The sequence below is a fragment of the Cupriavidus basilensis genome (assembly GCF_008801925.2).
GTDB lineage: Bacteria > Pseudomonadota > Gammaproteobacteria > Burkholderiales > Burkholderiaceae > Cupriavidus > Cupriavidus basilensis.
Genome location: NZ_CP062806.1, coordinates 1 through 57,671 on the forward strand (window position 1 = coordinate 1; position 57,671 = coordinate 57,671).

Annotated in this window: 40 protein-coding genes and 7 pseudogenes (1 of these 47 running past the window's edge); 28 read left to right on the plus strand and 19 right to left on the minus strand. The window is 61.0% G+C overall.

All coding sequences use genetic code 11. From position 1 onward, the window contains the following. Window positions 1–1,335, plus strand: coding sequence for a replication initiation protein (locus tag F7R26_RS37555; RefSeq protein ID WP_150984878.1), 1,335 nt, complete (start codon window positions 1–3; stop codon window positions 1,333–1,335). A gap of 78 nt (window positions 1,336–1,413) precedes the next feature. Here the strand turns inward: F7R26_RS37555 and F7R26_RS37560 are convergent, their stop codons facing one another. The 4 genes and pseudogenes from F7R26_RS37560 to F7R26_RS37575 form a co-directional block, all read right to left on the minus strand. Then, the gene (locus tag F7R26_RS37560; protein ID WP_150984879.1) at window positions 1,414–1,746 is read right to left on the minus strand and encodes a stability/partitioning determinant; all 333 of its coding nucleotides are present in this window, start codon (window positions 1,744–1,746) and stop codon (window positions 1,414–1,416) included. Then, window positions 1,746–2,453, minus strand: coding sequence for a ParA family protein (locus F7R26_RS37565; protein WP_150984880.1), 708 nt, complete (start codon window positions 2,451–2,453; stop codon window positions 1,746–1,748). The genes F7R26_RS37560 and F7R26_RS37565 overlap by 1 nt, the downstream gene beginning before the upstream one ends. Before the next feature lie 4,771 nt (window positions 2,454–7,224). Continuing rightward, a pseudogene (locus tag F7R26_RS37570) lies at window positions 7,225–8,394 on the minus strand (gamma-glutamyltransferase family protein); the annotation flags it as partial. 11 nt (window positions 8,395–8,405) lie between these two features. Next, window positions 8,406–9,299, minus strand: a pseudogene (locus tag F7R26_RS37575) (carboxylesterase family protein); the annotation flags it as partial. Window positions 9,300–9,632: 333 nt separating this feature from the next. Here F7R26_RS37575 and F7R26_RS37580 point away from each other — a divergent pair. The 7 genes from F7R26_RS37580 (at window position 9,633) to F7R26_RS37610 (ending at window position 19,138) form a co-directional block, all read left to right on the plus strand. Next, window positions 9,633–11,786, plus strand: coding sequence for a hydantoinase/oxoprolinase family protein (locus F7R26_RS37580; RefSeq protein ID WP_150984881.1), 2,154 nt, complete (start codon window positions 9,633–9,635; stop codon window positions 11,784–11,786). Then, window positions 11,783–13,504 (plus strand): hydantoinase B/oxoprolinase family protein, encoded by a 1,722-nt coding sequence (locus F7R26_RS37585; RefSeq protein ID WP_241754836.1) that lies wholly within the window; start codon window positions 11,783–11,785, stop codon window positions 13,502–13,504. Before F7R26_RS37580 ends, F7R26_RS37585 begins: the two co-directional genes overlap by 4 nt. 101 nt (window positions 13,505–13,605) lie before the next feature. After that, the gene (locus tag F7R26_RS37590) at window positions 13,606–15,231 is read left to right on the plus strand and encodes an ABC transporter substrate-binding protein (protein WP_150984882.1); all 1,626 of its coding nucleotides are present in this window, start codon (window positions 13,606–13,608) and stop codon (window positions 15,229–15,231) included. Between the two features lie 23 nt (window positions 15,232–15,254). Further along, entirely contained in the window at window positions 15,255–16,241 is a 987-nt protein-coding gene (locus tag F7R26_RS37595) for an ABC transporter permease (protein ID WP_150984883.1), read from the plus strand. Between the two features lie 161 nt (window positions 16,242–16,402). Continuing rightward, entirely contained in the window at window positions 16,403–17,233 is an 831-nt protein-coding gene (locus F7R26_RS37600) for an ABC transporter permease (protein WP_241754855.1), read from the plus strand. Between the two features lie 77 nt (window positions 17,234–17,310). Beyond that, entirely contained in the window at window positions 17,311–18,378 is a 1,068-nt protein-coding gene (locus F7R26_RS37605) for an ABC transporter ATP-binding protein (protein ID WP_150984885.1), read from the plus strand. Further along, window positions 18,356–19,138, plus strand: a complete 783-nt coding sequence (locus F7R26_RS37610) for an ATP-binding cassette domain-containing protein (RefSeq protein WP_150984886.1) — start codon at window positions 18,356–18,358, stop codon at window positions 19,136–19,138. Before F7R26_RS37605 ends, F7R26_RS37610 begins: the two co-directional genes overlap by 23 nt. Here F7R26_RS37610 and F7R26_RS37615 read toward each other — a convergent pair. Beyond that, a pseudogene (locus F7R26_RS37615) lies at window positions 19,135–19,584 on the minus strand (tyrosine-type recombinase/integrase); the annotation flags it as partial. The gene F7R26_RS37610 and the pseudogene F7R26_RS37615 overlap by 4 nt on opposite strands. Window positions 19,585–19,792: 208 nt before the next feature. On the opposite strand from F7R26_RS37615, the gene F7R26_RS37620 reads away from it, so the two are divergent. Beyond that, window positions 19,793–20,266, plus strand: a complete 474-nt coding sequence (locus F7R26_RS37620; protein WP_338404737.1) for a substrate-binding domain-containing protein — start codon at window positions 19,793–19,795, stop codon at window positions 20,264–20,266. A gap of 266 nt (window positions 20,267–20,532) precedes the next feature. Here the strand turns inward: F7R26_RS37620 and F7R26_RS37625 are convergent, their stop codons facing one another. After that, entirely contained in the window at window positions 20,533–20,907 is a 375-nt protein-coding gene (locus F7R26_RS37625) for a PHA-granule associated protein 4 (RefSeq protein ID WP_150984887.1), read from the minus strand. A gap of 469 nt (window positions 20,908–21,376) precedes the next feature. Here F7R26_RS37625 and F7R26_RS37630 point away from each other — a divergent pair, with 469 nt between their 5' ends. Next, window positions 21,377–21,700, plus strand: a complete 324-nt coding sequence (locus F7R26_RS37630; RefSeq protein WP_150984888.1) for an H-NS histone family protein — start codon at window positions 21,377–21,379, stop codon at window positions 21,698–21,700. Between the two features lie 1,046 nt (window positions 21,701–22,746). On the opposite strand, the gene F7R26_RS37635 is transcribed toward F7R26_RS37630, so the two are convergent. Then, a complete protein-coding gene (locus F7R26_RS37635) occupies window positions 22,747–23,841 on the minus strand; it encodes an RNA-guided endonuclease InsQ/TnpB family protein (protein ID WP_193692287.1) in 1,095 nt (364 codons plus the stop codon). 45 nt (window positions 23,842–23,886) lie between these two features. Here F7R26_RS37635 and tnpA point away from each other — a divergent pair, with 45 nt between their 5' ends. Then, window positions 23,887–24,315: an IS200/IS605 family transposase gene (tnpA, locus tag F7R26_RS37640; protein ID WP_193692288.1), complete on the plus strand. Its 429-nt coding sequence runs from the start codon at window positions 23,887–23,889 to the stop codon at window positions 24,313–24,315. A gap of 559 nt (window positions 24,316–24,874) precedes the next feature. On the opposite strand, the gene F7R26_RS37645 is transcribed toward tnpA, so the two are convergent. The 5 genes from F7R26_RS37645 to F7R26_RS37665 all read right to left on the minus strand — a co-directional run bounded on the left by F7R26_RS37645 (window position 24,875) and on the right by F7R26_RS37665 (window position 31,321). Beyond that, window positions 24,875–25,894, minus strand: a complete 1,020-nt coding sequence (locus F7R26_RS37645; protein WP_150993490.1) for a Bug family tripartite tricarboxylate transporter substrate binding protein — start codon at window positions 25,892–25,894, stop codon at window positions 24,875–24,877. Window positions 25,895–25,972: 78 nt separating this feature from the next. Further along, window positions 25,973–27,442: an FAD-dependent oxidoreductase gene (locus F7R26_RS37650; protein ID WP_150993492.1), complete on the minus strand. Its 1,470-nt coding sequence runs from the start codon at window positions 27,440–27,442 to the stop codon at window positions 25,973–25,975. A gap of 23 nt (window positions 27,443–27,465) precedes the next feature. Beyond that, a complete protein-coding gene (locus F7R26_RS37655; RefSeq protein ID WP_150993494.1) occupies window positions 27,466–28,941 on the minus strand; it encodes an aldehyde dehydrogenase in 1,476 nt (491 codons plus the stop codon). A gap of 116 nt (window positions 28,942–29,057) precedes the next feature. Next, complete coding sequence (locus F7R26_RS37660) at window positions 29,058–30,278, minus strand: amino acid aminotransferase (protein WP_150993496.1); 1,221 nt, start codon at window positions 30,276–30,278, stop codon at window positions 29,058–29,060. A gap of 137 nt (window positions 30,279–30,415) precedes the next feature. Next, complete coding sequence (locus tag F7R26_RS37665) at window positions 30,416–31,321, minus strand: LysR family transcriptional regulator (RefSeq protein WP_150993498.1); 906 nt, start codon at window positions 31,319–31,321, stop codon at window positions 30,416–30,418. Between the two features lie 130 nt (window positions 31,322–31,451). Here F7R26_RS37665 and F7R26_RS37670 point away from each other — a divergent pair, with 130 nt between their 5' ends. Continuing rightward, entirely contained in the window at window positions 31,452–31,757 is a 306-nt protein-coding gene (locus F7R26_RS37670) for a hypothetical protein (protein WP_150993500.1), read from the plus strand. An 84-nt stretch (window positions 31,758–31,841) separates the two neighbouring features. On the opposite strand, the gene F7R26_RS37675 is transcribed toward F7R26_RS37670, so the two are convergent. From F7R26_RS37675 to F7R26_RS37685, 3 genes and pseudogenes are all read right to left on the minus strand, one after another. Then, window positions 31,842–32,678 (minus strand): RNA-guided endonuclease InsQ/TnpB family protein, encoded by an 837-nt coding sequence (locus tag F7R26_RS37675; RefSeq protein ID WP_277820383.1) that lies wholly within the window; start codon window positions 32,676–32,678, stop codon window positions 31,842–31,844. Between the two features lie 140 nt (window positions 32,679–32,818). Further along, window positions 32,819–32,992: pseudogene (locus tag F7R26_RS37680) on the minus strand (transposase); the annotation flags it as partial. A 159-nt stretch (window positions 32,993–33,151) separates the two neighbouring features. Further along, window positions 33,152–34,135: a LysR substrate-binding domain-containing protein gene (locus F7R26_RS37685; RefSeq protein ID WP_150991997.1), complete on the minus strand. Its 984-nt coding sequence runs from the start codon at window positions 34,133–34,135 to the stop codon at window positions 33,152–33,154. Window positions 34,136–34,384: 249 nt separating this feature from the next. Between F7R26_RS37685 and F7R26_RS37690 the strand changes: the two are divergent. The 10 genes and pseudogenes from F7R26_RS37690 to qhpG all read left to right on the plus strand — a co-directional run bounded on the left by F7R26_RS37690 (window position 34,385) and on the right by qhpG (window position 46,932). Next, window positions 34,385–35,337 (plus strand): annotated as a pseudogene (locus tag F7R26_RS37690) (MBL fold metallo-hydrolase). A 108-nt stretch (window positions 35,338–35,445) separates the two neighbouring features. Continuing rightward, entirely contained in the window at window positions 35,446–36,660 is a 1,215-nt protein-coding gene (locus F7R26_RS37695) for an alpha-hydroxy-acid oxidizing protein (protein ID WP_150991995.1), read from the plus strand. 34 nt (window positions 36,661–36,694) lie between these two features. Continuing rightward, window positions 36,695–37,933, plus strand: a complete 1,239-nt coding sequence (locus tag F7R26_RS37700) for a hypothetical protein (protein ID WP_150991993.1) — start codon at window positions 36,695–36,697, stop codon at window positions 37,931–37,933. Window positions 37,934–38,046: 113 nt separating this feature from the next. Then, window positions 38,047–38,352, plus strand: coding sequence for a pirin family protein (locus F7R26_RS37705; protein WP_170301999.1), 306 nt, complete (start codon window positions 38,047–38,049; stop codon window positions 38,350–38,352). Window positions 38,353–39,109: 757 nt separating this feature from the next. Next, a pseudogene (locus F7R26_RS37710) lies at window positions 39,110–39,583 on the plus strand (IS3 family transposase); the annotation flags it as partial. A 316-nt stretch (window positions 39,584–39,899) separates the two neighbouring features. Then, window positions 39,900–40,850, plus strand: coding sequence for a helix-turn-helix domain-containing protein (locus F7R26_RS37715; RefSeq protein WP_170301998.1), 951 nt, complete (start codon window positions 39,900–39,902; stop codon window positions 40,848–40,850). 385 nt (window positions 40,851–41,235) lie between these two features. Beyond that, complete coding sequence (locus F7R26_RS37720) at window positions 41,236–43,143, plus strand: sigma-54-dependent Fis family transcriptional regulator (protein ID WP_150991986.1); 1,908 nt, start codon at window positions 41,236–41,238, stop codon at window positions 43,141–43,143. Between the two features lie 81 nt (window positions 43,144–43,224). After that, window positions 43,225–44,955 carry an ABC transporter ATP-binding protein gene (locus tag F7R26_RS37725; RefSeq protein WP_150991984.1) on the plus strand — a complete coding sequence of 577 codons (1,731 nt, stop codon included), beginning with the start codon at window positions 43,225–43,227 and terminating at the stop codon, window positions 44,953–44,955. Further along, window positions 44,948–45,622 carry a subtilisin-like serine protease QhpE gene (gene qhpE, locus F7R26_RS37730; protein WP_150991982.1) on the plus strand — a complete coding sequence of 225 codons (675 nt, stop codon included), beginning with the start codon at window positions 44,948–44,950 and terminating at the stop codon, window positions 45,620–45,622. Before F7R26_RS37725 ends, qhpE begins: the two co-directional genes overlap by 8 nt. Beyond that, window positions 45,619–46,932: a flavin-dependent monooxygenase QhpG gene (gene qhpG / locus F7R26_RS37735; protein WP_150991980.1), complete on the plus strand. Its 1,314-nt coding sequence runs from the start codon at window positions 45,619–45,621 to the stop codon at window positions 46,930–46,932. The genes qhpE and qhpG overlap by 4 nt, the downstream gene beginning before the upstream one ends. Before the next feature lie 39 nt (window positions 46,933–46,971). Here qhpG and F7R26_RS37740 read toward each other — a convergent pair whose 3' ends face one another. Further along, window positions 46,972–48,465, minus strand: coding sequence for an aldehyde dehydrogenase family protein (locus tag F7R26_RS37740; RefSeq protein ID WP_150992003.1), 1,494 nt, complete (start codon window positions 48,463–48,465; stop codon window positions 46,972–46,974). Window positions 48,466–48,942: 477 nt separating this feature from the next. On the opposite strand from F7R26_RS37740, the gene peaA reads away from it, so the two are divergent. The 6 genes from peaA to F7R26_RS41290 all read left to right on the plus strand — a co-directional run bounded on the left by peaA (window position 48,943) and on the right by F7R26_RS41290 (window position 55,237). Then, window positions 48,943–50,508, plus strand: coding sequence for a quinohemoprotein amine dehydrogenase subunit alpha (gene peaA / locus F7R26_RS37745; protein WP_150991978.1), 1,566 nt, complete (start codon window positions 48,943–48,945; stop codon window positions 50,506–50,508). Between the two features lie 127 nt (window positions 50,509–50,635). Continuing rightward, the gene (gene peaB, locus F7R26_RS37750; protein ID WP_150991976.1) at window positions 50,636–52,069 is read left to right on the plus strand and encodes a quinohemoprotein amine dehydrogenase maturation protein; all 1,434 of its coding nucleotides are present in this window, start codon (window positions 50,636–50,638) and stop codon (window positions 52,067–52,069) included. 1 nt (window position 52,070) lies between these two features. Then, a complete protein-coding gene (gene qhpC, locus F7R26_RS37755) occupies window positions 52,071–52,397 on the plus strand; it encodes a quinohemoprotein amine dehydrogenase subunit gamma (RefSeq protein ID WP_150991974.1) in 327 nt (108 codons plus the stop codon). A gap of 27 nt (window positions 52,398–52,424) precedes the next feature. Then, the gene (peaD, locus tag F7R26_RS37760; RefSeq protein ID WP_150991972.1) at window positions 52,425–53,543 is read left to right on the plus strand and encodes a quinohemoprotein amine dehydrogenase subunit beta; all 1,119 of its coding nucleotides are present in this window, start codon (window positions 52,425–52,427) and stop codon (window positions 53,541–53,543) included. Between the two features lie 144 nt (window positions 53,544–53,687). After that, window positions 53,688–53,882, plus strand: a complete 195-nt coding sequence (locus F7R26_RS37765) for a hypothetical protein (protein ID WP_150991970.1) — start codon at window positions 53,688–53,690, stop codon at window positions 53,880–53,882. A gap of 806 nt (window positions 53,883–54,688) precedes the next feature. Beyond that, window positions 54,689–55,237 (plus strand): transposase, encoded by a 549-nt coding sequence (locus F7R26_RS41290; RefSeq protein ID WP_241754838.1) that lies wholly within the window; start codon window positions 54,689–54,691, stop codon window positions 55,235–55,237. Here the strand turns inward: F7R26_RS41290 and F7R26_RS37775 are convergent. The 3 genes and pseudogenes from F7R26_RS37775 to F7R26_RS37785 all read right to left on the minus strand — a co-directional run. Then, window positions 55,236–55,693: pseudogene (locus F7R26_RS37775) on the minus strand (transposase); the annotation flags it as partial. The gene F7R26_RS41290 and the pseudogene F7R26_RS37775 sit on opposite strands and share 2 nt — an antisense overlap. A 172-nt stretch (window positions 55,694–55,865) precedes the next feature. Beyond that, a complete protein-coding gene (locus F7R26_RS37780; protein WP_150991968.1) occupies window positions 55,866–56,873 on the minus strand; it encodes a helix-turn-helix domain-containing protein in 1,008 nt (335 codons plus the stop codon). Between the two features lie 350 nt (window positions 56,874–57,223). Then, window positions 57,224–57,671, minus strand: the final stretch of a protein-coding gene (locus tag F7R26_RS37785) for an amidase (protein WP_150991966.1). It continues 1,010 nt past the right edge of the window; only the last 448 of its 1,458 coding nucleotides appear in the window; its start codon lies off the right edge, out of view — the gene reads right to left on this strand; it ends in the stop codon at window positions 57,224–57,226.

Here is a 57,671-nt window from a genome sequence, read left to right on the forward strand (position 1 = left end):
ATGGCTGACGTCCCACGTAATCTCCAGGAACAACTGGGCTTCGACATTTTCAACGCAGTGCGTGGGGAAATGGGTGCGGCAACGCCGATCACTGAGTCGAGCCGCGAGATAGGCTATCGGAAAACGAACGTATTGATCGACGTTTCCCCGCTGACGCTCCTCGCCCGCCGTGCTATCAATGCACTCTGGTTGACCGTCTCCGAGAATCCCGACCTATCACACTACGATATTGAACTGGGCTATTTCAAATGGCTTGCCAAGTTCGAGACATCCAACAACCTAGCCCACCTAAAGAAGGCATTGCGCGAATGCCAAAGTGCGTCGGTGCAGGTCTCTGTCGATGATACCGATGGTGATCCGCAGTGGGCCTCCGTGCCACTGCTCGGATCTGTTGGTATCTCCGGCGGCCGAGTGGTGTTCAAGGTCGACGAGATGATCCGGCGGCAACTCAAGGATCCACAGCGGTACACCTATCTGTCGTTGCGCATGTCGGCTGCATTGAGCAACTATGCCTACATTCTGTACGAGAGGTTGAGCTCGCTCCGCTTCATGGGGACGACTGAATGGATTCCGCTTGATGTGGTCCGAAAATGGGTCAATGCTGACTCGGTTAAGTCGCTTACCGAGTACAAGCAGTTCAAGCGTCTCGTGCTTGATAAAAGCACGGAACAGATCAACGAATTGACCGACCTGTATGTTGAATTCGAGACGAAGACCACGCCTGGATCGCGTCGCGTAGCGGCTCTGCGCTTCAAGCTGCGCGATAACGCAAAGGGCAAGCTGGTCCTGGACTTCGCTCATCCTCACGAGCTGAAGGATCTCTATGAGACCCTGGTTAAGGGTTTCGGCCTTAGCAAGCGGCAACTCAACGAAATCATTGGCAACCGCGAAGTGAATACGGACGAACGTATTCGTAAGGCTATCGAGTTGGTGAAGCATCGTGTGCGCGTCGGCGGAGTGAAGTCTCCCGGCGCTTACCTAATGCGAGCGATCAAGGAAGGCTGGGAGCTTAGCGAAATCGAACGAGAGATTGCTGCTGGTAAAAAGGTCGAACCCGGTCAGCCAATCCAGATCGCCCCTGCCGAACTCGAGTTCGCCAGCTCACTTGAGCGGGACGTTGATGCAGGCCTGGCGGCATTTCAGGCATTGGACAAGGCGGCACGAGACGAGGTACTCGCCTCGTTATATCGCGAGACCACCTTCAAGATGGCCACACGGCGCGCAAAGATTAAGTCGGAGCCAGATGAGGCAGCCATCCTTGGGCGGAAGGCCCTGAAGACGGAATTGGGCCTTTTCATGAGCAGAACCCGAGCACAACCTGTAGTGCCACAGTGATTGCGGCACTCTCACCAAAAAGGGGGCTAGCCCCTTTTTTTAATGGTGCGAGATTAGCTGATAGCTACCAGATAGCGGTCAGCGCTTATATTTTTCTTCCATCGCTTCCACGGCGCGCTCGAGCAACGCACCGGACGGGATATTCAGTGCTTCGGCCAGAGCATTGAAGCGCGCAATCGTATCGGGGGTTGCCTTGATATTGATCTGCTGATTACGACCAGTTGTGAATCGACGCTGGCGTCGCGGAGGCGCGGTGGTCGCCGCCGTCTCCAGTTTGCGGGCATCGCGACTCACGAAGCCGTTCTCCTTGGCGACTTGCTCAATGGCCTGCCGATCGGGCCGTGGCTTGTCTTCTCGCGGACGCGGCTCAAAGTCATCAAGTGCGGCGTCAAGTGGATTCGCTCTGCTCATTATGCAGTCTCCTTCTTCTCTTCCATATGGCCCTTGCGCAGGAACTGAAGGACCTCACCTGCGAACAATTCCGCGTTCTCAATTGCCTTGTCGACATTTGACACTTCGGAGCGGCTAAGCCCCGAGAGCGACTGTCGGTAGGCGAACATTGCCTTGAAAGCTGCACGTTCATTCAGCTCTGTCTTGAACACGGGAATACCTGCATTGGCAAAGGAGCGCCGGATGTGTGTCGTTTCTCGACTCTGGATTGCTACGGATGTTCTCGTGAACAGGACAGCATAGGGAAGCTTGTAGTCGGGCTTGTGTTTTTGGATGCCTCTCTCATGCGCACGGATGAGGCGGAACGCTCTGCCAGCCTGCTCCGCGTCCAGTTGCGACCCTTGCGTAGGCACTACAACAAAGTCTGCTTCGCTGATCGCGTGCGCGACGATGGTCGCGGCGGTTCCTTCCAAGTCGACGATCACGAATGCGGACTCTTTCGCCGCAGCATCAATCCTGTCGGCAATGTCCTCCTCAGTGACATCCGAGATCACAGCCATAGACTTTGGAGCCGCACCCTCAGCAGCCCAGGTCTTCACGGGGTGATTCGGGTCGGCATCAATGAAGGTGACGCTCTTGCCGCGCTCTGCGATTTGGGTGGCCAAGACTAGGGATGATGTCGTTTTCCCTGCTCCGCCCTTCGGGCTTACGAACACGATTGTCGGCATCGAGTTTCCTTTTGCAAGTAGCTATCTGGTTGCTAGCCGGTAGCGTGGCTAACTAGTTGCAGAAGTATAGCGGATAGCTACTAGATATCAATGGCTACCAGGTAGCTACTTTGATATCCGCTTGGTATCTCCTGGTGGCGAGAGTATCGCGATGCCGGGTATCTGACAGATAGCTTGTAGCTATCTGGCTACCAATCGTCGAAGTGCATCTAGGCCAGCTATCAGTTTGCTACCAGCTAACTCGCTAGAACTATAGCTCCCGCTTTCCGGTGGCGATGGCACTCGATAGCGAGTAGATATCGAGCGCCCGTTCGAACCACTTCGAGCCGGCACTCCCGCCGGTAGACGCTTCAGAGGACGCTGGGCCTGGCAGTAATTGGCGACGTCGCTCCTGCCGTACATTCTGGGATTTGCCTGCGGACCAAGACGATGTTGGTTCCCCGGATTCACCCAGCATCGGCACCCCGACGCAATAGTCGGCGGCGTAATCTATCTGGTAGCTATCAGATATCTATTGATGCAATATGCAGCGAGTACCGGATAGCAATGACTATTAGCGTAATGCACTAGCCGAGATCATACTGGGTAGCTAATTGGTATCCGGCTACCTGATGAATATCTAAAAGATATCCTTGACTGGGCACAACGACGAGTACCGCGGGATTCCTCCGGTGTCGAAACAGCCAGTGTAGCTACTTGGTAGCTACCAATAAATCCCCCTCGCCATGCCGCGGGATCGTAGACTTCCAAATCTCTGCAGCGACAGAGTGGAACACCGATTCAAGCTAGCTAGTAGCTAGCCAATAGCTTTTGGTGCGCGATGCCGCGCTGTTCGATTGCTACCTGGCAGCAATGGCTACCAGGTAGCTACTAGCGCAACAAAATGGTCGAAATAGTACCAACATGGCAACTGGGACCAAGATACCTGATAGATACCTATGAGCTATCGTTTAGTGGGCACAACGACGAGCACAGTAGAATTCCTCCGGTGCCGAACAGCCAGTGCAGCTACTTGGTAGCTACCAATAGATCCGACTCGCCATGCCGCGGGGTCGTAGACTTCCAAATCTCTCCAACGACAAAGTGGAACATCGATTCAAGCTAGCTGGTAGCTAACCAATAGCTTCTGGTGCGAGATGCCGCGCTGTTCGATTGCTACCTGGCAGCAATAGCTACCAGGTAGCTTCGACCGTTTCGTTGCGCTGGCAACTGGGATCAAGATAATCAAGATATCTGATAGATACCTATGAGCTATCGTTTAGTGGACACAACGACGAGCACCGCAGGATTCCTCCGGTGCCGAATAGCCAGTGCAGCTACTTGGTAGCTACCAATAGATCCGACTCGCCATGCCGCGGGGTCGTAGACTTCCAAATCTCTACAACGACAGAGTGGAACATCGATTCAAGCTAGCTGGTAGCTAACCAATAGCTTCTGGTGCGAGATGCCGCGCTGTTCGATTGCTACCTGGCAGCAATGGCTACCAGGTAGCTACTAGCGCAACAAAATGGTCGAAATAGTACCAACATGGCAACTGGGATCAAGATACCTGATAGATACCTATGAGCTATCGTTTAGTGGGCACAACGACGAGCACAGTAGAATTCCTCCGGTGCCGAACAGCCAGTGCAGCTACTTGGTAGCTACCAATAAATCCGACTCGCCATGACGCGGGGTCGTAGACTTCCAAATCTCTGCAGCGGCAGAGTGGAACATCGATTCAAGCTAGCTGGTAGCTAACCAATAGCTTCTGGTGCGAGATGCCGCGCTGTTCGATTGCTACCTGGCAGCAATGGCTACCAGGTAGCTACTAGCGCAACAAAATGGTCGAAATAGTACCGACCTAGCAACTGGAATCAAGATAGCTGATAGATACCTATAAGATATCCTTGAGTGGGCGTAACGACGAGCACAGCGGGATTCCTCCGGTCCTGGAACAGCCAGCGCAGCTACTTGGTAGCTACCAATAAATCCGACTCGCCATGCCGCGGGATCGTAGACTTCCAAATCTCTACAGCAAGAGAGTGGAACATCGATACAAGCTAGCTGGTAGCTAACCAATAGCTTCTAGTGCGAGATGCCGCGATGCTCCATTGCCACTGGGCACTAGGTAGCTACTAGCGTAACGAATGATCGAGATAGACCTTCAGGGTGATTGGTATAAAGCTACTTGATAGATAGCTAAAAGATATCTTTGGATATACACAACGACGAGCACAGCAGGATTCCCCCGGTGCCGAAACAGCGCACCGACTGTCGATGGGATAGCTAGTAGCTACCATTGTGACAGCAACCAATGCTGCTACCTAGTAGCTACCAATAAACCAAGCTCGCTTCGGCGCGGGATTGTGGTCACTCCAAATCCCTGTAGCAGTAAGTTGGAATATCTATATAAGTTAGCTGGTAGCTAGCTATTAGCTAACTGGACCAGTCGGCGTAATACCGGCCGGTCTGGGGATGCCTTAAAGATACCTGATAGGTATCTTTAAATGGGCGCCTCGGCGAGCAACGCTGGAAATTGCCGATGCTAAAACGACGGAACGGTCCGTCGATAGGATAGCTAGTGGCTACCACGGCAGCAATTGCTAATGCTGCTACCTGGTAGCTATCAATAAATCCGACGCGCTATGGCGTGGGATCGTAGACCACCTAGTCTCTGTATTCGAACACTTGCCCTAATGAGAGGGCGGCCGAAGTACATCTCGGTCGGCTATCAGATAGCTATCAGCTAATCGCATTGGAGCGCGTTCCCGTTGCGGGGGAGGAGATATTGTTGGATAGCTACCAGATATCTGGGGATGTGCATTACCAGCTGATACCCCACCGCGGTCCAGGGGGAAGTGCGTGGACGTTCGAGTTAGAAGTAGTAGTACTAGTTACTTATCTATCCGTCGGTAGTAGCCACTAGTTGATCTCGGATTCAGGGAGCGTCCGCCTCCGTTGGCTACCAGATAGCTATCCTTGTGGTTAAGAAAAGTAGCTCGCGTCCTTCCCGCTAGTTGGCAGGGGCATTTGTTCCCTAGTGCAACGGAGCGCCCCAACGAAAAAATGCGCAACCGAAGTACTAGATAGCTACTAGATAGCTACTAGATAGCTACTAGAGAGCTTGGCACCGGAATCTGATGAGTGGCCCTAGTGAGACCTCCATGCGGGACAACGTGTGCCTCATAAGTGCACCTTTCGGGGCGGTATTGAAATAGGCCTCGCTGGCGCGATAGCGGTCATAGCTTGTCAAATATGGGCGCCGGGGAGGGCTGTCCTTTAGACAAAGCCCCGGCATGCAGCCGTCGGCTGAGTGCGTTGGGAGACCCACCATCAGCAGCAACCACTTGGAAAGTTGATTCATCGAGAATTACAATTTATTGGCTATATGATAGCTAAAAGCTATTAATTCTATCGAGTCCACATATCGGGTCGCTGCAAATGTTGCTGCGATTGGCTCGCAGGTCCAGTCCACACGGAAGCACCATGTGTCCCTGCGGCGAGGCAATTTCCAACAGACAGATCGCCATTCGTGATCGCTGGCGAAGAAGCCTTGCCGAGCGCCCCTTCTGGCGGTTCGACGTCTGGCGACAATCTGAAGAGACCGAGGTCCCCCCACGTAGCCGAATCAAGCAAGGGGAGTGGCAGATCAACACGCAACCAGAGGTCCCGCGGAGCCGGCGTCTGGAGGTACACCCCGCGGCGCTAGGGGGCGCTCGACGCAAGTCCGCTGACACTGTTCCACGGGTGTAAGTCTTTGATTTTTAATATTTAATATCTAGTGCGCCAATCATCCACTCAAAAATGACGAGCGAAATGCTATGCCGATAATTATACGTCTTGCCCGGGAATTCCATTGCGATAACGGAGTCGCACTGAATACGGAGGCGTAGGGAGACGTGCCTGGCCAGTGACCTGAGCCGCCATCCGGAAGGCACAGGCGGCAGCTTCACGGCATTCCACTATCCTGACCCGTGCGCTACCGGACTACGACTCGAGCAGTCATCGGCGGCGCTATGGAACGGGTGACCGCGACGCGCTCATATTTTCTTCGCAATTGCGAGCGGCTGACTCGGCTACTACTGCGCCGATTATGGGCGAGCCTGCCGCGTCGCCAACGGCGGTGGATCCGCAGCACTACCCGGGTCTTCGATCCAGACCTGCCGATCATCAAGATGGCAAGAGCGCAGGCGAATGCTGCTGCCTGGACGCTTGCGGCGATGCATTGGTGCGGCTGCCGCCATCCCGAGGCCCTCTGGCGTCAGCCCCTGCATCCACCGACAGGGCTTGTATGCGGGCTGAGCGGCTTTGATGTGCTCCAGCAGAGCCAGCACCCGCGGGACTTTATGACAAAGCTAGCGGAAAGGATAGGGTGTGTCGAACAGCAAAGCCGCAAGCTTGTAAGGGCAAGGCGAGCCCGAAAGCGAGTCATCGCGTTGCTGCCCGCAATGCTGCTGTGATGGTCGGAGCGGGATACAGAATCCACCGATCCACGGGATGGTCGCGACCTTACTACGCAACAGTCGTCTTTACTACACTTCACGGCTAGGGTCGCAATCAAATCAAGTGGCAATCCAGGTGATCGCGTCCGTGCCACCCTTGCCGTGCAGGGCCTACCCGTCGATCAGGCGGCCCGTAGCTGTAGTGTGTCAGCCGGGCTGCTATCGAAGCTTGAAAGCGGGAAGAGCGTGAATTTTGACTCTGTCCTTCGAGCACTCGAAGGGTTGGGGATTGCGCGGGGAGAAACGACATAACGAGGACGGGGCGCTACCATGCGTCTAGCGCCGGGTCAGGGTACAGCCGTCTCCAGCGCGACCCCGTCGCGCCCCGGATCCGCACCGCCGTCGAGTTCTCCGTTCGCCAGCCGGATCGCGTGGACCCAGGCGATCGTGTAGTTGTACGGATTGCGGATCACCTCGTAGCCTTGCGCCTCCTGCTCTGCGGTAAGGTAATGCGGGATCCGGTTGCATACGTCGATGGTATTGCTGGTCGAGGAAAAGCGGGGCGCCGACACTGCCGGCTGCATCGCCATGCCGAAATCCACGACGTTCAGGATGGCCTGCAGCACACCCATGGCAATCTGGGTACCCCCCGGGGCGCCGAGGACGATCTCCCGCTTGCCGTCCCGAAACACAATCGAAGGACATGACGACGTGAAGCGCCGCTTGCCGGGGGCAATGCTGCCCGCGCGGCCCGGGCGCGGGTCGAACACGCCCATGCAGCCGTTGTGCAGGAACCCGAGTCCCGGCGTGATGACACCCGATGGCATCGCCAGCGAGTGGGTCAGCGAAATGCAGTTGCCGGCGCCGTCTACCACCGACAGGTGCGTAGTGTCGCGCGGCACCACGTGGCCGGGATTGATGCGGGGAATGTCGATTTTGTCGCCGGCACGGATGCGTTCGGCAAGCTCGCGCGCATAGCCTTTGTCGAGCAGCCGGGCGAGCGGCACCTCGACAAATGCCGGATCGCCGACGTGGAGGTCCTTGTCGCGCGTCGCGCCCTTCATGGCCTCGCAGACGACGCGCAGGTATTCCGGTGTGTTGTGGCCGATCTGCGCAAGGTCGAACTGCTCGAGGATGTTAAGCATTTCGACCAGCATCACGCCGCCGCCCGGCGGCTGGTTGGTGGTGATCGTGCGGTCGCGATAGGTGCCGGTCAGCGGCGCCGTCCGTTCGATGCGGTATGCCGCCAAGTCCTCGCGCGACAGCAGGGCACCGTTCGCTTCCATGTCGACGACGATCCGATTGGCGATATCGTGCAGGTAGAACGCGTCCGCCCCCTCGCGCGCGATCTGCTCGAGCGTGTTCGCGAAATCCGGATTGTGCAGCGGCGTGCCGATCGTCTTCGGCGATCCGTCCTCGCGACAGTAGAGGCGCCGGCCGTCCTCGCTGTACGCCAGGCGTTCCAGATTGCTGGCACGGCCAAGCGTGGCCACGTCGATCCAGAACGCACGATGGCCCGCTGGATGTAGCCGCGCGCGGCGGGCAGCCCCAGCAGCGCCGTGACCTTGGCCGCCCCGCCCGACTGGCCGAACACCGTGATGTTGGCCGGGTCGCCACCGAACGACTCGACATTGGCCTTGATCCACTTCAACGCGGCAAGCTGGTCGAGCGTGCCGAGGTTTCCGGATTCGGCGGACAACTGTTCGGGATGCTCGCCAGTGAACAGCCCGCCCAACACGTTGAGGCGATGGTTGACGGACACCACCACCACGTCCTGCGATGTCGCCAGATGGCTGCCATCGAAGCCCGCCGACGTGCCGGCTCCGATGGCGAATGCCCCGCCGTGCAGCCACACCAGCACGGGGCGGCGCTGATTGTCTCGCAGCGCGGGCGTGAACACCGACAACGACAGGCAGTCCTCGTTCGCCGGAATGCCCGACCAGTACCAGGCGAACTCGACCGGGCTGCCGCCTTGCGGCTGCGGCGCCGAAGCACCGCCTTCCAGGGCATCGCGAACGCCTGCCCACGGTTGCCGCGCGACGGGCGGGCGGAAGCGGTTGTCGCCAGTCGTTGTCGCCGCATAGGGCACGCCCTTGAAGACGAACGCGCCGCGCGCACGCGTGCCGCGCAGGCGGCCCGATGTGGTATCGACGACCGGCTCGGCGGTGCCCGATACCGTGGAGCATGCCGACAGCGCTCCTAGTGTGGCAAGGCTGGCCCCGGCGCGCGCGGTGTTGAGAAGGAAGATGCGCCGGGAGGTGCATCGGGGAGTGCGAGAAGCGGTACGAGAAGCATTGGGAGAGAAGGGCGGGACGGCGAGAGTCAAGGTGGTTTCTAGTGAGCGCCATGGCGGGCAGGCCGGCTTGCGCGGACCCGGCACGGCAATAGGCGATGATCCTAGCCGCGCCGCAATGCACTGCATACGAAGGTTCGCTCATATGGGTATTTGCCGACGTGTGAAGGCCCGGCCCGGGCGCAACATAGTCTCGCGCGCGCGTTGGCGCAAGGATGGATTACGCCTATCCATAGCCATTGCCACAACATAAGCAAACGCGAAATCCTTCGTTCCGATGTGCCGCCGCGGCGGACTATGCTGCGCGCTGGCTTTCAGTGAAGTCCGGCGCTTGCTCCCTGCCTTCAGGCAGGGGAGATGTATCTATCCAGGGAAGTTCCCAATGGTCGTCGTTTGTCGAGTGCGCAGCGGCTCCCCGCCGCGAGGGCTGAATCCAGATGTTCCCACTCCACGAACAACAGCATGCCTGCAGACAACCAGAATTCACATCAGGCGAGCGTGCGGCTCGCTGTCGACGTTGGCGGCACCTTTACGGATACCGTCCTGCTGGCCGGCACGCGCCGCTACACCAGCAAAGTCCTGACAACGCCGGCCGCGCCCGAGAACGGCGTGATCCACGGCGTCCAGGACCTCCTGGCCAGTGCCGGGCTCTCACTGGCTCAAGTCGACCTCTTTATCCTCGGCACCACCCTTGCCACCAATGCGCTGATCGAACGCAAGGGCGCGCGTACTGCGCTGATCACCACGGCGGGATTCCGCGATCTGGTCGAGATAGGGTGGGAGGATCGTTTCGCGCAGTACGACATCTTCCTCGACAAGCCAGCACCGCTGGTGCCGCGCTACCTGCGCTTTGGCGTACCGGAGCGCGTCGACGGCCGCGGCAACACGCTGCTGTCCCTCGACGAGGAGGCCGTGGCCGCGCTGGTGCCGCAGTTCGAGGCGCAGGGCGTGGAAAGCGTGGCCGTCACCTTCCTGCACAGCTATGTGAATCCCGCGCACGAGCAGCGGGTGCGCGCCATCCTGGGCGAGCTGGCACCGCATCTGTGGGTCTCGCTGTCTTCCGACGTGTGCCCGGAGATCCGGGAGTACGAACGTTTGTCCACCACCAGCGCCAATGCCTACGTCCAGCCGCTGGTGGCGGGCTATCTCGGACGCCTGCGCGAGCGCGTGGCGGCGTTGGGCCTGCGCAGTCCGCTCTTCCTGATGACATCGGGCGGCGCCATTACCAATATCGAAGCGGGCATCGCGCAGCCGGTGCGGCTGGTCGAATCCGGTCCCGCCGGGGGCGCCATCTTGTCGCGCCGGGTGGCGGAGCAGGGTGGGATCGGGCGCGCGCTGTCCTTCGACATGGGTGGCACGACCGCCAAGATCTGCTTTATCGACGACTACCAGCCGCAGATCTCGCGTAGTTTCGAATTCGGCCGCATGCACCGGCATCTCAAGGGATCGGGCTTGCCGATCCGCATCCCGGTGATCGAGATGGTGGAGATCGGCGCGGGTGGCGGATCGATCGCCCGCATCGATGCGCTGGGCCGCGTGCAGGTTGGCCCGGACAGTGCCGGTTCCGAGCCCGGCCCGGCCAGCTATGGCCTGGGCGGCAGCGCCGCCACGGTGACCGACGCCAACTGCGTGCTGGGCCTGCTGGATCCGCAGCGCTTTGCCGTGGGCAAGGTGGCGCTGCAGCCGGAGCTCGCGCGTGTTGCGCTTGGCACCGATATCGCGCATGGACTGGGTACGACACCGGAGTTCGCCGCGCTGGCGGTGACAGAGATCGTGACGGAGAACATGGCGAACGCTGCCCGCGTCCATGCCACCGAGCTCGGCAAGACGGTGGAGGACTACACCCTGATCGCGTTTGGCGGCGCCGCGCCGTTGCATGCGGCGGCACTGGCCAGGCGGCTCGGCATCCAGCGCGTGATCGTTCCCCAGTCTGCCGGGGTAGGGTCGGCGCTGGGTTTCCTGTGGGCACCGATTGCCTATCAGGCGGTGCGCAGCTTTTATCAACGCCTTGACGCCTTCGACGCAGCGGCAGTCAATGCCGTGCTCGGGCAGTTGGCGGCCAACGCGCGGGATATCGTCAGCCAGGCCGCACCCGGCCAGGCGTTGGGCGAACAGCGCCTGGCGTACATGCGCTATGCAGGCCAGGGGCACGAAATTCCCGTGCCCCTGCATGCACAGGTTCTGCGCGCGGCAGATGCGGCGGCGTTGGGCGAAAGCTTCGAGCGTGCCTATGCCGCCTTGTACGGCCGCACCTTGCCTGGCAACCCGGTCGAGATCATCAGCTGGTCGATCAATGTGAGTACCGCGCAGCCGGCGATTGCACGCGCGGGGCAGAGCGCGGCGGCGGGCGCAGCGGCGGTGGCCGGCGGTGGCCAGCGGATCCTGTTCGACGGCGAGCACGGTGCGGGGCGCGAAGTACCGGTGTACGAACGTGCGGCGTTGTCCGGCGGCTCGCCGATACACGGCCCCGCGCTGGTGGTGGAGGACGAAACCACGACTGTGGTGCCGGCCGGCTTCGCCTTCTCGCTGGATGCGGATGGCCATCTGGTGCTCGCGGTGTCGATACCCGTCCCGGCCCAGGCGGGCCTTACCGATCTTGTGGAGGTGGCGCAATGAGCCCGGCCAATCCCGTAGTTACCCATGCCGCGCTGCGCGGCACCATCCACGCCCAGTTAATGTGGAACCGCCTGCTGTCGGTCGTGGAGGAGCAGGCGCAGACCCTGATCCGCACCGCCTTTGGCACCTCCACGCGCGAAGCCGGGGATCTATCCGCCGGGGTGTTCCTGCCCGATGGCCGCATGATCGCGCAGGCGGTCACCGGCACGCCCGGGCACGTCAACTCGATGGCCGAATCGGTCAAGCACTTCCTGTTGGCCTTTCCCGCCGCAACCATGGCCGAAGGCGATGTCTACCTCACCAACGACCCATGGAAGGGCACCGGCCACCTGTTCGATATGACCATGGTCACGCCGGTGGTGCGCGCGGGGCAGGTGGTGGCGCTGTTCGCCTCGACCCTGCACGTGGTCGATATCGGCGGCATCGGTGCGGGTCCGGATGGCACCCAGGTCTATCACGAAGGCCTGTTCCTGCCGATCCTGAAGCTGTTCGACGCCGGCCAGCCCAACGAAGCCGTGTTCGACATCGTGCGCGCCAACGTGCGCGAGCCGGTGCAGGTGATCGGCGACCTGCATGCGCTGGTCGCCTGCAACGAGATCGGCGGGCGCCGCTTGCGGACCATGATGGATGAGTTCGGACTCGGCGACCTGCATGCGGTGGGCGAGTACATCATTCGCCAGGCGAGCCAGGCCATGACCGCCGCGATCGGCGCGTGGCCCCACGGCACCTGGCACAACAGCATGACCATCGACGGCTATGAAACGCCGATCACCCTGCAAGCCAGCCTGACCATTTCGCCGGACGGCATCGACGTGGACTTCACCGGCTCGTCGCCGGTGGTGGCGCGCGGCATCAATGTGCCCAAGGCTTATACCGACGCCTATACCTCGTTCGGCATCCGTTGCCTGATCGGCGCCGATATTCCCAATAACGCTGGTTCGTTGGCCCCCGTGCGCGTGCATGCGCCCGAGGGTTCGATCCTGAACGCGCCGTTTCCTTGCGCCGTGACCGCGCGCCATATCATCGGCCAGATGCTGCCGGACGTCGTGTTTGGCTGCCTGCGCCAGGCGCGCGCGGGCGTGGTGCCGGCCGAAGGTTCGTCGAGTCTCTGGAATATCCAGCTCTCGGGCGGCCAGCCGCTGGCCGGCGCTGGCGCAGGCGAGCTGCTGCAAGGCCGGCGCTTTGCCATCACCAGTTTCTCCACTGGCGGCACCGGCGCGCGTCCAGGCAAGGACGGGCTGTCCACCACGTCTTTCCCCAGCGGGGTGCGCAATGTGTCGGTGGAAATCCTGGAAACCGTGAGCCCGCTGGTGTTCTGGCGCAAAGAGTACCGTCCGGATTCGGGAGGCGCCGGGCAGCAGCGCGGCGGCCTGGGGCAGGTCATCGAGGTGGCCAACGCCGAAGGTGCGCCCATGGTGCTGGCTGCCGCGTGGGATCGCCTGCTGTTTCCAGCGCGGGGCGCCGATGGTGGCCTGGACGGCGCGCCAGGCCGGGTCTCGCTTGCCTCCGGCCAGGTCCTGAGGGGAAAGGGCCGGCAACTGGTGCCGGGCGGCGAGCGCGTGGTGGTGGAAACGCCAGGCGGCGGCGGCATCGGCGCCCCCGCCGCGCGAGACCCGGAGAAACTGGCGGCGGATCTGCGCAACGGCCTGGTCAGCGCCGCGCAGGCGAGCGCCAGCTATGGCCTGGATGCCGCGCCGGGCAATGCTGCATTGGCATGAAGGATTTGCCTCACCTCCCTACACAGGCTCGCGGCGTTGCCGCCGGCCCGGCGGTGCCCGGCACCGCCATCCATCCGCATATTCATCAGGATTTCCCACTCATGTCTTCAAAGCCTTCGTTGCCCAAACTGCATGAACGCTTGCTGTCCGGTGCGTTGTCGGCAGTGCTGGTTGTCTCGCTTGGCATTGCGGCGCTGCCGATACCGCTCGCGCACGCCGCGCCCGCGCAAGATGGCACGCTCAACCTCTTGCTCAACTACGAGCCGCCCACGCTGGTGTCGCTCGCCAACGTGGCCACGCCCGCACTCAGCGTCAGCGCCAAGGTGACGGAAGGCCTGCTGGAATACAACTACGACCTGACCCCGCGCCCGCAACTGGCCACATCGTGGAGCATCAGCCCGGACGGCAAGCAGTACACCTTCCACCTGCGCAAGGGCGTCAAGTGGCACGACGGCAAGGACTTCAGCTCGGCCGATGTCGCGTTCTCCATCCTGCTGCTCAAGAAGGTCCATCCGCGCGGTAGCAGCACCTTCGCCAACGTGACGGAGGTGAAGACCCCCGATCCCAACACCGCGATCATCGTGCTGTCCAGGCCCGCGCCTTACCTTATCAAGGCGCTGGTGGCCACCGAATCACCGATCGTGCCCAAGCATGTCTACGAGAACACGGACGCCATCGGCAATCCCAACAATAACGCCCCGATCGGCACCGGCCCCTTCCGTTTCAAGGAATGGGTGCGCGGCAGCCACATCGTCTATGAGCGCAACCCGGACTATTGGGACAAGCCCAAGCCCTATGTGGACCGCATCGTGGTGAAGTTCATCCCCGATCCGGCCGCGCGCGCCATTGCCTTCGAGACCGGCGCGGTGGACCTGGGCTACCGCACACCGGTACCGCTGTCCGATCTGGCGCGGCTGAAGAAGGTGCCCAAGCTGATGTTCGAGACGAAGGGCAACAGCTACTCCTTCAATGTGACGCGACTGGAGTTCAATCTCGACAATCCGTACTTCAAGAACCTGAAAGTACGCCAGGCGGTGGCACAGGCCGTCAACCGAGACGTGGTGCTGAACACGGTCTACTACGGCTACGGCACCCGAACCGCATCGCCGATCGCTCCCGGCCTGAGCGCGTTCCACGACAATACTCCCACGCCTTACCCATTCGACACGAAAGCGGCCGACAAGCTGCTGGATGAGGCCGGCTATCCACGCAAAGGCGGCACTCCGCGCTTTCGCGTCACGCTGGATTACAACCCCATCAGCGAGGACAGCAAGCGCCTGGCCGACTACCTGCGCTCGGCGCTGGGCAAGGTTGGCATCGACGTGACCATCCGCTCGCAGGACCTACCGGCCTTCGTCAAGCGCATCTATACCGAGCGCGACTACGATTTCACTGTCAATGGCGCAAGCAACCTGTTCGATCCCACCGTCGGCGTGCAGCGCTTGTATTGGTCCAAGAACTTCAAGAAGGGCGTGCCATTCTCCAACGCGACCCACTACAGCAATCCAGAGGTGGACAAGTTGCTGGAGGACGCCGCTTCCGAGATCGACCCCGCCAGGCGGGTGGCGCAGTTCAAGCAGTTCCAGCAGATCGTCGGCAAGGAGGTGCCTGACCTGAACCTCGTGTCGCCGCAGTTCATCACGATTGCCAACACGCGGGTACATGACCATTCGCTGACCGCCGACGGGGTCGAGTCCAACCTCGCCAACGTCTACCTGGACAAATAGTCCGGCCGACCGGGCGCCACACCATGCCAACCTTGCTACGAATCGGATCGGCGCTGCGGCGCACGCTATGGCGCGCGCTGCCCACCGCCGTGGGCGTGATCGTCTTCAACTTCCTGCTGCTGCAGCTGGTGCCCGGCGATGCCGCCGACGTGCTGGCGGGCGAGTCCGGGTCGGCCACCGAGCAGACCATGGCGTTGATAAGGGCCCGCTTTGGCCTGGACCGGCCGGTGCTGCACCAGTTGCTGGCATACCTGGGCCACCTGGCGCGCTTCGACCTGGGTTTCTCGCCGCGCTACAACATGCCGGTGGCGGACCTGATCCTGGCGCGCCTGCCCAATACGCTGCTGCTGACGGGCGCCGCGCTGTGCGTCGCGCTGGTGCTAGGCGTGGGTTGCGGCGCTGCCATGGCCGCGCGCGTGGGCACCTGGGTGGACCGCGCACTCTCGCTCGCGGCGCTGCTGATGTACTCGGTGCCAGGCTTCTGGATCGGGTTGATGGCGATCGTGCTGTTCTCTGTCCATCTGGGCTGGCTGCCCAGCGAAGGCACCGGCACCATCGGCGCGGAGCTGGGCGGGTGGGCGCGGCTTGGCGACGTGGCCAGCCACCTGGTGCTGCCGGCACTAGCGATGTCCACATTCTTCATCGCCATCTATGCGCGCCTGACGCGCGCTGCCATGCTCGAGGTGCAGCGACAGGACTTCGTGCGCACCGCCGTCGCCAAAGGGCTGCATCCGCTGCGTGTATCCGTGCGCCACGTGCTGCGCAACGCGCTGCTGCCCATCACGACGGTGGCCGGCATGCACTTTGGCGCCTTGTTGGGCGGCACGGTGGTGATCGAGACGGTATTCAGCTGGCCCGGGCTGGGCCGCTTGGCGCTGGAGGCGGTGATGGCGCGGGATTTCAGCGTGCTGCTCGGCGTGCTGTTGCTGTCGTCCTTCCTGGTGGTGCTCGCCAATGTGCTGGTCGACCTGTTGCAAGCATGGCTGGACCCGCGCATCAAGAATGCCTGACGCACGAAGCACGGCATGGCGGGATCGCCGATCAACCGAATCGCAGAGCGCCACACAAGGCGCGTATTGATATGAGCTTCATTTCTTCCTCCGGGCCGGCCGGGGCGGCTGGCACCGCCAACACCAGCTCCGTGGACGTATCGCGGGCGGGCACTGCGCGCATGCGTGCGCTGCGCATTTTCCTGCGCAACCCGGCCGCGCTGGGCGGCGTACTGGTGTTGCTGACGATAGTGTCAATGGCCGCGCTCGCCGGCGTGCTGTTTCCGGGCGATCCGCTCGACATGGTGGGCCAGCCCTTCCTGTGGCCCGGCGCAGATCGCGCCTTCCCGTTCGGCACCGACTCGCTCGGCCGCGATGTACTGGCCGGCATCGTGCACGGGGCGCGCGTGTCACTGCTGGTGGGGCTGGCGGCGGCGTCGCTGAGCCTGTTGATTGGCATGCTGGTGGGCGCCGTGGCAGGCTACTTCGGGCACGCGGCCGATGCTGTGCTGAGCCGGCTGATCGAGCTGGTGCAGACGGTGCCGAGCTTCTTGCTGGTGATCGTGATCGTGGCCATCGGCAGTCCGTCTGTCACTACTATTGCGCTGGCGATTGGGCTGGCCTCCTGGCCCACGGTGGCGCGCCTGGTGCGCGCCGAGTTCCGTACCCTGCGGGAGGCGGATTTCGTGCTCGCCGCACGCAGCGTGGGCTACCGCAGCAGCCGCATCATCGTTGCCGAGATCCTGCCCAATGCGCTGCCACCGGTGATCGTCACCACCTCGGTCATGGTGGCCAGCGCCATCCTGATCGAATCGGCACTCTCATTCCTGGGCATGGGAGATCCCAATGTCGTGAGCTGGGGCAGCATGATCGGCGCCGGCCGCGAGGTGCTACGCAGCGCCTGGTACCTGAGCGCGCTGCCGGGGACCGCCATCATCCTGACCGTGCTGGCGCTGAACCTGGTGGGCGATGCACTCAACGATGCGCTCAACCCTCGCCTGCGGCATGACTGAGATATGACTGAGACCTATGCCAGAAAGGCCGGCCGTGGCCTTGCCGCCGCGCATGCGGCCGCACAAGGGGAGAGTGCATGAGCGCACTGCTGGAAGTCGAGCAACTGGAGATCCGCTTCGGTACCCAGCCCGTGGTGCATGACCTGAGCTTTGCCATCGAAGCCGGGCAGACGCTCGCGCTGGTGGGCGAGTCGGGCTGCGGCAAATCGGCCACCGCGCTGGCGCTGATGCAGCTGTTGCCAGCTCCTGGGCGAATCAGCGGGGGGAGCCTCCGCTTTGCCGGGCAGTCTTTGCTGGGCTTGCCGCCACCGGCGCTGCGCGACCTGAGGGGGCGCGCCATGTCGATGATTTTCCAGGAACCGATGAGTTCGCTCAATCCGGTGATGCCGGTGGGCCACCAGATTGCCGAAGTGCTGCACCGGCACCAGGGCTTGTCGCGCCGCGCCGCGCGCGCGCAGGCCATCGAGCTGCTGGACCTGGTGCGCATTCCCGCCCCGGCGCAGCGCGTGGATACCTATGCGCACAATCTCTCGGGTGGCCAGCGCCAGCGCGTGATGATCGCCATGGCGATCGCCTGCAAGCCGCGGCTGCTGATCGCCGATGAGCCCACCACCGCGCTCGATGTCACCATCCAGGCCGAGGTGCTGGCCCTGCTGGATACGCTGCGGCGCGAACTGTCGATGGCGTTGCTGCTGATCACCCATGATCTCGGCCTGGTGGCGCAATGGGCCGACCGCGTGGTGGTGATGTACGCCGGGCGAAAGATGGAAGAGGCGCAGGCGGGCGAGCTGTTCGCGGCCCCGGCCCACCCATACACGCGCGGCCTGCTCGACGCCTCGCTGCGGCTCGATCAGGGCAGGTTCTATCGCGACACCCGGCTTGCCGAGATTCCCGGCAGCGTGGAGTCCGCGCGACAGGCTGTCGGCTGCCCCTTCGCGCCGCGCTGCGCGCAGGCGCAGGCGCAGTGCCTGGTACGGCCGCCAAGGCCGGAACCGCTGCGCTCAGCGGTATGCGAACATTCCTGCGCGGCGCCGCCGGGCGCAGCGCTGCACCACGTGGCCTGCGGACCCGCTCACCGCAGTGCCGCGCCAGGCCATTCTCAGAGCGAGAAACAGGATTCTCATGCCGTTGTTGTCAGTCATTGATCTGCATACCCGCTACGCCACCCGCGCGGGCGTTACCCATGCGGTAAGGGGCGTGTCCTTTGACATTGCCGCAGGCGAAACCGTGGGGCTGGTAGGCGAGTCGGGCTGCGGAAAATCGACCCTCGGAAAGACGCTGCTGCAACTGGTGCCCGCCACTTCCGGACGGGTGCTGCTCGACGGTGTGGACCTGGGCGCCTTGAAACCGGGGCCGCTGCGTGCATTGCGTCCCCGCGTCCAGATGATCTTCCAGGACGCTTTCGCGTCCCTCAACCCGCGCCGCAGCGTGCGCGACACGCTGGAGACGATACTGCGTGTGCATGGCGTGTCCAGCGCGAGGGAGCGCTTGCGGCAGGTGGCGCTGATGATCGACCGGGTGGGCCTGCCGCTGTCTGCGCTGGGGCGTTATCCCCACGAGTTTTCCGGCGGCCAGCGCCAGCGTATTGGTATCGCGCGCGCCTTGCTGCTGCGGCCCGACCTGGTGGTCTGCGACGAGCCGGTGTCAGCGCTCGATGTGTCGATCCAGGCCCAGATCCTGAACCTGCTGGTTGACTTGAAGCGCGAGTTCGGCCTGGCCTACCTGTTCATTTCACACGATCTCGCCGTGGTGCGCTATCTGGCCGATCGCGTCATGGTGATGCAGGCGGGGCAGATCGTCGAAAACGCGCCGCAGGAGCAGCTCTGGAATTCGCCGGTGCATCCCTACACGCGCGCGCTGATTGCGGCCGAGCCCGCGCCTGCAGGCCGGGCGCGCGTGGCCTAGCCAAGCCGGGCGGGGTTTCGGACCCCACCTGGAGTCGCGCATATCCATATCCGAAACCCTTTCTTGTGGTCGTGCGCGCGATCCAGCAAGATCCCCGCTTGCACCTCGCCCTTCAGGGGGTGCCGATCCTGCGTGGCCTCATGCCGGGCATCGTCTTCCGTATGCAGGTAAGCGTTGGTGGTCGATATGGACGCGTGCCCGAAATTGCCCCTCACGAAGCGCAGGTCCAACTGCTGGTCGGTCATGTGCGACCCCGCGATATGGCGCAGCCAGTGAGCCGACGCGTTGGCCTGCACCGCGGCACGGCTTTCCCACTCGGAGCCGCGTGAGCACAAGCGCTCGGCGGCCATCCCGAACACTTCCTTCAGCACCAGATGCAGCGCGCCGCGTGTCAAGGGCTTTTCCTTGCCGATGATCGGCAGCACAATGGGACGTGCCTTCGTTGGCTATCTCGGTGAATGGCAAATGCCGCTGCGGACCTGCAGCAGTCGGCTTGGCAACGTCCTGGTCTGATTGGGCGATGCCGCATCGGAATGGGAGAACTGAGCGGGCTGACTTGGTTGCCAAAGCTTGTGCGTGAGGTGTCGTCACTCCATCCGGGTCTGCTTTTGGAGCCTCACGTGGATATCGGGCAGGTGTTGGAGCAGCGCCTCCATGACGGGAGGACCGTCCACCCGCAGCAGCTTGGCGGCCGAGCGAATCGGCCAGGTCGACTTCGCGTGGGTCGCAAGTCAGTCGTTCCTCGAGTTGGCCGGTACTGACGACCCACGGGTGCTTATGGGCGAACAGACGCTGCTGACACTCCCGGTCGGTGCGGGCGGGACTCGGGTGCTCGACCAATGGCTGGCCCGCCGAGGGGTGATGGTCGGCCGACGCCTGATGTGCAACAGCTGGGGGGCCGTCGTTGGTATGGTGGTGGAAGGGCTTGGCTTCGGATTCATGCCCAGACTGTGGGCTGACTCGCTCGTCGAACGCGGCGCGCTGCGAATCTTGCCGGATAGCGACGCACTGGAGCCACTTCACTATGCTGTGCAATGGCGCCGCGATGACACCCGACCGTTGATTCTGGCGATGCGGGAGGTTGTTCGTGGCGTAATCAATTTCCAGGCTCCGCGCTGCTTCGTCTAGGTCCGTCGGTCGACCACAAGCGCATCGGATGTCGCCGGCGCAGAAGGCTGCATGGATCTTTCAGAGTCCCGGTACCTTCGCATCGCTCGATGTCTGGACTAGTTCATCTGACTGAGCATGTGGGCACGGCGGGTGACTGTACATGGCGAGCATACCTTGATCACCAGAATGCATAATCGACAGGACTCCTACTCAGATCCTAAACTGGTTGTCCTTGTTGGCGATGCGATGGTGTATGAGGGCTAGCGGGACCGGAAGAAACGTGCTTACTCTCCCCATACCGCATCCACTTCCCGCATCAAGCGCCCGGCGAGAATATAGTCCCCCAGCTTTGATGCCTTTGCCTCCAGATTCTCCAACTCAGTTGCCGGTAGTTCACTCAACTCAAACTGGCAATAGAGGTTTCGTTGCCTGAAGGTCGCTTTTGCCCGCATCAGTCCGGCGACCAATGCCGTCGGCGACTTGACTGCGATGTTCTCTTGCCCGCGATACTCCACGCGTATCCCTGCCTTCTGGCCGAGCCGACCAAGTTCAATGGCGTCTTGCCAGCCAGTCTCATAGTCTAGTTCCACCACCGTCACACCTTCTGTCCCGAGGAGTCTTAGTGCCTCCCCTTTGGTGCCAGCTCGAGCTGTCGCCATTCACTTCTCCACTCACATTCTCGGCGCACAGTCCCTGCGCCCTCGACGGTATTGTAGCCGTCGGGGGCGCGTCGAGCCCGACGGCCCTCCCGGCGCTTGATAGGTGCGGGCACTGCAGAATGCGGGCGCGGACTTGGTGACACAAGGAGAGGGGAGCTGCGATTTCGTCGCTCTTCTGGAACACCATTCATTCAGCTAGTTGGATGTTCGCCCAGCCAGATTCCGCCAGTGCGACGGTCACAGCGAGGGCCTTGTTGGTTTCTTGTCCATCAATTTCTGCTTGGGGTGGCCGACAATCGCCGAAATGCTTGTTTGGGCGTACTTCATTCTGCACATCGGCTGCTTACTCCAATTTCACTCGCTAAAATACTGGCTCAATAGTATCTGAGCGGACTACAAGCAAGGAGTTGATGAAAGTTCGGCGATGTGCTGTAGGATATCGAACTGTTCTTAATTGATGGAGACCAACATGGCTACCTACAAACAATTGCTGGCAGAAAAAGAAAAGCTCGAAACTCAGCTGGCTGAGGTTCGTCAAAGCGAGATCGCTGGAGTTATCGAGAAGATCCAGGGTTTAATGGCGGAGTACGAACTCACGGTTGAGGACTTGGCTCCGAAACGACGCCGCGGGCGCCCGGCAGCTGGCGATCAGGCTAAGGCGCCGGCAAAGGAGAAAACTTCACTGCCGCCGAAGTACATGGACCCGAAGACCGGCGCCACTTGGACCGGGCGTGGTCGTGCACCGGCGTGGCTGGGGAAGAATCGCGACAAATTTCTGATTCCAGAGGCATGAGCACGAGCACCGGAATCCGTTTGCCGAGTTGAATCAAAGCTGTCTCTTGGCATCGGCGACGCGGCAATATTCCCGCACGTCTAGGTTTGCCCGCTCACTAGTTGCGTTTCTTTCATATCGCGGCATTAGTGAAGCGGGTAGTCGTTTTTGCGCGAACTGAGCGATATATAGAGATGGATTTTTTGTGGTCCGTCCTCGCCACGCTAGTGACTCCCAGGTCAGACAAGGCGTCCCCAGGAAGGCTCGTGCGGGAGAGCTGATCAAGCGCGGCACGCGCACCAACGTCAAGGCATCGACGCAGTAATGCTGGTTTCCCTCGTGGGATTTAAGGGGAAGCCGGTAGAAAAAGGGGTGTGGGCGGCAGGGTTGGCGCCCACACCCTCGAGGAATGGCAACACGGGGTCAGTCAAGTCGCCGTGGGCAAGTATGGTGCATTGCAGCAGTTTCGGTATCCCGCTCTTGGAGGGATTGTCCGAGGGGAAAAATAGTCCCCTGACAATTGGCTGGGGAGGCTGGGCCGGGCCGCTCGATGATAAGAGGGTCTACCGCTTGCATTGCCCAGCAATCGCTTGATCTTGTCCAATCGGGACCTGGCGCGACCAGCGTACTTGCTAGAAGTAGAATCCCGTCCGCGCCGACAAGAGGGCCGGAAGGCCGCGACTACCAGCGCAAGTCGAGATACTCGTGAACGAGGTGCTTATTGGATGGCTGCCGTGGGCCGCACCATCTGGCGCACCCGCGGTTCGAGATTGTCGTTGAGATCCGGAAACGCCGTGCAGCGGCTGGCGACACTGCACCAGCTAGGCCGACCATTTCGCGAAGCTGGAGCCGCCCGATATTTGCCGAGTGGCGTGCGACCAAGCACAAGGTCACCACAAGAATCGACGACATTGTCTTTGAGACAGTGACTGTTTTCCTCTGGTCTATCCTATTCATTATTTTTGAATATCCGGCGATCGGCAAAAATGCAATTAATCGCCTGGATTTCTACCCGAACCATAAACTGAGGCTTGGCAGCACGGGGCACCTTTGACTTCCTCTCCGGGCTAACCCCCGGAGATTCCTCCAGCGAGCGCCTGAAGTCCCAGGCGGGCACTGTTCCGGGCCGCGTTCGTGTCGCGGTCGTGGACCGACCCGCACGAACAGCACGTCCACTGCCTTATTCCAAGGCCGGCCCTACCTTTCGGACTGCTCGCGGATATGACTCCGCAGCACGAGCACGTTTGGGTTGAAAACGCTTCGTTGACCTCTGCGAACACCACACATTGCCTGATGGCCTTGTACTTGAGTTGTGTCCGGAACGTGGTCCACGCGGCGTCGTGTACGGACTTCGCCATACGCGTTTTTGCCAGCGCTTTCGCGTTCACGTTGCCTACGAAGATGCACGCATGTCTTTTGACCAGCGCCGATGTTTCCTTATGGATGGCGTCCTTGCGCTGGTTTGCGATCTTGGCGTGGATTGCCTTCACGCGGCGCTTCTTGTTCGCTCGTTGAGCGATGCCAAGCGCTTGCTCAGACTCGCGATAGAAGCGCTTAGGCTCGAATTTCTCACCGTCGCTGTACGTCGCCAAGGTCTTCAGACCAAGATCGATGCCGATCACGCCCGAGCCATCCGGCACGCGTTTTTCTTCGACCTCCACCTTGACAGCGATGTTGACGTACCAACGCCCGCGCGAGTCCTCGTTGAAGCTGCCCGCGCCAAGCTCATACTTCGACAGGCCATACGAGTCCCACAGGCCGATCTGAAGACCATTGAAGTGCAGTTGCCCGTTCTTGTACTTGATGCCTTCGCCCTTGAACGGAACCCATCCGAGCGAATACTTCGGCGACTTGCGGTTGCTCACGCGCCAATTGAGTTTCTGGCGCCTGAACTGTTTAAGCCGCGTCGCGAATTCCTTGCACGTCTCTTGAACCGTTCGGGAGTCGACGCGCACGCCTTCGCATTTGCTGAAGCCCGCCGTGAGTTTCTGAAGGTCGAACCCTGACAGCCAGACCTTCGGGCGATTGCAGTAACGCTTCAGGCTGCGATACTGGGTTTCATTGCAGAAATTCCAAACCGTGTTCACGTCGCGCGCCATCGCAAGCATCGCCTTCGCGTGCTTGTCCTTGATGCGCAGCTTCAGTGTCTTTACGGTTTCCATTCCCGTATAGTACGCTTGGTCTTCCAAATTCGGCAAGAGAAGAAGATGGCGCGTCCACGCAAGACTGATACGGATTTACGGCACGGACGGCACTGCGTCTTTGCCCTGCACGTACACTTGGTCTTCGTGACCAAATATCGGCGCAACGTGTTCAAGAAGGAGCACCTTGACGCAATGCAGGCCATCCTGGCCAGGGTATGCAAGGACTTCGAGGCCGAGTTGGTAGAGTTCAATGGCGAGCACGACCACGTCCATCTACTGGTGAACTACCCGCCGAAGGTCGCCCTATCAGCGCTCGTCGCATCGCTCAAGGGCGTGTCGAGCAGACTGCTGCGGCAACAGTTCGGGGATTTCCATCCGTGGCTCAAGCGGCGGGGCGTGCTTTGGTCCCCGTCCTACTTCGCGGCGTCGTGCGGCGGGGCTCCGCTGGATATCCTGCGCCAGTACATTGAGCAGCAGCAGACCCCTCACTAACCCCAAAATTCCCGGCTTACCCCGGACTGAACTCCGGGGCTTGCGCCGGTGCCTTGGTCAGATCGCGGTTTGAGAGCCGAACGGAAGGGTCTTTCGCATCGGCAAGTCAACCATTCCATCCGCTGACGCGCCTGCGTGAATTCCCGCCGCCACTCGCGTGGCGAACGTCGTCTTGGCCGTCCACCGGACGACAGAATTAACCTAACCCGCCCCGGCCGGCATCGGGCAAATGGATTCTTTCACGAGCGTGAATGTTCCTTGGGGGTGCCGGCACCGGAGTCCAACTGAACCTCGTCCTGTGTCATGTGGGTTTGCTCCAAGGTCGCCGGCTTCCCCTCCGTGCTGTTTCCACATCTCCCATGGCGCTGGTTCCAGTGTCGGTACGCCGGCGTGATGTCACACCAAATGGTGCGGATCTATTTGGGTCGGTGCGGTTCCTCGGCCGGCGCGTCTACCTAGCGATCATCCTGGTGGCTGCGATCGAGCCGCACCCACGGCTCCGGCGGCCACGTTCGCAGTTTTAGTGCGCACCAATCGCAGAATTGGCGAGCTGCAACACTTACTCTTCCACGCGAATGCGAGCGGCCTTGACGGCGGCGCCCCAACGTTGGTTCTCGGCTTGAACAAATTCGCCAAATTTTTTGGGGTCGATGGTGATCGGTGTATAACCCATGTCCGCCATTCGCGCTCGGAACTCGGGTTGGCTGGTGGCCCGGGCGACTTGAGCTTGAATCGCATCCACAACCGCTTGCGGCGTGTTCGGCGGCGCCAGTATGCCGAACCAAGTATCGGCATCGATGGCATAGCCACTTTCCGTCAGAGTTGGGACGTCTTTGATCGACGGAAACCTCTCCGGAGAACTAAGAGCGTACAGTCGCAGTTTGGTCTTGTTGGCAACTGCTAGTGGCGTCGGGATAAACGCGTAATCGACTTGGCCTCCCATGACCGCGGTCATGACGGGCGCCGCGCCTCCAAAGGGCACTTCGAGCATGTTGTCAATTTGAGCTTTTGATTTCAGAAGCTCCATGCCCATCTGCGCCATGCTGCCCGGTCCCCAGTGCCCATAAGAGAGGGAACCTTTCTTGGCTTTCGCGACAACATCCTGCACAGTCTTTGTGTCAGCGTCTGGCCTGCTCGCCAAGACGAATCCCATCTTCGCCACGGGGGCAACGGGACGGAAGCCGTTGGGCTGGAATTGCACCACCTTCTTGTGAATGTGCGGTGCCACGGAGATGAAGTCAGCTGCAGCAAACAGAAGCGTGTAGCCGTCTGCCGGCGATCCATAGACCACGTTGGCACCAATGACGCCGTTCGCGCCGGGCCGGTTCTCGACCACAATTGCCTGCCCGAGGTTGTTTCCGATGCCGGAAACTACTAACCGGGCCAGGACATCGGTCCCGCCACCAGGCGCATAGGGGACTACCAGACGAATGGGCTTGTTAGGAGTCCAGCCAGGTTGGGAAAGGGCCGGCTGCGAGGCACCAAGGGTCGCAACGAAGGTAAGGGCTGCCGTCGCTACACGCGTGCCTGCCCGCACGACTCCGGTGAGCCGTGGAATCTGAGTTCCGAATTTCATCATTGTCTCTCGCTACTTTTAGTAGCTTGTGTTCTGGGAACAGCCGTCCTAAAACGGCTGTAGCGACGGACCACATCGATATCAACGCTTTTTCGACTGTGCGGCCGCATGTTCGCCGGCGAGCTTGCCAAACACGGCGCCACGCATCACGGAAGTGGCGCCGGTGTAAACTTGGTAGTAGAGTCCCGACGCTTCGCCAGCGGCATAAAGTCCTGGAATCGCCTTGCCATCAGAGTCTACGACTTGTGCATTGCGATTGACCTTGACGCCGCCGAACGTAAAGCAGATGCCAGCCATGATCGGGTAGGCGAAGTACGGGCCGGTGTCAATCGGGCGTGCCCAGTTTGACTTGGGCGGCACAATGCCGACGGTGCTGAGGTTGTCGACTTCGAGGGGACGAAACTCACCAGCTTGGCAGGCGCTGTTATACGACTGGAGGGTTCGCTCAAGGGCATCTGGTGGGATGCCGCACTTGGCGGCCAGCTCGGCGATTGTCTCCCCTCGCAACGGCGGTTGATCGGTGCGTATGCCCTTCTTCCAATTTGGCACGTCATTGATTCGTTCATCGAAGATTACGTAGGCAAGGCCGTCGGGCTGGTCCTTGAAGGCTCGCGATATGTGGTCATAGTGCACGTCGACGGGGCCCGGCGCTTCGTCGGTAAAGCGCTGACCAAGCTTGTTGACAAGGATCCCGTAGGGGAAATTCATGACCAGCGCCTCGACTTGAGCTGATCGAGGGTCGAGGGGCTCGGCATGAAAGGAGCTAAAGTCACCGGCCGGCGCCGCGCCGAGGTCCAACGCCATCCGAATGCCCTCGCCCTTGTTGTAGTACCCGCCTCGTGCCACCGGTCGGACGTATCTGGCTGCCTGGCCGAGATACTGGGTCAGCATCTCTTGATTGCCCTCAAAGCCGCCCGAGGCTATGACTACGTTGCGGCCGAGCAGCTCAAACGCATCCCCTTGCGCATCGACAAGGCTTAAACGAAGATCGCCACTCGTGTCGCGTCGCGCCAGTCGTGTGGCCGTGGTTTCGTAGAAAAATTTCACGCCAAGATCGGAAGCGTGCGCGTGCAGGGCTTCGATCATGGCAAGCCCTCCACCGACCGGCATTAATCGCGGTGCAGCAGCAGTGACAAAGTACGTCGGCAGGGCGTCGAAGCGAATGCCAAAGGACTGCAGCCACTGCACAGTGGGTCCCGCCTCGCATGACAACGTCGAGAGCAGTTCCGGATCCGGCATGCCGTGGGCCTTGACGTATGGGGGCCAGTCTTCGTACGGCGCGGCCATGCTTCGAATCACGTTAGGATCAAGATTGTCACCTGCATTGGCGCTGAGCAACTCATCGAAATCGTCGCTGACTTCCGAATCGCTCTTCATGCGGAAGTAAGCTTCTGTCCAACGTGTGTTGCCGCCGAATTCTTCGCACGTGGCACGTTCGAGAACCGCCACGCTTACGCCTTGGCTGGCTGCAGCCACAGCGGCAGAGAGTCCGGAGATGCCGCAGCCGATTACCACTACATCGAAGCGCGCGGCACTGTTTTCAGTGCTCATGATATGTCTCCTCTCGAAGGGGTTCAGTACTTGCGAATGAACGGGTCCGGCATTTCCAGGTCCGTGGAGATCCAGACGCTCTTGGTCTCCAGGAATTCCTTTACCGCTTCGATTCCGCCTTCACGACCCAGGCCGCTGTCTTTGTACCCGCCAAATGGCGTCGTGAAGCTGGTAGAACGATAGTTGTTGATCCAAACTGTGCCGGCTTGCAGTCGTTCAGACATGTACATCGTGCGGTGCAGGCTCTTTGTCCATACCCCGGCTGCCAAGCCAAAACGGATATCGTTGGCAATACGCAGTGCGTCATCTTCGTCCTTGAACTTCAGCACCGCCAGCACGGGACCGAACACCTCTTCCTGCGCAATTCGCATGTTGTTCGTTACGTTCGTGAAGATGGTGGGCTCCACAAACTGGCACGCGCCATATTCAGGTCCGGTGGGTACATTGCCACCGAATGCGCACGTCGCACCTTCCTCCTTTGCGATGCGAATGTAGTCGACGACCTTCTCGAACTGGGGACGGGTCGCCACAGGGCCCACTTGGACATCGGAGCGCGATGGATCTCCCAGCTTGGCCTTGCTCGTAATGGAGATCAGGCGCTCAACAAACTCGTCGTGGATGCTCTCCTGCAACAGCAGGCGCGAGCCGGCCATGCAAGTTTGACCGCCGGCGGAGAAGATGCCCGTAATGACGCCGTTGGCGGCATTGGTCAGGTCGGCATCCTCGAAAACGATATTGGGGGACTTGCCTCCGAGCTCCAGAGTCACCTTTTTGAAGTGCTTGGCGGCAGCCATGTTGACGCGGCGGCCGCCTTCGTCACCGCCCGTAAAGGCGATCATTGGAACGAGCGGGTGCTCGACCAGCGGCTCGCCAACGTCTTTGCCAAAACCGGTGATGACATTGAACACGCCCGGGGGGAACCCAGCCTTAACGAAGAGCTTTGCAAGCTCCAGCAGGGAAACGGACGTGTGCTCTGACGGCTTGGCCACGATGGTGTTGCCTGCGCACAGCGCGGGTGCCACTTTCCATGCGGACAGCAGCAGGGAAGAATTCCAAGGCGTAATGGTACCGATTACGCCGATAGGCTCTTGCCGCGTGTAGTTGAAGACCTTCGGCTTGTCCATCGGCACAACGGAGCCGTGAATCTTGTCGGCCATGCCGGCGTAATAGTAAAAGTACTTGGCCACATAGCCGACTTGACCCCGAACCTCGGTGCGCAGTTTGCCGTTGTCACGCGCCTCGACTTCGGTAAGAAGATCGAGGTTCTCTTCGATCAGCCCGGCTAGCTTGTAGAGCAGCATACCCCGCGCCGTCGGGGAGAGCTTTGACCATGGACCATTCAGCGCGGCATGCGCAGCCTGCGCTGCACGATCCACGTCCTCACGGGTGCCGCGCGGGATCTGTGCCCACGGCTCACCGTTGTACGGGTCCAGAGAATCGAACCATTCGCCCTGTTCGGGATCGACGAATTCGTTATTGATGAAGAGCTGGTATTGCATGGAAGTGTCCCTGTGATTGGTAGGATGGTCAGCGACTTGCCGCTTCCTGTATGTAATTCTGGTCGCAGCGCTACTTGCTGACAAACGAGAAGAACTCCAGAGAAGATGAGGTTTTGTCACGAACTCAACGCGGCTGCCTGCGCCTGGAAGGCGCAGGCCATCGCTTTGGCAATTTGTTCGAGGTTGCGGCTGTTCAGAGCCGCCACACAGATACGCCCGGTGTCTACGCCATAGATCCCGTGATCCTCACGTAGACGCCGCATCTGCACCGCGTCGAGCCCTGAATAGCTGAACATGCCCTTCTGTCGCGTGATGAATGAAAAATCCTTGTCGATGCCATACGACTGAAGAGCCGTGGCCAGATGTTGGCGGACTCGAAGGATGCGAAGTCGGATTGACTCTAACTCGGCCTGCCAATGTTCTCGTAGTGCGGGCGTTGACAGTACGGTCGTTACGAGGCGACCGCCGTGCGAGGGAGGGTTGGAATAGTTTGTGCGGATCAGGCCCTTAAGCTGGGAGCGAACGCGTGCTGCAGCCTCCGTGTCGGGGCAGACGACTGATAAGGCGCCAACGCGCTCGCCATACAGCGAGAAGTTCTTGGACAACGAAGTGGCAACCAGGAAGGGCAGACCCGACGAAAGGAAGGTCCGGACAACGGACGCATCATCCTCGAGCCCATCGCCAAAACCCTGATACGCATTGTCCAACAAGGGAATCAGCTGTCGGCGCGCAATCGTCTCCATGACTGCCGACCACGCTTCTGCAGGTAGATCATATCCGGTAGGGTTGTGGCAGCAGGCGTGGAGCACCACGACGGTGCCTGGAGCAGCCGACGAGAGATCTGCAATCATGCCGTCCAGGTCTGGCGTCTTGGCGCCGGCGGAAAGATAGCGATATGTACCCACATAGAGTCCGGCGCCACCAAGGACGCCGCGATGATTGTCCCAGGTGGGGTCGCTAACCATCGCGTGATCAGCACCCCCCCATTGTCTGAGGAAGTCTGCCGCCAGCCGCAATGCGCTGGTACCTCCCACGGTTTGTACCGTCGCGATTCGGCGCGCATCCGAGAGGTTGCCCATTGGCCCAAACACGACGGGAAGCACAGCATCCTGGAATGCGGTCGGCCCGTCGATTGGCTGGTAGCCTCGGGCAAGTCGGGATGCAACGAGCGATGCCTCCGCTTCCGCAATGCAATCGAGAAGGGGTATCTTGCCGGAGTCGTCGTAGTAGACGCCAACAGCGAGATTGACCTTGTCATTGCGAGGATCTTGGGAAAACTGCTCGTTCAGCCCAAGGATAGGGTCCCGCGCCGCCATTGGTATCGTCGAAAGAAACATCTTGAACTCGCTCTGCACTATTGAGCTAGTTATTTTCCGGACGACCCACTAGGGCGTAAAACGAGTTTTTCTCCACTACTCGTGCGTTCGACGCAAGTATCTGGCCAATACGTGCCTTAAGCGGCACAAAAAAGGAGTTACTTTAGTCTCGCACTGAATTCCGCCTCAATGCCAACAACCCAGTCCCGGAACACCTGGACCAGTGCCGATTCCTTCTTGCGTTCGGGATAGACAAGACAGTAGCGCTTCTCATGCTTGAGCGTCAGGTCGAACGCCACCACCAAGTCGTTGCGTGCAATCTCGTCCTGCACATAAAAGCGAGGTACTAGCCCAGCGCCTAAGCCGGCCCGAGCAGCTTCAATCACCATGCCATAAAGCTCGAAATGCATGCCCGGAACAGGCGTGAAGTCGGCTACTCCGGCCAATTCAAACCAGTGCTTCCACGCCTCCGGCCTTGTGGACTTATGCAGCAGTGGGACCGCAGTCAGATTCGAAGGAGTCGACAACGACTCCACGTCGAAGTATCGGGGGCTAAGAATTGGGACCAACTCCTCGGCAAATAAGTCCACCTTCACCACATTGGTCCAAGATGGGTGATCGAAGTTAAGGGCTGCGTCAAAGTTCGTATCGTCGAAGCGGAAGGGAAGGGGCCGCTCGGACAGATTCAGGATGATGTCAGGATGCCGTTCCTTGAAGTCTCGCAGCCGAGGTAGCAGCCACCTATTGGCGAAGGTAGGAATAACCGCGAGTTCCAGAACCCCGCCGACGCCCTTGTGAGACATCAGTGCCGATGTGTGTGCCTCGATGTCAGATAGGTTCCGCGCAATGTTCTTAAGATAAAGGCGGCCCGCATCGTTAAGGACCACTTGTTTGCGAACGCGCGTAAAGAGCTTCACGCCGAGAAAAGTCTCCAACGTCGCGATTTGCCTGCTAACTGCGCTTTCGGTTAGACAGACTTCGTTCGCAGCGCGGGCAAAGCTGCCTTGCCGGGCTGCTGCCTCGAAAACCGTCAGCGCAATAGTGCTGGGAATGTTGCGTCTCATGAGTGATACCTGCAGTGCATGCGAAAACCGCATCATTCGCTGATTATTACGCAATTGCAGTAGGAGGGTCGGATGCCGATACTCCGGAGTTACCCGCAGCAGAGCGGGGAAGCGATAAAAGGAGACAAGTATGGGCCAGAGCCTAATGCACCGGATCCGGGAGGCCATGGTTGAGGCGGCGCCGTTCGAGCCTCTGGTCAGCCACCATGACCGCGATGCGGCAATCACGCTATTGCGCCGGGCACTCACCAGCGGTGATGCGGAAGAAACGCTTGTATATCTCGCGGCTGCGGTTGAACTCCGGGCCTTCATCTCGGAAGACATTTGGCACCATTGCCGTGACGCTGCCAACGATAGTGGCGACGCCGCGCTCGGCCGCCTCTTTCGCAGTGCGCGCGGTCGGTCCTACATCTCACCAATCGCGCGCAAACGATAGCCACCGGCATGTGCCCAAGCACGTGAGCGCGGTAAAGAGTACCGCCTATGAACTCATCTCTAGGTTCTTGACTTCCTCTCCGGGCTAACCCCCGGAGATTCCTCCAGCGAGCGCCTGAAGTCCCAGGCGGGCACTGTTCCGGGCCGCGTTCGTGTCGCGGTCGTGGACCGACCCGCACGAACAGCACGTCCACTGCCTTATTCCAAGGCCGGCCCTACCTTTCGGACTGCTCGCGGATATGACTCCGCAGCACGAGCACGTTTGGGTTGAAAACGCTTCGTTGACCTCTGCGAACACCACACATTGCCTGATGGCCTTGTACTTGAGTTGTGTCCGGAACGTGGTCCACGCGGCGTCGTGTACGGACTTCGCCATACGCGTTTTTGCCAGCGCTTTCGCGTTCACGTTGCCTACGAAGATGCACGCATGTCTTTTGACCAGCGCCGATGTTTCCTTATGGATGGCGTCCTTGCGCTGGTTTGCGATCTTGGCGTGGATTGCCTTCACGCGGCGCTTCTTGTTCGCTCGTTGAGCGATGCCAAGCGCTTGCTCAGACTCGCGATAGAAGCGCTTAGGCTCGAATTTCTCACCGTCGCTGTACGTCGCCAAGGTCTTCAGACCAAGATCGATGCCGATCACGCCCGAGCCATCCGGCACGCGTTTTTCTTCGACCTCCACCTTGACAGCGATGTTGACGTACCAACGCCCGCGCGAGTCCTCGTTGAAGCTGCCCGCGCCAAGCTCATACTTCGACAGGCCATACGAGTCCCACAGGCCGATCTGAAGACCATTGAAGTGCAGTTGCCCGTTCTTGTACTTGATGCCTTCGCCCTTGAACGGAACCCATCCGAGCGAATACTTCGGCGACTTGCGGTTGCTCACGCGCCAATTGAGTTTCTGGCGCCTGAACTGTTTAAGGATCGCCTGAAAGACTCAGTTTCGTGACCCAGGCGTCCTATCGACACCATCGCGGTTTGGATCTCCGCGGCTATCCAGATGGTTGCGTCAGCGCAATCCCGTTCCCTACCCGGTTGGGAGGCCATCTGGCCCCTCAATCGGCGTCACACGCCGTACGCAAGCAGCGCTCTGCGAGCCATCCAGAGATTGCTTGGTGCAAACAGCGTCTTCAGTTGCGCCGTGTTCTTCGCGAGACCTCGGTAACGGACCTTGGCCATGCCGAACTGCTGCTTCAACGCCCGGAATGGATGTTCCACCTTCCCCCGGATCTTCGCTTTGATCGATCCGAAGAGGGCTGCACGGCAATCGGGTGGGTAGATCGCCAGGCGGCCGTATGACGCCAACAAGTCAGGCATGCATGATTGATGCCCACTTGGACGGAATGGCGGTAGTATCCAAGGGCGGCCTTGGGCTGGACCAATCGTCGCAGCCGATTTTCAAGCGGGGAGGGGGAGAACCAAGGAATGGCTATGCTGAGCGCTCACAATCTTCTCCAATAACGGCGTTGCAAAATCCAGGAACAAGCGTGTCGTGAACGACACGCCACGCCGTGTCGGCATTAGCGAGTACAACTGCGACGCATCTGGCTGCCACTCGGATTGCGGATCGAACGCGTCCACCAACTGGCCATGCGCGATGGCCGTCAAACATAAATATCGGGGCAGGGCGGCGACGCCGAGGCCGGCGCCTACAGCCGACAGGAGCACTGACATGTTCCCGCACATCAGCCTAGGGAGATGACGAAGCCGGTATCGGTTCTTGCCGGATTGCGAGAAGTCGATTTTCTTTATCCCGTCGTGCGCCGCCAGTGCGATCAGGCCAAGTTCAGGCACCTCGCTCGGATGCAGCAGGAGCTTGCCTTGCCGCATCCGTAACAAGTCGGCACTCATTGCCATCACCATCGGGACGGGAGTGATCACGCGCGTGATCAGGCTGGAGTCGTCGAGGGGCGTGGACGAAACGCGAAAGGCCAGATCCGCTCGCTCGCTAACCAGGTCGACGATCTGGTCGGCCGCATTGATGACAATGCGCACGTGCGGGTATTGCCGGCAAAAGCGCGAAACTACCGAAATGAGCGCATTTGCCGCCAGCGTGGAGGAGCAGGCGACGCGCAACACGCCGCGGGGCTCGCCATACAGTTCGGAGGCGATGTTAAAAGCAGCCCTTGCCTCTTGGGCCAGGATCCTAGCGTGACTGTAGACCTGTTCGCCTGCCGACGTCAGAGATATGTGGCGGGTGTTGCGCTGCAGCAAGCGCACGCCCATGCGCTGTTCCAGTTCGGCAATGCGCCGGCTTAGTTTGGAGCGCTGTAGCCCCAGATTGCGCGCAGCCGCGGAGAAGCCATCGTGATCCACGATCTCAGCGAAGAACAACAAATCTTCAAGCCTGTCCACGTCGCACCTCTTCAGCGAGCCCATCATATTGTCCTACTCAGCAGGACAAAGTATTGCCGGCAATGTTCATTCCCGCAAGGCGTGTGTTCGACTAGACTCTTCTGAAACACATGGTTAATACGCACCGGGCCAGGAAAGGGCGGCTATCGGAAATGAACATTCGATGCGCGGAGTTGGTGATGCCGATGCCTGGAGAATCAATGGCTCATGACAGGCCATGGGTGCGAAGCTGAATTTCAGTCACGCATGGTCTTTTGACACCAAAGGGAAATTTCGATGCGCCTCTTTCATCGATCGCTCGTGGCTGTGATCGTCAGTCTCCCGTTTCACTTGGCCGTTGCCGCGAGCGACACGGGGGTGACGGTCGATTTTTCGACGTATCGTAATCGCCCCATGCTCGATGATTTCACGGCAGCGGTCTGCCCCGACAACCCGCGCGACCTGGTTCAGATTAAGGGCAATCTTTATCGTCACACCACAGGAGCCGGGCTGGCTGTACACAGCGGTTTCGTGCTGGTCACGAAGGAGGGTGCGTTGGTCATTGATCCCGCCATGACATGCACGGCAGGCTGGCTGCGCGACGAGATCAAGAAGCGCTTCAACGTCCCCGTGAAGTACGTGGTCTATACCCACGGGCACGCCGACCACATCAGTGGGGGCCAGGTGTTCCAGCAGGACGGCGCGATCGTGGTTGCCAACCGACGCGCACTTGAGCCCATCGTCGGCGAGAGGATTCCTACTGCCGTGACGAACCGGGTGTTCGATACCGACATGCGCATCGACCTGGGCGGCGAGACCGTGCTGCTGCATCGCGAGGCACCGAGCCATTCAGACAACGTGACAATGGTGCTGTTTCCCAAGTACAAGGCGCTACAGTGCACTGATGTATGTGAAAGCAAGTCGATGCCTTACAACGACTTCCTTGACTTCTACTATCCGGGCTGGGTTGAAACGCTCGACTGGGTCGCCAAGCAGGACGTCGACATCATCGATGTCGGTCACTTCACGCCAGCCATCAAGGCCGACCAGGCCGCGCTGCGCAACTACATCGTCAGCCTGCATCGGCAGGTGCTGAATTTGGTCCGTGCGGGGCAGTCGTGGGACCAGCTCTATCGCAACGTCAAGTTCAGCAAGGAGGTGCAGCAGTGGATTGCCTTCAGCACCATGAAGACGCTCAACATCGTCGATATGCATCGATGGTGACCAACCGCCGGCGCGGGGAGTGGTAGACCGCCCGCACTAGCAAAGGGAAGCATACGCAGCGCGAAATCGCTGGATGGCGATGTCGATGGTCCTGCCCCCCTTTTTTATGAGTCTCAGCCATATTGAGGTAATGGATGCATCAGTCTCGCCGCAATCTGCTGCGCAGTGCGGGCGCTGGCTTGGCCTTGGCTGCCGCCGGTGCATCCAAAGTCCAGGCCACGGCCAAGCCGCGTGCCGAGTGCGCGACCGTGGTGCCTGCGGCTGCTCGCAATCGGAAGCTCGACATCATCAGTCTTGACCGCCTGGAGAACCAGGCCAAGCAGGTGACGACATCCGGAGCCTATGTTTTCATCGCTGAAGCGGCGCGCGACGAGTGGACTCTACGGGAGAATCGGCGCGCATTCTGCGACTATCCGATCTTGATGCATCGTCTGGCAGGCGTTGCGGCCAAGGACATTGATCTGGGCATCGACCTACTTGGTCATCGCCTGCCTTACCCGATCATTGCAGCGCCGGCCAAGGCGCATACGTTCGTGCATCCCGGCGGCGAGGTAGCGATGGCCGCCGGGGTGGGGCTAGCGCGAACGCTGTGTCAGTCTTTAGGCGCGGCGTCCAAGCCGCTAGAAGCCATAGTCGGCGCGACTAAGGGGCCGAAGTGGTTCCAACTGTACGTTAATGCGGATGTCGGCGTGACCCGCGAACTTCTGTTGCGTGCACGCCAAGCCGAGTACATTGCGAATAGCATCACTGCGGATGCATCGGGTCCGGGTATTAGCGACACATTCGTGAGCCTGGGGAGCCCGTTCCCGCCCAATTTCACGTTCGGCAACCATGATCCACGTTATGGTGGTCGCGGCGACTTTGCCGATCAGAAGGTCGGACTTACACCTGACGATATCGGCTTCGTGCGGTCGGTGACTGGGTTGCCGGTCGTAGTCAAGGGCATCCTACCCGCGCAAGATGCGGATACGGCCATCAAGGCCGGCGCCTCGACGATCCAGGTATCCAATCACGGCGGAAGACGGCTCGATGGCGTGCCTGTATCGATCGGCGTGCTGCAGGAGGTAGTAGGCGTCGTCAAAGGGCGGGTGCCGGTCATTCTCGATAGCGGCATCCGTCGGGGGATCGATGTCTTTAGGGTGTTGACACTCTGGGTGCAGGTCGTTGCCGTCGGCCGGCCCATGATGTACGGTCTGGCCCTCGGCGGATCGATGGGCGTTCAGAGCGTATTCGACCAACTGCGCGATGAGATGCGCAGCACGATGCTTCTGGCCGGGGCCAGGTCCGTGAGCGAGCTTTCTCCGAACTATCTTCGGCCGGGACCTGCCCCGGCTGCGCACCTGGTTTGATCCCATTGCATCGTAGTCATCTCGGAGACATGGTATGAACGACCAAGTAGAACTCGTTGACACCCCGGAAGCGCTTCAGGCCGCAACGCGTGACATGGCGCGCCGGGTCATCACCGTCGGTGGCATCCTGACCGATCTGCCGACGATCCGGCTCGCCCCTGGACAAACACTGGCTGGCGACGGCAACGGCGCCGTCATCCGCTTTGCACAAGGTAGCGATGGCCTCCAGCTCAGCGCCGACAATGCCATCACGGACCTGCACGTCGAGACGTCGCCGGACAAGCGTGCCATCTTCAACGATACCGGCGTCGAAAGCCTGGGCCAGTTGCGCCTGGCTAATGTCTCCACTATCGGCCAGGTTCAACTCTTGGCCAGGGACAAGGTCCGCGCGGGACACGTCGCCGTCGACGGGCTGGACGTCATCGCGGCGGATGCTCGCGGCCAGTCGGATAGGCCGCAAGGCTATGGCGTACATGTGACACAGGGCGGATTCACGCTTTGGAATATGCAGGCCGACCCGAACGTCGTCATCAGCGCCCAACTCAAGGGTCTGTCGGCCGGCCGGCCGACGGCACCGGTACTCGGCAGCGGAATTTTTGTAAGCGGTACGCCCGGTGGTGGGCGGCTCACCGTGCCGGTCCTGGAGACCGGTGCTGTGTATAGCGACGGCAAGATCGCCTCGGGCGCGCCGGATCAGATCACCGGCGGCGTCTTTACTGTGCACAACGCGTTCGTCGACATCGTGCGCAATCTTGGGCCGGTCGTGACCTATGGCGTGAATGACATGGTGCTCGACAACTGGGGTGCGGTCGACCAGTGGGACGCGCACGAGAAACTCACGTCGTATGGCCCGAGCGGCATCGGCTTTGTCAATTTCGGCACAGTGAATGAGTTGCGCGTGCATGCCCCTATTGAGACCTTCGGCCAAGGTGCCCGTGGCTTTAATGTCTACGACGGCACCGTCAACCTCGCCGAGATTGACCGTATCACGACACATGCAGATGGCGCGGTCGGCATCCAGATCAGCCAGCCGATCGGACGTTTGCGCGTGTATCGCGGCATCGAGACGTTCGGCGGCACAGGTGACTCCCTCGTGAAGGGCGTGGTCGTGACGCTGTCGGCGATTGCGCTCAGCATCAAGACGGGCGGTTCCGCGCGGGAGATCGACATCGAGGGCGGCGTGATCGCGCATGGTAAGGACATCGTACCGCTTGAGGTTCACGGCACCATCGGCACGCTGCAAATCGACAACGTTGTTGCGGCAGCGGTGTAGTCCGCCAGCCCTAGGGGCCTGAGCCATGAAAGGACGCCCCATCGCTACCATCCTACCCGGGCACCGTATTATCGATGACGGCGACATGCTGCAATGGCGGGCATTGCAGCTGCATGACCGCGTATCGCTCGGGTCCTTCGTCTTCCTCAATCACTATCGTCAATCGTCACCTCGGCCGGCGCGGCATCGGCGACGCAGCGCACCCCCACGCAGGCATCGAGGTGATCAGCTACCTGCTGGAGGGCGGAGTCGAACACCGCGACAGTGAGGGGTTTCGGGACATTTTCGGCCCCGGGGACGCCCAGCGGATTCGTGCTGGTCGTGGCATCCTGCACGCAGAGGCGCCTGCAAGCGGGCGCCATGGTCTACAGCTCTGGACGAGCTTGCCGCCCGACCGGAAGTTCATTGACCCTGCCTAGGCGTCGTTCCGGCCTCAGCAGACTCCGGCGTTCGGGCGTGCCGATGGTCGTGTCCGGGTCATTGCAAGCCGGGCTGCCGCCTCACCACCGGGGGCACGGCCCAGCGCGTACAACGCCCGAGCCCGCGATCGCGTTCGACGTTGATGCCGACCGGCCAAGGCGTCGATGTTCTCGGCAAACGTACGACGGGGGCAGCCAGCGTTTGTGCACTTGAAACGACGCACCTCAACGGCGAGAACGCCCCGCTGCTCGAGCATCGGTCGTTCTTCCAGACTGCGCACATAGCTGCCGTGGAGTCGGTCACTCCAACGACGGCAGGCAGGACAAGGTGCCGCGCAAACCGTACTGCGGGCTTCGACAGTGATGGCATTCCCTCGCGCGTCGCTGGAGACGACGCGCTTACCCACACGGGCGAGAATACGATCGATGCCCCCGAGAATTTGGCTCATGGTAACAATCAACGTGGGGCCAGATCGGCCCGAAATAAAGCCCTCGACGCCGCCGTCACAGAAAGTGGGGAAGACCTATCTTTGAGCCGGTAGACGCCATGCTGCTGGCGCCGGCTTTACGCGACTCCGGCTTTCCACCGTCAACGCCAGATGGGACCGCGCCGCCATCGTGCCCGCGGGCGCGCACTAGCAGATCGACAACTGGCGCCTGAGCGGGCTCTACTCCTCCGCGCGCAACACGTTCACGAGCGCCGCCGTCCATGCGGCCGAACTCGCCGTGGATGCTCGGCTTCAGCGTCGAGAACAACACTCAACATCGCGATACGCAAATGATGGCGTTGATCCGCGTGACCCATGCCAAGCTCAAAGGCGCATATGGATCGCCACGCATGCTCCGGGAAATCCGCGCGCGAGGCTTCCCAGCCTCCAAGGAGCGGGTCGAGCGGCTGATGCGCGAGAACGGCATTCGTGCCCGGCACAAGCGACGCTGGCGGGCCACGACGAATTCCAGGCACTCGCTGCCGATCGCGCCGAACCGACTGGAGCGCAACTTCACGCCCGCAGCGCCAAATCAGGTTTGGACGGCGGACATGACCTACATCTGGACCGACGAAGGCTGGCTGTATCTGGCCATCGTGCTTGACCTGTTCAACCGCGAAGTGGTTGGCTGGTCGATTCGGCCCCGGATGACGGCAGATATCGTGACAGATACGCTGGCGATGGCTTGGTTCCGCCGCAAGCCCGCATCGGGATTGATTCACCACACGGACCGAGGCGCCCAGGGCGGATTCAACTGGTCGTCGCAACACCCTTATAGATTAAGGAGGTGTTTATGGGGCGCTCTGCTATGTGTCCCCGGCCCAGTACCTCCGGGACTGGGAAGACCCACGGGCCATAGCGGCTTGACTCCCTTACCCTTGGAAGGCGAAAAACAAGGGGAACCTCATACCGCTAAGGGAAAAACCGAGCTTGACACTGAATTTCGTTGGCACAAAATTTGCTTCTTGAAATGCGGATTTGCCGACGGACGTTTTTTCTATGTCTTCTTCTTTGCCCCAAGCCGCACGGCCACGGATTCATCAGGTTTGTAGTTGCGACGTGGACGAGCATGCGCTCGCGCAGCGTGATTGGAACTTGCGCTACGACCAGCTTGGGCGCGGCCGCTTTTCCGGCGAGTTCCTGCAGGTATCATTGCCGAAAGAAATGCTGGTGTTCCAGGAGCGCTACAACATAGCCGTACGCCAGCGTGGTTCGCTCGGCACTGATAGTTTCGTTTGTGCCATCCCTATGCGGGCGAACGGCGAGATGTCGGTCAATGGTGTGCGCGTGCCAGGGGACCACGCCATTGTCTGCAACGATGCGGAGTTTGATATCCGCACGCCCGGCAACTTCGACGTGTGCGGGATCGCGATACAGGTTGCCTCGGTTCGGCAAGCATTGTCCCGGATCTATAAAGAAGAGCCGCACATCCTGAGCCGTCAACAACTTGCCGCGCCTCGCCTGGACGAAGCCGCGGGCGCGCGCTTGCGGCAGCAATTGAGTGCCATGCTCGAAGGATTGCGGTTACAACCGGAATTGCTTGAGGACAGCGACGCGCGGCACATCTGGACGGATCAAGTGCTGATCGAGCTGCTTGAAGCGCTGCCAATCCCTCCCGGCGACACGCACGAGCGCAGCGCGGCTCAACGCAAGCGTCTGGTGGACCGCGCGTGCGAAGTCATGCTGGCACAGCCGGACGAGCCGATTTCCATCCTTGAGGTGTGCAGCGCGGTCGCTGCCAGCCGCCGCAAGCTGAATTATGCGTTCCAGGACGTATTGGGCATGGGGCCCGTGGCTTACCAGCGCGCGCTCCGGCTTAATGGTGTGCGCCGCCAGTTGCAGCGTTGCGAGGATGCGCTCACCGGCGTATATAACGTTGCCGTGCGCTGGGGTTTCTGGCATTTCGGGCAATTCTCGACGGATTACAAGAATTTCTTCGGCGAACTTCCCTCCGAGACACTGCAGGGCGCCCGGCAGGCCCGTGGCATGACCGCCCAGTCCCTCCGCTGAACATTCTCCGGCGCCAAGCCGGAGCAACCTCGACGCATCCCTCCCCTCGTGCGCAAGTTTGCGCAATCCCGATAACGCCGTTGCGGCGGCGCTGTTACAGTCAGTCGCGTGTGAGATACGCGAGTGACTGCTCCCGGATGACGCTCTGACGGCCTCCCATCTGCCTTGCACGCGCGCCAGAGCGCATAGCGAGCAGGCATCGGGAAATGCGGCCTACTCACTTTTTGCCTCAACCTGCGGCAACAGTCGATCGACAGCCTCGAAGATCACACAAAGAGACAGCGGTGCGCGGATATTGCCTCACGACTGTCCATTCCCTAATGAACGGCGATTGCACCGGGCAAGCCCGGCGCATCACGCAGGCTTAGCAAGAACAAGGCGCATCATGGATTCTTTCCCTCCGAACGAGATCGTTGCTTTCGATACGCCTGATGCCACGGAACGCTTGCGCAAGTCGCTGCAGCTTGATGGCATGCTCCCGCAAGGTGTGCTGCGGCAGGAAATCGAAGCCTCCTGGGACCGCAGCATGCGCCATGGCATCGACCGTTCGGACAGCAAGCTAGTGGACATCCAGTTTGATGCCGATTGGAAGACGCTGCGCGAAGCCAACCGCTTGCTGATCGACGCCGCTTCGCCGGAAATGAGTTTCCTCGTCGCACGCTATGGGCACGATGGCATCGCCATCCTAGCGGACGCCGATGCCAACATGCTGCTGGTTGAGGGACGGACGGACTATCTACAGGAATTGGGCATCCGCGATGTCGCCCCAGGCGCCTGCTGGAGCGAGGCCATGCGAGGGACCAACGCGCTCGGCACGGCCCTCGTTGACAGCAAGCCGACGCTGATCAATAGCGGCGAGCATTACCTGGAATGCCTGCGCCGCCTCTCCTGTGCTTCCGCGCCGATCCGCGATCCGCGCGGCCAGCTCATCGGCGTCCTCGACGTGACGCGGGAAGGGGTCTTGACGCAGCCGCGGGATAGTCTTTCCATGCTGATGCTGGCCGCGCGCCAGATCGAGTGCCGGCTGTTCGGCGCGTATTATCCCGAGAACATCGTCTTGGCGTTTCATCGGCGTGAACCGCATCTGGATTCGGCGTGGCGCGGCATGGTCGTATTGAGCTGCGACGGCGACATCCTCGCTGCCGATCAGCAAGCCTGCTCACTGCTAATGCAGGATAGGAGCGCCGTGGTTGGGCGCCGCAGCGAAGACATCCTGGGGATCCGGGGATCGCAGCTGGTTGCCCGTGTGATGCGCGAGGGCGTCTCCAAGGTTACGAACGCCAGCGGGGAATTCTTCTTCAGGGCGGTCCAGATACCCCGTCCGGCGCCATCCATCCCGGCCGCGGAGCCGGACACGGCCCGCGCGGCGCCGGGGTCGCTTGACCGGCTGGCGGGCGCCAACCATCGGCTGGCACGAGGGCTCCACATGGCGCGTCGCGGGCTGGACCACGACGTACCCGTGCTCTTGCTTGGCGAGACCGGCACGGGCAAGGAAGTGACCGCACGTGCTTTGCACGATGCGAGCGTGCGGGCGGGCAAGCCTTTCGTCGCGGTGAACTGCGCGTCGATTCCCGAGGGACTGATCGAATCCGAACTTTTCGGATACCGCGAAGGCGCATTCACCGGCGCACGCAAGGGCGGTGTCGTCGGCCGCCTTAGTCAGGCCAACGGCGGCACGCTGTTCCTCGACGAGATTGGCGACATGCCGCTGCACCTGCAGGCTCGGCTGCTGCGGGTCCTGCAGGAGCGCAAGGTTGCGCCGCTCGGCGCTGCGGAGGAGCAAGCCATCGACGTCGCTCTGGTCTGTGCCACACACCGGGACCTGAAACTCCTGGTCCAGGAAAAAACCTTTCGCGAAGACCTTTACTACCGCATAAACGGCATCGGCGTTTCACTGCCACCGTTACGCGAGCGCCAGGACATCGGGGACCTCGCCAACGTACTGCTCGCGAAGCTTGGCGCACCACACGCGACCCTGGACTCCGAGCTTTCCGAATTGATCGAGCAATTCGACTGGCCCGGAAATATCCGCCAGCTCGAGATGGTGCTGCGCTCGGCCTTGGCCATGCGGGAGGAAGGCGAGACCGCTCTAGGCACGCAGCATCTGACAGACGCGGCTCTCGACGAGCTGCAGGCGGGTGCGCGTCAATCCGCCGGACTGATCCGGGACCGTGAAATGGAATTGATTCGCGACAGCCTCGGCAGCCATCAAGGCAATGTTTCCGCGGCCGCGCAAGCGCTTGGAATCAGCCGCGCCACGCTTTACCGCAAGCTCAAGCAGCTACGGACATAGCGCATCAAATATCGCAAGTGCACCGCGCGCCTATTTGGGCGCGCTTATCTGGGCACGGCTGTTGGCCGTGTGGGAAGGCATATGTTCGGGTTTCTCCTCAGACTGGCACAGACGGACGACAGCGCGAGGCTTGAGCAAGCGCTCGCATGGCTATATGGGTTTATCCGGCCGCACCGGCTGGGGATTGCCGCGCTGCTTGGCCTTTCGATGTGCGCGACCTTACTCGTACTGGCGCAGCCCATGCTGACCAAGCTGCTGATCGACAAGGGCCTGCTGGCTGGAAACTATCCCGTGCTGGTGGCTACCGCGGCAACCATGGTCTGCGCGGGCATGGTGGGCAACGTACTCGGCGGTGCCAACCGCTATCTGCACACGCGCCTGTCTGGCCGAATCCTGTTCTCGTTGCGAAGTGCGCTCTATGCCCACCTGCAAAAATTGTCGCCAGCGTTCTACGGCCGCCGGCGGATCGGCGATCTTCTTTCCCGGCTTGATGGCGATGTCGCGGAAATCCAACGCTTTGCGCTCGATTCCTTGTTTTCCGCCGTATCGAGCCTTATCGGCCTGGCAGGCGCGGTCGTGCTTTTGCTGTCGCTATCATGGAAACTGTCCTTGCTCATCGTCGTGCTGATTCCCTTCGAATTCTTCTGGCTGCGCTGGATGCGCCAGAAGGTCGAGCGCGACGCCCGCAGCCTGCGGCAGAGCTCCGCGGATCTGTCATGCTTCCTGGTCGAGACGCTGCCGGCCATGAAGTTTATTCAATCCGCCGGGCAGCAAGGCGCGGAGCAGCGTCGTCTTGACCAGCTTGGCGACGGCTACATGCAACGCCTGTTGAAGCTGCAGCTCACAGAGTTCTTTACGCAATCTGTACCCGGAACGCTAACCTCCGTGTCACGGGCAGGCGCATTTCTCGTCGGCGGCTACTGGGTCATCCACGGGGAGTGGCAACTGGGATCGCTGATCGCGTTTTCCACCTATATGGGTATGGCGGTGGGACCGGTAAAGAGCCTGCTTGGTCTATATGTCGCAATACAGCGGGTGACGGTCAGTCTCGGCCGCGTCATCGAGTTGCAGCGCGAGCCACTCACGGTGCGGCAGCCACGGCACCCTGTGCAACCACCGCTGGCCGGCTGCGACCTGCGTCTGGAGGACGTCTGGTTCGCGCATGCCGAACGAAACGACTGGGTTCTGCGCGGCATCACGGCAACCATACCCGCAGGCGCGAAGGTGGCGATCAGCGGCGCGTCGGGGACAGGAAAATCAACCCTGGTCGACCTGCTGCTGCGGTTCTACGATCCCCCGCAGGGACGTGTTCTTTTTGGCGGCACCGACTTGCGCGACCTCGACCTGTACGCGCTGCGCAGGCGCATCGCCGTGGTGAGCCAGGAAATTATCCTGTTTCGTGGCAGCCTTGCCGCCAACATAGCCTATGGCGCGCCGCAATCTTCCCGTGAAACCATCGCGCGGATCGCCAGCATGGCGGGGCTCGACGGCTTGATCGAAAGCATGCCGGACGGTTTGGATAGCGAGGTCGGCGAGCGGGGCCAGCAGCTCTCCGGTGGGCAGAAGCAGCGCGTCGCGATAGCGCGCGCTCTGCTGCAGGATGCATCCATCCTGGTGCTCGACGAATCCACGTCGGCGCTCGACGAAGCGACCGAGCGCAAGCTGATCGCCGAGGTAGATCGCCTCTTTGCCAGCCGTACCCGGATCCTGATCAGCCATCGGGCATCCACGCTCGCGCGGGCGGATTTGCATCTGACACTCGCCGACGGCATGCTGCGGCCACATCGCCAGGAGCATGCTCAAAATGCGTAGGGAAGTGCGTGTGGGGATTGTCGACAGTGGTATTCGTGCTCGCCATGCAGGCGTGGTGAAGGCGGCGAAACGATTCCGGTTGGATGCGGAGCTGCAGCTCGGTCAAGGCGAGGCCGAGGCGGATCGCCTTGGCCACGGCAGTGCCGTACTGGAAACGATATGCCAGCACGCGCCGAACGCCCGGTTTTGCATTGCTCAAGTCTTTCACGACCGCTGGCACACCACCCCGTTGCAGATTGCCGCAGCCATGCACTGGCTCATCGACCAGGAGGTCAATATCATCAACCTGAGCCTGGGCGTGCGCACCGATCGTCTCTTGATGCGCGATGCCTGCATGCGCGCCCAGGAAGCGGGCATCCTGCTGTGCGCCGCCTGCCCGGCGCAGGGCTTGCCGGTGTTTCCCGCCAGCTACCCGAACGTGCTGCGCGTGACCGGGGACGCGCGCTGCGGCCGCGGCCAATGGTCCTGGCTCGGCAGCGCCCAGGCGGACTTTGGCGCCGTGGTGTCAACCGACCCGCGCGGGCCGGCGGGTGCGAGTATTGCATGCGCCGCCATCAGCGGCACTATCGCCGCATTGATGCAAGCCGGGGTCCGTCCCCACGAACTGCTGGCGCACCTGAAGCAACATGCCGCGTTCGTCGGCATCGAGAGGAAGCGGCTGGCATGACGGTCGCCCACGTCCTCGTCCTGGGTGCCGGTCCTGCGGGCGCCGCGGTCGCGTTATCCCTCGGCCGTCTCGGCTACCGTGTCAGCGTCGTCAGCGAATGGCGGCATTTCGACGCGGTCGAGGGTGTCTCGGCACGCGTGCTGGAAGGCCTGCGCCAGTCCGGCTTGAGCGATGCGGCGCAATGCGTTTACCCGCCCTCGGTGCGGCACGTGCATTGGAACGGCACCGCGCTGGCACCCAACGCGGAATACCTTGTCGATCGCCGCCGCTTCGATATAGCCCTGCGCCAAGACCTTCGGCGCGCAAGCATCGATGTCATCCGGGCACACGTTCGCGGTGTGCAGTCCTGTTCCAGCAGCCATCGCGCTCAAATTGAAGGGGAACAAGGCACCGCTTACCTCGAGGCGGACTTTCTGGTTGAGGCGCGTGGACGCCTGGCGCCCGCCGCTGGCAAAGGCGTGCGCGGTCCGGAAACCCTGAGCTTGCTGAGCCAATGGAAAGGCCGGCCGGGTCCCCGCGGATCCGCGGTGGAGAGCATGCAGGACGGTTGGGCATGGATGGCAAGATTGCGCGACGGCAGATGTTATTGGCAGTGGACCCTGGATGCGGGCAGTGCCGCCTTGCCACGCAAGAATGAACTCGCGGCCTTCTGTGCCGCGCGGCGTGCCGGCTCTGTAGTGGCAATGGAATTCTTCGGCGCAAGCGCGCGCCGGCCCGCCACCCTGCACGCCCGCAGCAGTACCGCCACGCTTTGCGCGCAAACCGTCGGAGCAAACTGGCTTCGCGTTGGCGATGCCGCCATGGCCGTGGACCCGCTGTCCGGGAACGGGATGTTCCAGTCGCTGTCGTCGGCGCTGCAAGCGCCGGCAGTCATCAACACGATACTGACTCGACCAGAGCGCGCGCCGCTGGCGCGGCGCTTTCACCAGCAGCGCATTGACAACCTCTTTGCCCGCTTTGCCAGGATCGGCCGCGATTTCTACGCCACGGAACATCGCTGGGCGTGTTCGCCCTTCTGGCAGCCACGTAACCGCTGGCCGGACGAGCAGCCGCTAGTAGTGCCCGTTGATTTTCGCCATCTGCGGGTGGAGAGGGCGCCGGTCATCCGGGACGGCCTGATCGATGAAGCGGACGTAGTGATCACTCCCGAGCAGCCTGTCGGGATCTGGCACTTGAATGGCGTCGAACTGGCGCCCGTGATCAGGGCACTACAGCGCGAGCCCAACGCGCGCGTCCTGGAAACCGTTGCTCCCAGGCAGCGGCAGGCGCTGCACGCCTGGCTCGCTGCGCACCGTTATCCCGTAGTTTAGTGCCAGGCGCGGCGCTAGCCCCGCGCCAGCGCCCCTGCGTCAGACGTTCATGATCACGGACTTCAGCTCGGTGTAATTATCGATCGCCGCCGCGCCCATTTCCCGGCCGATGCCAGACAGCTTGAAGCCGCCGAACGGCATTGCCGGATCCAGGGCGCTATGGCAGTTCACCCATACCGAGCCGGATTTGATCTTGGGAACCATGCGATGTGCCGCCGAGAGATTATTGGTCCAGATGCTCGCGCCAAGACCATACCGCGAGTCGTTGGCCATGCGGATTGCGTCATCGATGTCGTCGAACGGCATCGCCACCAGCACCGGACCGAAAATCTCCTCCTGCACCAGCGGGCCCTTCTGGTCCACATCCACCATCACAGTGGGCTTGACGAAGTAGCCGGGCCCGAATTGCGCGCCGCCGCAGGCCACGTGCGCGCCAAGCTGGCGTCCTTGCTCGATATAGCCGAATACGCGCTGCTGTTGCTTCTCCGAAATGAGCGGCCCCATTTCCACGTTGGGGTCCAGCCCGTTCCCAAGTTTCATGCCGTCGGCGATGGATGCGATCTCGCCAACCACATTGTCGAAATGCTTGCGGTGCACATAAAGACGCGAGCCTGCGCAACAGACCTGGCCCTGATTGAAGAAGATCGCGGCCGCGGCACCGGCCGCGGCAATGCGTGGATCGGCGTCTTCCAGCACGATGGTGGGCGATTTACCGCCGAGTTCGAGCGTGACGCGCGTCATGGAATCCATTGCTGCCTTGCCGATCAGCTTCCCGACCTCAGTGGATCCCGTGAAGGTCAGTTTATCGACGCCAGGATGGCGGGACAGCGCAGCGCCGGCGATGGCACCGGATCCCGTCACGACGTTCAGCACGCCGTCCGGATAACCTGCTTCGGCCATCAGCTCGGCAAGCTTGAGGGCCGACAGCGGCGTCTCGTCAGCCGGCTTCAGCACCACGGTGCAGCCGGTCGCGAGTGCCGGGCCCAGTTTCCAGCATGCAAGCAGAAGCGGAAAATTCCATGCGACGATCGCACCAACGACGCCAACGGCTTCTCGGCGGATAAAGCTGTGGAAGTGTGCGTTCGGCATCTGCGGCATCGAGACATCGACGGAGGACCCCTCGATCTTGGTCGCCCAGCCTGCCATGTAGCGCAGGAAGTCAATGCAGAGCTGCACATCCATGACCCTTGCGATGGTTGCGCTCTTGCCGTTGTTGACGCATTCCAGCTCGGCCAGCAGCTGCGCGTCCCGCTCGATCAGGTCGGACAGGCGCCACAGGAGATTCTGGCGATCGCGCGGACGCGTCCGGCTCCATGCCGAATCGTCGAAGGCCTTGCGCGCCGCCGCAACCGCGCGGTCGACATCGATCTCTTGCGCACTGGGAACGCGACAAAGCACCTCGGCAGTCGCAGGATTACGGACCGGCATGGTGGCGCCGCTGATGGCGTCTTGCCACGCGCCATCGATCAGCATCTTTGGCTGGCGTGCGAGAAATGCCTGTGTTTGCGGCAGTGAGGTGAGAGAGGGTTGCATGTCGCAGTGTCTCCTGGTTATTGAAGAACCATCGATGGATGGGATCCCATGGACGGGATCCCGCAAAAGCAGCTTCCATACCAGTTGCCTCTTAGACCCGCGGTAATGGAGAAACGGACCTCCGCTTCACTTTTGCGGCCAATGACGCCCGCTGCCGCTGTTTCCATTTGCGACTGCCGAGACTGGAGCGTGAGATCGTGCGACAGCACCGATGCGTAGTAGTCGCCACGAAAGCGGCCGCATGAAACAGTCAGTCGCAAAGTAATACAGCGAGCCGAGCTCCGGTGAGGGTATTGGCTCGCATTTAGGCCGTGTTTTCCCGCCGTGCACGCTTGTCCTGCCATTGGCACGGAAGCTGCTAAATAGCCTTCGAAAGATAAAGCGTGCCGTCCCTTGCAGGGCCGGGACCGATACGACTCAAGGCAAAGGAGCCTCACTGTGTTTTCCACTGTGTTACCCATCCTCTTGCGAAAGACCATGATCCTATGCAGTCTTGGGGCCGCAGGCTTCCTGATGACGATTGGCTCGTCAGCGCACGCTCGCGATGCACAGGCCGTCATCAGCCAGACTTGCGCCGCTTGCCATGCTGCCGAAGGCAAGGATTCCTGGAGCCGGATCAGCCACCAGCGCAAGACCCCGGAAGGGTGGCTGATGACCATTGCACGGATGCAGACCATGCACGGCCTGTCCATCAGCGACGAAGACCGCCGCATCGTGGTCAAGTACCTGGCGGACAAGCAAGGTCTTGCGCCGGCCGAAGCCGAAAGCGCCCGCTACGGCATCGAGCGCCGCATGAATACGGTGGAGGCAGTTGACTCCAAGCTGTTCAACGAGATGTGCGCACGCTGCCATTCCGCCGCGCGTCCTTTGCTGCAGCGCCGCCCTATCAAGGAATGGGAGCACCTGGTGAATTTCCACCTCGGCCAGTGGCCCTCCGTGGAGTATTCCGCGATGGGGCGCGACCGCGACTGGCTGCAGGTCGCGCTGAAGGAAGTGGTGCCAATGCTGGAGAAGCAATATCCGTATGAGAGGAGCGACTGGAAGGACTGGCGAAAGCAGAAGCCGGAGGCGGCAGCGCTGCGTGGCCGCTGGAGCTTCAGCGGCCATATGCCGGGCAGCGGCGATATCCGTGGCGTAATGGACGTGGCCAGTGCCGGCGGCGACAACTTCAAAGTCTCCGTCAACGGCCAGTACGCCGACGGACGCCCCTTCAACGGCAGCGGTACGGCGATCGTCTATACCGGCTATGAATGGCGTGGCAGCATCTCCATCGATGGCGTAACGATGCGCCAGGTCCTCACCGCCAAAGACGGCGAGCTGCGGGGGCGGATGTTCGACGCCGTGCACGACGAGCGCGGCCTCGACTTTCATGCCGTACAAGCAAGCGTGGCGGCATCCGGTCGCGTGCTCGCCGTGCAGCCGGAGTTTGTCAAAGCCGGTGCCGAGGCGGAGCTGACCGTAGTCGGCACGCAGCTCAACGGCACGCCGGACTTCGGCCCCGGCATCCAGGTGGTACGGGTGATGCAGCGTTCGCCGGAGCAGGTGCGCGTCAAGGTCCGGATCGGCGACGAGGCGGCAACCGGCGTGCGCCCCATCCGCATCGGCAAGGTCCAGGGCGCCGGGCTTGCCATCTATCGGCAAGTGACGGATGTCAAGGTTCTGCCGGCGTACTCGGTGGCTCGCGTCGGCGGGAACGGCGGGGCCGCGCCGAAGGTGGAAGGGCGCTTCGACGCGGAAGCATGGAGTCAGGATGCCAACGGCAAGGCGTTCCGCGTGGGCTATGTCCCGGCGCGCTGGTCGGTGGCACCGTTCAACGAACGCGCCGTGGAGGATCGCGACGTCAACTTCGCCGGCACGATGCGCGCCGACGCGGGCATCTTCATGCCCGGCGACGCAGGGCCCAATCCCGCCCGAACGATGTCGACGAACAATGCCGGCAACCTGAAAGTCATCGCCACGGTGGAAGACGGCGGCCGCGTTCAGAAGGGCGAAGCGCACATGATCGTCACCGTCCAGCGCTGGAACAACCCCCCCATTCCCTGATGCGCCGCATAACGGGAGGACCCGCGTCCGCCGGCTCCTGATGGAGCGTGGTGCTCGCGTGAGCGGGTTTGGAAGAGTATCGGAAACCGGAAGCGAGTCCGCTCACACGCGGATGAAGGAGAGTCCAATGGACGCCATGCTGGAATTAGTCGAGCGGAATGTGCACGAGGTCAGGGTCGAGCCGGACCAGCGCATGTTGTTTCACATCCCGAGCACCTCGCTGTTCGCGATGGACAGTCTCACCGCCGGGATTATCGACGCGCTGCGGGGCAGCCAGTGTACGACGCAAGAGTTGATGGCACGCCTGTCCGGACGCTTCCATGGCGCGGAGGTCGACGAGACCCTGCGCGAACTGCTGGCGCTGGAAATCGTCAGCAACGGCATGCCGCTCACGCCGGAGTTCGGCATGCGGCGCGTGGAAGGCACGGCGTTGAATACGGTCGTGCTGAACGTTAACACCGGCTGCAACCTGAGCTGTACGTACTGCTACAAAGAGGATCTGGACAAACCATCCGCCGGCAAGCGGATGGACGTCGAAACGGCGAAGGCGTCGGTGGAAATGCTGCTGAGCCAGTCGCCCGACGAGCCGCGCTACACGGTAGTCTTCTTTGGCGGCGAGCCGCTCAGCAACCGCAAGCTGATCGAATACATGGTGGACCATTGCGAAGCCCGCTTTGCCGCGGCAGGCAAGGTGGTGGACTTCGTCATGACCACCAATGCGACCTTGCTGACCGAGGAAATCGTCGACTACCTGAATGCCCATCGTTTTGGCCTCTCGGTCAGCATGGACGGCCCGAAGTCGATCCATGATCGCAATCGCCTGACGGTGGGCGGGAGCGGCACTTATGATGTGGTCCGGCGCAAGGTCGCGATGCTGCTGGATCGCTATACCAGCCGGCCGGTCGGCGCGCGCGTCACCCTGACCCGCGGCACCTCCGACGTCGAGGCGATCTGGGACCACCTGTTCAATGAAATCGGCTTTGCCGAGGTTGGCTTCGCGCCCGTCACCTCCGGCGATATCGATACGTTCAACCTGACCGCGGAAGAGCTGCAGGGCGTATTTGCCAGTATGAAGGCGCTCGGCAGGCGCTACCTTGCAGCCGCGCTGGAGCACCGGAATATCGGCTTCTCCAATCTGCACCAGCTCATCACTGATATCCACGAAGGGCACAAGAAAGCCCTGCCCTGCGGCGCTGGCCTGAAGATGCTCGCAGTGGATCACAAGGGCGACCTGAACCTGTGCCATCGCTTTACCGGATCGTCGCTACCGACCTTCGGTAACGTCCATACCGGCGTCGATGAGCCTGGCCTGACCGATTTCCTTTCGCAGCGCCTGGACCGCAGCGGCACCGGCTGCGAAACCTGCCGCATACGCAATCTCTGCTCGGGCGGCTGCTACCACGAGAGCTATGCGCGCTACGGCGACCCCACGCATCCGACTTACCACTACTGCGAACTGATGCGTGACTGGATCGACTTCGGCATCGAGGTCTATAGCCGGATCATGGCATCCAATCCGGCGTTCATTAGCAGTTATATCACACCGCGGAAGGCTAATTAACATGAAGCACTTGAAGCCGATCAACAACAAGGCGCGACAGCTCGAGCAGGCGGCAATGGAAGATCGTCTGGAAGAAGTCATTGCAATGAGCGCGATCGCAGGATGCACCGCGACAACGGACCCGGGCTGGGAAGTTGATGTATTCGGTGGTGTCGCGTCGCTCTGCCAGCCGATGGAGTCCGATCTGTATGGCTGCTCGGATCCTTGCTGGTGGCCTGCCCAGGTTCCCGACATGATGAACACGTACCCGGACTGGAACAAGAGCGCAATGGATTCGGGGCAGGATTGGCGCAACCTGGGGACTGTATTCCCGGCGGACAAAAAATAGACAATGCGCATCAGACAGGATTCAGCCATGCGATACAAGACGTTCTTGACTCTCGCCGCCACCATTGCGCTGGGGCGTTTCGCGTTGCCCGCGTTTGCCGCCAGCGATCTGCCGCTGCGCAAAGGCCACGAGTATCTCGCCGTTACAAACTATCCGAACAACCTGAATGTCGTGGATGCTGAAACCGACAGCATGTACAAGACATGCACCCTGCCGGACAAGTTCGGGCCGGGCACGGTGCAGATCAGCCCCGACCGCAGCCGCGCGTATGTGCTTAACAACCATTACGGCGATCTCTACGGCGTGGAACTCGACACCTGCAAGGTGGTTTTTCACGCCGCTCTCGCGCAGGACTGGTCCGAACGTGCCAAGGCGTTCTTTTCCATCGGGCTGAGCCGCGATGGCAAGGAGATCTACAGCATCGTCAATCCCACCAGGATGAACCGGGACAACTACGCCGTCGAGACGCCGCGCCTGCAGGTCTATGCGACCGACGCCGGGCTCGAAGCCAAGCCCGCCCGCACCTTCCCCGCACCGCGCCAGACGACGCTGCTCCAGGCCGCGGACGATGGCAGCCTGTTCGTCGTGGGGGCCGATGTCTACAAGATGGATCCCGCGACAGGGAAGACGGAAGTTGCCATACCGCTGCGTCACTGGACACGCCCGCTCTACGGGGCGCCCGACGTGCTTTCCGCCTGGCCCCAGCAGCGGCCGCAACACACCTTCAACCTGCTGTTTACGGCGGAGCGCTACAGGGACGAGAACAAGGAGCCGGAAGGCGCCGAGGTCGTCTACGGCTATATCGATATCGACCTGAGAACCGGGAAGTCGGAAGTCACGGATTTCGGGCCCTTTACCGAGGTGTTCTTCACCGGCGGACGCTCCCCCAAGGATCCGAACCTGATGTTCGGCGTGCTGAACCATCTCGCCAAATACGATATTCGCGAAAAGAAGCTGATTCAAAGCGCGCCGCTGGACCATAGCTACTATTGCCTCAGCCTGAACAAGGCAGGCACCAAGATATACCTAGCCGGAACTTTCAATACCGTGGCCGTCTATGATGCTGATTCCATGCGGAAGCTGAAGGACGTCAACCTGCCCGGCGCTGACATGGCGATCACAACCGCCCAGATATTTACCCGTTAAGCCAGCGTCGGACGACGGCCCGCGCGAATGTGGGCGGACCGTCTTGAAACGTTGGAGTCATGCACCGTCAAGGCAGACGCCAGAGCTTCGGGGACCCTGTGCCCGCTCAACTAGCAATCCGCAAAAATGACCCGAACTCTTTACATGAGAAAGTTGATCCCTGCCTTCCTGGAACTCACCCCCTTTCTCGGTATTTCGGAAGCCCATGCCTTCCGCGATTCGGCTCATGCGCATGTCGTTGACGAGGCGAAGGCTGGCAAAAAAACGCCTCGAGTGCCATCCGCGAGTGAAGCCGAGATGCCCATGCAGCTCGCCAAACGGGGCGGAGGCCATCCATGACGCCCGTATTCCCGCAGGGACGAGGCAGCTTCCGTTTATTTGTATTGGCATTCTTTTGAAGAAGGGATGGAGAGGAAAATGAGATCGAATCTACGAGCAGTCGTATTGGTGATGATGGGAGCCATCTCCGATCAGGGTCTCCCGCACTTTGTGTGACGGCCGCGTCAAGCCCTTGATTTCCGGCCGGTTTGGTCGACGTTGATCGTTACCATGAGGCAAGTCTTCGGTGGGATTGATCGTATTCTCGCCCGTGTGGGTAAGCGCTTCGTCTCCAGCGACGTGCAAGGGGAGACCATTACTATCGAAGCCCGCAGTACAGTTCGCAGGGCACCGTGCCCGACCTGCCATAGTTGGAGTCACCGACTCCACGGCCGCTATGTGCGCAAGCTGGTAGAACCTCCAATGCTCGAGCAGCGGGTCGTTCCATTGAGGTCCGTCGCTTCAAGTGTATGAACGCCAACTGCCCCCGTCGTACGTTTGCCGAGAACATCCACGCCTTGGCCTGGCGGCATCAACGTCGTACGCGATCGCAGGCTCGGGCGTTGCACGCGCTGGGCCACGCACTCGGTGGTGAGGCGGCAGCCCGGCTTGCCGACGCCTAAGGATTGCGCACGAGTGCCGACACCGTGCTGCGGGAAATGCGCAGAGTACCTGAGCGCAGGCCCAAACCAGGACCGCGGGTCGTCGGCATCGATGACTGGGCGATCGCACGCGGTCACCAATACGGAACAATCATGGTCGACCTGGAGAGACGTGAGCCGATCGAAGTGTTCGCCGGCAGGGAAGCCATTGCGGTGGCTGCGTGAATGCGTGTGCACCCATCGATCGAGATTGTCGCCAGGGACCGAGCCGAGGCCTATTCCGAAGCGGTCGACATTGCGCTGCCGGCAGCCAAGCAAGTCTCGGATCGCTGGCATCTGCTGAGCAACCTGCGCGACAACGTCGAGAGGCTGCTATACCGACTCGGGCCACAGCTGCGCCAAGCCGCCCAGCAAGTAAACGTCAGTAAGGTGAACCTTGGCCGGCAGGGGATTCCGAGCCCAAACTCGCAACGGTCATGGGAGCGTCTGAGCGATCAGCGACGCGCCACGCGGCTGGCGTTATACAAGCAGGTGATGGCGCTACGCGCCCAGGGCGGCTCGATGAAAGGAATAGCGCGCGAGCTTTCAATCGACCAACGAACCGTGCGCAGGTTCGTCACTGGGGGTGGATCATTCCCCGAGCGCGTACCCAAGGCGCGGAGTCCGACGCCTTTGGATCCCTATCGCGACTATATCGAGGAACGGATCGTCCAGGGCTGTCGCTTTCCTGAAGTGATCCGGCAAGAACTCAAGCAGCGAGGTTACTTGGGTTGATATGCGCCAGCAGCGAGTCGTCGCTCACGCGGCTGCGCTGTGGCTTGTCCACCTTGGCGGCGCGCTGCCGCCGTTGATGAAAGCCGCTGGGGCTGACTTCCAGCACCTCGCATAGCACCGAAATCGGCCAGTGGTGACGATTGCGTTCGATAAAAGCGTACTTCACGTCGAGTCCTTCGCGAAGTACGCGCACGCCTTTTTTAGGATGTCACGCTCCATCTTCAGGCGTGCCACTTCGGCACGAAGTCTCGACAATTCCATCTGCTCCGCGCTGACCGGCTTCGTGCCGGCCCCGCCGAGCTTGCCTTCCTGCTCAGCCTTGACCCAGTTGGAAATCGACTGCCCTGGCACGCCCAGCGCCGCAGCCGCCGCCGCAATGCTCTGGCCGGCCTTGACCAGCCGAACCGTTTCCAGCTTGAATTCGAGCGTGTAGCGCGCTCGCTTCGTTTTGCTCATCTTTTCGACTCTCCTTGCTTGAGTTTAAACGCTCAGCAAGGGATTCGTTTTTCGGGGGCAAGCTCAATAGAAAAACAAGACACCCAACTCATCACCGACAATCTCATCGAAACTCTCCTCTCTTGTGTTGGATGGCTCAACACACTGGGTGGCGGATTTCGAGCAACGGGCGTTAGCCAGTTTTGGCAAAGTTTCTGTCAACACAACCGCGAACTCGCCGGACGGTCTCGGATGGCTTCTCCCCAAAGAGCTTTGCATAGTCAATGGCAAACCGACTTAAATGCAGGAATCCCCAACTCAAGGCAATATCCTGCACCGAACATGGGTGTGCGCTCTGAAGGAGTGCACGATGCACAGCGTTAAGCCTAATGGTGCGAAGATAGGCTACCGGGTTAATACCTACGATTTCCTGAAAGGAGTATTGCAACTTTCTCCGGCTAGCACCGACAAAGTTGCACAGTTCAAGAATGGAAAGGGGGGAATCTCGTGGCGTCTCCGCATAGGCTCTCGCCCGATCCACCGTCCTTTTGCGGGCTGTGGGCGTAAGCGGCGGGCAATCGATATCGGCATCTAGAAGGTCGAGAACGTTGAGGAGTACTGCGTCGCGCACGCCATTAAGCAGACCTGCATGATTCAGGATGGGGCTTCCGAGCATCCTGCTATCCAGTAGCCCGCGAGCGAGCTGTGCGAGTCCCTCCGGATCTCCAGTCTGGGATCTCCGATAGCATTTAGGCAGGTCCTCTAGTCTGAACTTTCTACGCTGACGTCCAAGTGCCTCGGCTAGCTCTGCCTCATCGAGATCAATGTAGAGGACGTCTGAATCTTTTGGTGCCTGTATTTCAGGATGCTGGCTGCTTCGGGCGATGAGGTGGCTAACATCATCAAGGCGGCGCCCGGCACATCGGAACGCATCAGGCCCCTTTAAAGACAGACTGAATGTTATGGAGCTAGGTGAACTCGCTCCATTCTTGCTAATAGATTGGTTAGCCCGGTCACGCATCATCTGCATCCCATCAAGCTGCAGGCTGATGACCTCTCCCTCGAATTTTCCGCTTGAAAGTTGGTCGAGTCGAACGTCCCAGTGGTTGTAGCTGTTGGCGTGCTCTTCTACGTCATGAGTGCGGTGATAGCCCAATAAGTAGGGGTTGCTCTCGATTGGAGTATCTGTCAAGTTATGCATTGCAAAGCGCCTATGATTAACTCATCGCAACGTGCAATCTCTGTTCCTACATAAATTGTTGCTATGAAAATTTGCCAAAAACGGATAGCCGCTCGTCTCGCTCCTTTTTGTTCTCGAGGAAGTTCGAGCATCAGGATTGTAGCCGCCATGTTCGATCTCGCGTGCTGAAGATCGAGCACGAATTTGCCCGGGCCGTGTGCTCGAATCCGACTGCACGCGCTTGATGGAAGAATTGAGGGCCTAGTTGCTCGCAATAGTCAACCGCCTTGGACGACGGGGAGAAGCTTGGCGAGCCGAACCGGGCATTAGTTTCGCGTTGAGTTCATCAAGAGGAGGAACTCGACCCTGGGTTAGCCCGCCTGCGGTGGTAACGCGAGCGGACTTAATCGATCAAACCACGGGCGCGCGCGCTCCAGTTGGCCCGCCAGCCGGAACAAGATATCCTCACGGCCAAGCCTTCCGACAAACTGCACACCGATAGGTAAACCGTTCTCGTTCCAGAAAAGCGGTACCGACATCGCTGGCTGCCCGCTAGCATTGAAGTAGGGCAGGAAGGCGGTATAGAGCAACGTGTCGGTACGATGGGTGACGTAGTCTCGATCGGCAGCATAGCGGCCAATTCGCGCCGGCGGAGTCGTGAGTGTAGGCGTGAGTAGGACGTCGTAGGACTCCATGAATGTCCCTAATCGGCGCCCGACCTGATGCATCCGCGCAATTGCGTCGGCATAGTCGGCGGCGGAGTGACGAAGCGCAAAGTCCACGGACGTGAATGACGATATTTCAAGGCTCTCAAGGCTG

What these genes read in the sequence shown, in the direction of transcription:
- F7R26_RS37555 (WP_150984878.1), top strand. Translation starts at nt 1, where the DNA reads ATGGCTGACGTCCCACGTAATCTCCAGGAACAACTGGGCTTCGACATT.
- F7R26_RS37560 (WP_150984879.1), bottom strand. Translation starts at nt 1,746, where the DNA reads ATGAGCAGAGCGAATCCACTTGACGCCGCACTTGATGACTTTGAGCCG.
- F7R26_RS37565 (WP_150984880.1), bottom strand. Translation starts at nt 2,453, where the DNA reads ATGCCGACAATCGTGTTCGTAAGCCCGAAGGGCGGAGCAGGGAAAACG.
- F7R26_RS37580 (WP_150984881.1), top strand. Translation starts at nt 9,633, where the DNA reads ATGCCTGCAGACAACCAGAATTCACATCAGGCGAGCGTGCGGCTCGCT.
- F7R26_RS37585 (WP_241754836.1), top strand. Translation starts at nt 11,783, where the DNA reads ATGAGCCCGGCCAATCCCGTAGTTACCCATGCCGCGCTGCGCGGCACC.
- F7R26_RS37590 (WP_150984882.1), top strand. Translation starts at nt 13,606, where the DNA reads ATGTCTTCAAAGCCTTCGTTGCCCAAACTGCATGAACGCTTGCTGTCC.
- F7R26_RS37595 (WP_150984883.1), top strand. Translation starts at nt 15,255, where the DNA reads ATGCCAACCTTGCTACGAATCGGATCGGCGCTGCGGCGCACGCTATGG.
- F7R26_RS37600 (WP_241754855.1), top strand. Translation starts at nt 16,403, where the DNA reads ATGCGTGCGCTGCGCATTTTCCTGCGCAACCCGGCCGCGCTGGGCGGC.
- F7R26_RS37605 (WP_150984885.1), top strand. Translation starts at nt 17,311, where the DNA reads ATGAGCGCACTGCTGGAAGTCGAGCAACTGGAGATCCGCTTCGGTACC.
- F7R26_RS37610 (WP_150984886.1), top strand. Translation starts at nt 18,356, where the DNA reads ATGCCGTTGTTGTCAGTCATTGATCTGCATACCCGCTACGCCACCCGC.
- F7R26_RS37620 (WP_338404737.1), top strand. Translation starts at nt 19,793, where the DNA reads ATGACGGGAGGACCGTCCACCCGCAGCAGCTTGGCGGCCGAGCGAATC.
- F7R26_RS37625 (WP_150984887.1), bottom strand. Translation starts at nt 20,907, where the DNA reads ATGGCGACAGCTCGAGCTGGCACCAAAGGGGAGGCACTAAGACTCCTC.
- F7R26_RS37630 (WP_150984888.1), top strand. Translation starts at nt 21,377, where the DNA reads ATGGCTACCTACAAACAATTGCTGGCAGAAAAAGAAAAGCTCGAAACT.
- F7R26_RS37635 (WP_193692287.1), bottom strand. Translation starts at nt 23,841, where the DNA reads ATGGAAACCGTAAAGACACTGAAGCTGCGCATCAAGGACAAGCACGCG.
- tnpA (WP_193692288.1), top strand. Translation starts at nt 23,887, where the DNA reads ATGGCGCGTCCACGCAAGACTGATACGGATTTACGGCACGGACGGCAC.
- F7R26_RS37645 (WP_150993490.1), bottom strand. Translation starts at nt 25,894, where the DNA reads ATGATGAAATTCGGAACTCAGATTCCACGGCTCACCGGAGTCGTGCGG.
- F7R26_RS37650 (WP_150993492.1), bottom strand. Translation starts at nt 27,442, where the DNA reads ATGAGCACTGAAAACAGTGCCGCGCGCTTCGATGTAGTGGTAATCGGC.
- F7R26_RS37655 (WP_150993494.1), bottom strand. Translation starts at nt 28,941, where the DNA reads ATGCAATACCAGCTCTTCATCAATAACGAATTCGTCGATCCCGAACAG.
- F7R26_RS37660 (WP_150993496.1), bottom strand. Translation starts at nt 30,278, where the DNA reads ATGTTTCTTTCGACGATACCAATGGCGGCGCGGGACCCTATCCTTGGG.
- F7R26_RS37665 (WP_150993498.1), bottom strand. Translation starts at nt 31,321, where the DNA reads ATGAGACGCAACATTCCCAGCACTATTGCGCTGACGGTTTTCGAGGCA.
- F7R26_RS37670 (WP_150993500.1), top strand. Translation starts at nt 31,452, where the DNA reads ATGGGCCAGAGCCTAATGCACCGGATCCGGGAGGCCATGGTTGAGGCG.
- F7R26_RS37685 (WP_150991997.1), bottom strand. Translation starts at nt 34,135, where the DNA reads ATGATGGGCTCGCTGAAGAGGTGCGACGTGGACAGGCTTGAAGATTTG.
- F7R26_RS37695 (WP_150991995.1), top strand. Translation starts at nt 35,446, where the DNA reads ATGCATCAGTCTCGCCGCAATCTGCTGCGCAGTGCGGGCGCTGGCTTG.
- F7R26_RS37700 (WP_150991993.1), top strand. Translation starts at nt 36,695, where the DNA reads ATGAACGACCAAGTAGAACTCGTTGACACCCCGGAAGCGCTTCAGGCC.
- F7R26_RS37705 (WP_170301999.1), top strand. Translation starts at nt 38,047, where the DNA reads ATGACCGCGTATCGCTCGGGTCCTTCGTCTTCCTCAATCACTATCGTC.
- F7R26_RS37720 (WP_150991986.1), top strand. Translation starts at nt 41,236, where the DNA reads ATGGATTCTTTCCCTCCGAACGAGATCGTTGCTTTCGATACGCCTGAT.
- F7R26_RS37725 (WP_150991984.1), top strand. Translation starts at nt 43,225, where the DNA reads ATGTTCGGGTTTCTCCTCAGACTGGCACAGACGGACGACAGCGCGAGG.
- qhpE (WP_150991982.1), top strand. Translation starts at nt 44,948, where the DNA reads ATGCGTAGGGAAGTGCGTGTGGGGATTGTCGACAGTGGTATTCGTGCT.
- qhpG (WP_150991980.1), top strand. Translation starts at nt 45,619, where the DNA reads ATGACGGTCGCCCACGTCCTCGTCCTGGGTGCCGGTCCTGCGGGCGCC.
- F7R26_RS37740 (WP_150992003.1), bottom strand. Translation starts at nt 48,465, where the DNA reads ATGCAACCCTCTCTCACCTCACTGCCGCAAACACAGGCATTTCTCGCA.
- peaA (WP_150991978.1), top strand. Translation starts at nt 48,943, where the DNA reads ATGATCCTATGCAGTCTTGGGGCCGCAGGCTTCCTGATGACGATTGGC.
- peaB (WP_150991976.1), top strand. Translation starts at nt 50,636, where the DNA reads ATGGACGCCATGCTGGAATTAGTCGAGCGGAATGTGCACGAGGTCAGG.
- qhpC (WP_150991974.1), top strand. Translation starts at nt 52,071, where the DNA reads ATGAAGCACTTGAAGCCGATCAACAACAAGGCGCGACAGCTCGAGCAG.
- peaD (WP_150991972.1), top strand. Translation starts at nt 52,425, where the DNA reads ATGCGATACAAGACGTTCTTGACTCTCGCCGCCACCATTGCGCTGGGG.
- F7R26_RS37765 (WP_150991970.1), top strand. Translation starts at nt 53,688, where the DNA reads ATGAGAAAGTTGATCCCTGCCTTCCTGGAACTCACCCCCTTTCTCGGT.
- F7R26_RS41290 (WP_241754838.1), top strand. Translation starts at nt 54,689, where the DNA reads ATGCGTGTGCACCCATCGATCGAGATTGTCGCCAGGGACCGAGCCGAG.
- F7R26_RS37780 (WP_150991968.1), bottom strand. Translation starts at nt 56,873, where the DNA reads ATGCATAACTTGACAGATACTCCAATCGAGAGCAACCCCTACTTATTG.